Genomic DNA, 57,671 nt, shown 5'->3' on the forward strand with positions numbered 1-57,671 from the left:
TCTCGTCGTCCGCATTCCCACTGAAGCGGCATTTCCGGTGCTCAACCTCGCACAGGCGGTGGCCATACTCGTTTCGAGCTTTCGAGCGGAGGTTGATGACGGCGATCCCACGCTCCCCCAGCCTGCCTCTCAGGACGCGGTAGAAGGGCTGATGGGTCACCTCGAACAGAGCCTTCTGACAATCGGATTTCTGGATCCGCTGAGTCCGAAGAGGATTTTGCGGCAAATCCGGCGCCTTTTCGGAAGGGCTGGGATCACTCACAGCGAGGTCAGGATTCTGCGCGGGATCTGCCGCCAGATGGAGTGGGCCGCCGGAGCCAAGCCGGGACGGTTCAGCACCGGTGAAGGCGACGAAGAAGGGTGACAGGGGCAAGGTAGCAGAGGAGATGCCGGTCGGGAAGCGGTCTCCTCCCCTCTCCCCTATCGCACACCGATTTCGCGCGGCAGGCGATCGGCGAGACGTAAAAGGCTGGCATCGGTCGGGTGGCGATCGAGCGCGCGTGACAAGGTCATCGCCGCCTCCGGATAGTTGCCGGTCCGAAGCTGGAGCTCGACCAGGCGCGCAGCGAGCAGGGGTGATTCCGGTTCGATCTCGACCGCCCGAGCCAACGCGAGCAGCGCATCGGATGGTTTGCCAGCCTGTTCGGCCACGGCGGCAATCCTCACCAGAAGCGAGGTGTTCGCGGGCTGGAGGCCCCAGGCCTTCCTCAGGTACTCGAGGGCACCGTCGAGATCCCCCCTGCCCTGAGCAAGAGCCGAGAGCGTCACATATGGCGTCGGTGACCGTGGTTCGAGCTCGAGGGCCGTCTGCGCTGCTTCCAGCGCCCCCGCGGCGTCGCCGTTCAGATCGCGGGCTATTGCCACGATCGACCACGCCCGTGCGCGGGCTGCAGCGGGCAGCGCACGCCGAGTTGCTATCGGCAGGGCCAGATCGGACGCCCCGTCATAGTCACTGGTATCAAGTGCCCAACTCGCGAGCTCAAGTTCTATATCGGGATGCCCGCGCAATTCAGAGATAATTGCAAGCGCGCTCTGCTTGTCACCGGATATCCGAAGCTCCCGCGCGAGCGCCAAGGAATTCCTGATCCTCTGCCGGGGATAGATCGTCGATCTCAATCGCAGGCTCCGGAGGCGAATTCGTTGCAGGTCAGCACCCGTGAGCGACGCTGCAAACCCCTCGAGACCCGGATCGATGGCTTCGCCAAACGCAACCTCCTCAAGGGCCTCTTCGCGCCCTCCAATTGCGAATAGGTAGAGAGCTTTGAAGCGGTGCAGCCGAGCTGATGTCGGATTGCGAACCAGTGCGGCGTTCAGTGCTTCGGCGGATTCGTCGAACCGTCCCTCGGCCAGACGCTCCCGCGCAAGGTTGAGAAAACCCGCTGCATCGGCGGGCAGCCAATGACGCTGCAACTTGCCAAACCGCCCTGCGGCACGCCGTATCGAATCCGAAGGCACGCCGCGAAGTGCCCCCATGTCGAGCAGGCGACTCCTGACCACGAGCGCCGGGAGACTCACCAGAGGTCCCTCTGCGAGCCTGTCCGCTGCCGCTTTCGGATTGACTTCTAGGAGGGAACTGATGGAATTTTGAACCCGCCCCCCGACGGTATCGAGAAGGCACACCAGGACTGCGAACATGCACAGCCACACCCAGACCATGGGACGCCAAAGAATCACGGCGAAATCGCCCTGCCGTCATCGTCGACGAAGCACAAAGCTGTCTCCAACACAACTCCGGTGTGCTGCGCGACCCGATCCTTCACCAGGCGCGTGAGATCAAGGACGTCCTCCGCGCGAGCCGCCTTCGACGTACAGATACGGTTGCCATGGGTGCGCGAGAGGCGGGCTCCGCGGACTCTCAGGTCGGAACAGCCGGCGGCCGCAACGTGAGCCTCTGCGCTCCCGTCCGGCGGATCCATGAAAAGGGGTTCAGCGGTACGCGGTTGCCTCTGTCCTGCGTGTCTTCCGCGCACGAAATGTTTGGCGCTCTCGCGCCGGAGAGAATCGCAAACCAGCTGCATTCGTGCCCGCACCAGCACCCTACGTTCCAGGCTGACGGCCGGTGCCTCGCCGTCGCGCCTTCGATCGGACAGGTACACGCGCTCATTCGGATGGCCCGGGCGTGCAAGATCGATCCAATCCACGATCCCGCCAAGAGGTCGTTGGCCGTGCACGAGGGCGTGGACCGCGCCGCCGACCGAGCTCCTGGACAACATGAGGTTGCCGGTTCCGTTCATGCCCGTTCGTGCCGCAGCGCGACACACCTGTGCCAGGTTGGCACCACCCCCCGCAACCGCACCATCGAGATCGAGCTCCCACAACCCGAGATTTCCACTGAGATTGAGAACCGGAATTCTCAACCCGCGGTCGGAAGGCACGAGACGGCTGCCAGCCCCCAACACCAGCCACCGTTCACCGTGTGTCGCAAGTACATCGAGGGCACGCTGAAGCCCGTCAGCACTGCGACAACGGATGAGCAGGTCGGCCAGTCCCCCGACTCCCAAAACCGTCCAGGCCCTCAAATCCACTCGTTCGTGGATTTCAGGCTCACCATTCTCCTGGATGCCTCGGAGGTCCTTTTTGAGAATGGAGAGGCCGTTTTGCACGAATACTTCCAGCCGCCTGAAATCTGGCATGACGATTGCTTATAGACTTGGGTGCCGGGCACACAACGATCCGGTACACGACATCATACCTCCTCCTTCCTCCTGCGGGCCTCACGGCCCGCACCTTTTTGCCCGCTCGATGCCTCACGGCGCGACATCACTATCGATCAGCCTTCCTCGAAATACCCAGATTCCTCAGATGATAGAGGAGCGCTTGGCGCGATATGCCGAGCTCACGAGCTGTTGCGCTGCGGTTACCGTTGTTCCGTTCCAGTGCAGCGGAAAGGAATTTTCGCCTGAAATCCCGCTGCGCATCTTCCCAGGTGCCAGACGATACGTTTTCCGTCTCGGCGATGGGTAGGTGATCAGGGCGGATTACACCGCCGGACGCCCGAACCAGGGCGACCTCAATCGCGTGCCTCAGCTCCCGTACATTTCCGGGCCACGAATATTTGCGAAGCATGGCTTCCGTCTCCCGGCTCCAGGTACCCGCCCGGACGCCATGTCGAGCGATCGCTTCCTTTTCGAAGAGGTCTCGCAAGAGGGAGATATCTTCACGACGCTCCCGAAGCGGTGGAATCGTGAGTTCGGGAGCGGCGATTCGGAAATACAGGTCCTGTCGAAACGCCCCCTCCCTCACTCGGCGGGCAAGATCCTGATGTGTTGCGGAAATAATCCGAACGTCGACCTTCTGAGGATGTGTCGCTCCAACCGCGCGCACCTCCTGGCCTTCGAGGAAGCGCAACAGCTTGACCTGCAGAGGAGGATCGAGGTCGCCGACCTCATCGAGGAACAGGGTGCCGCGATCGGCTGTCACAGCCAGGCCCTGGCGCGATCGGTCCGCGCCAGTAAATGCTCCTTTGACTGATCCGAAAAGCTCGGCCTCGAGCAAGTTTGAAGGGATTGCCGCGATGTTGACCGGCACAAACGTACCCGGTCGTCTGGAAAGGCGATGCAGGGCGCGAGCCGCGACCTCCTTGCCCACGCCGGTTTCTCCGACCAGGAGAATGGGGAGATGGCTCGGACCGAGCTCGAGGAGTTCCTTTCGCACCCGCCGGGCCGCGCGGGAGATGCCGAGAAAACCCGTTTCCTCGACCTCGAGTTCGTCTTTCGTCGCCGATGCAGGAGCGAAAATTTCGAGGATCCCGGTCAACAGGCGCCATTTCGCATCGTCCTGTGCCTCGCCGCCCAGTGGCACCACAACGATGCGTCCGCGGCGGATCGCCGTCCCCGGCGGCCCTCCGCCGACGCCCCACAAGATTTCGTTACTTCCGGCGTCCCGGAGCTCGAGGCCGGATAGGCCGAGAGCCGAGAGCAGATGTTCGATCTGGCGTGATTCGAGTTCGTCGGGTCCTGCGCGCTCGACGATTTCCGCGAGAGCTTCGACGATACCCCTGTCACCGCCTGTTCCAAGGGTGAGAACCTCGGCCCATCCCACCATCCCGCCTTCACGAAGCACTCGCATTGCCTGAGCGCGTGTCGTTTCGGGAATCGTTAAACGGGTACGCCCACAGTATTCTGCGAGCGCGAGGCCGAATGCCGACGGTTTGGTCATCCTAGAGGTGATTTGGAGCGCTCCGGCCCCGCCGACCCCGTTCCAGGCATCGGCGAGCAACTCCGCCGCAATTGCCACTCCCCAGCCGTCGGCCTGCCACGAACCCGTCTCACGGCCAGCGATCGTCTCTACCAGGCCAACCCAGGCTTCGCCTTCTTGTCCTCCGCCCTTCAGAAGCCCGTGCGCCCGGGCAAGCTCGCCGTTGAAGACAGCAGCCACGCCCCGAAGAAGGCGAAGCGCCTCCGCGAACCTCGGGTCCTCCTCGTCGACCCTGGCTGCGAATTCGTCGAGCAGCCGGCGAAACTCCGCGAGCTCCCCTTTCGCCAATGCAAGCCGCGACAATTCTCCGAGGATCCAGGGGTCGTCCGGCTGGCCCTTCCCGAGTGCCCGAAACCGATCTTCGGCACGCCGGAGCTCGAGCTGGTCGAGATCACCGACCGCGAGGTTGTAGAGCACCCGCTGGGTGACGTGCTCGAAGCCCGCCGCCTGAAGCAGCCGATAGGCTCTGAGCTGGTGGGCATCGCCATCACGACTCCGACCCTCATCGAGCGCGACAGAGCCCAGGTCGTGCTCGATCATGCCAAGTATTCCGGGACCCATACGATCGTCGACCAGCAACTCGAACAAACGCCGCGACGCCCGTGGTCGGTCGCGGTCCGAAAGCTGTCTCGCGTGGCGGTGGGCGAGGGTGGCGCGGAGGACCGGATGGTCTCCTGCCACACGTCTCCTCCATTCCGGTTGATCGAAGCTTGCGTCGTCCGCAGCCCAGGCGAACTCGATTTCGAGTCTCCGACGAAGGAGAGGAGGCAACCGGTCCCTGGCCTGCTCTATCAGGGAGCGCGCTTTCTCGAGTCTGTCCCCACCGTGCCTGCGGTCATCGTTGTAGACGAGGATTGCAGTTTCCGCCACCGCCCGTGGGGCGTACTCGAGAGCCGCGGATTCTGGCAGCTCGGGGCGGCGATCGGATGGATCGTCGATCGCATCGAGCCACTTGCGAAAAGTTTCGGCCTGTTTCCCGGAGATGGCGTCGATCGCTTGCCGAGCGCAGCCGACGTCGAGGACGGCGAGGCAGGCTTCCGCGAAAAGAACTCCGATCTCGCGTCCGAGAGCTCCAGGGGCAACGATCGCAAGGAGATCTCGCACTGAGATCGCATCGAGGAGGTCCAACCGCTCTCTTGCCCATTTTCTGAGGGGCTCGATGTCACCTCTCCCGAGCGCCAGATGAAGGAGTCGGCGCGGGTTTTCCTTCGGATAGAGATCCGCTACCGCCGTATGCAGAGGGTCCGGTTCGAGAAGGCGTATGTCCGCCAGGCGCCATCGTCCGCCACGGTCGACGATTGCCAACTCACCGATCTGTTCGTCGATCGATCTCTGTTTGAGACCGGAATGCAGAGTCACGAATCCGGGTGGCAGGCCATCCGGTGACAGCGCGAGAACCTGCGCCACCTTATTGGTGCGTGGCTTGCTCCCGAAATCGCTACCGGCATCACCGATCGACTCGTACACCGTCCGAGCCGCATCGGTGAGCGATCCGCGATCGACCCGGTCGAACGGGTCGAACCGATTCGTGCGTTGCTCGACGAATCGACGGGCTTCTTCCAGGGGTACTCCGGCAACTGCGAGATGACGAAACGGAATCTGTGGATCGAAACAGGGTGGACGTGGCGGGTGCCAGCCGCTCGGAAACCTGCCGACTACCACTGCACTGCACCGCTCGCCTTTCACCCAGCGAGACACTGACGCCAGTTCGTCGGCCGACGCCTCTCCGACCAGGATCAGGGTGCCACGGCCTCCGACCGGTGGCGGCGCGACGGACCTCCCGAAATCGTTACCCGCTGCCCAGAGCCGAGCATGACCCCTTCGTCTGCTGATTTCGGCCCACAATCCTCCAGCCAGGCGGCGCGCAAGTTCGGGCGAGGGTACCTGCCAGTAATCGATCGCGCCAGCCGCAGGAATCGGCAGGCCGTCCCACCGAAATGCCCACAGTGCCCGCGCAACGGATCGGTCCAACGGCCGCTTCAGATCGCGGAGTTGTCGGCTCAGAGCGGCCTCGAGGAAGAATCCGGGCTCCCCTTTGCTCGCATCGATAGATGCCACGGGCAGGTTGACGGCTTCGCTGATGGCCGAGATGAGAGCAGTCCGCGTGGCCACCGCCGCCGCCTCTCCCCCCCCGAGTCGCGAGAAGACCCTCGACATTGGCACCGGATACCGTGCCAGTTGCACGCTCACGCCTTCCGGAGTACGGACAAATCTCGCATCCCGAATGGCGGCCTTCCCGGGCCACAGATCGAACTCTGCCAGAAGTGACGCCGCCGCCGTGAGCTGGAGGGCCGCTCCCAGCCGGTGCTTGCGGCTCAGCACGCGGGCCGTGACCCGATCGCCCTCGATGTCGCTCTCGTACGGTCCCTCAACGATTCGCGGAATCGGCACCGCCGGATGTTCCACCAGCATCGCGGCGGGAGTCGGGATCCTCAAGGGATCGGCCTCACCTCGTCCTCGGTCGCCATGAGGTCATGCCAGGTCTTCCAGAAGCCCGGGAAGGACTTCGTGACGCAATCGGGTTCGTCGAGCCGAAGAGGCCCGCAGGCCAATGCCGCGACCGCCATCGCCATCGCGACCCTGTGGTCGCCGGCCGCAGTCACGAGCGCAGGTGCCGAAGCCTCTGTTCCGACTGTCGATGCGATTCGGAGATTCCCGTTCTCGCGGTCGAACTTCGCGCCGAGCCGCTCGAGATTGTCGACCATGACCGTCAGCCGATCGCTCTCTTTGTGCTTGAGATTGTCGAGGCCGGAAAACCACGACCCCGGCTGTGCGCAGGCTGCGGCTGCGACCAGTGCCGGAAAGAGGTCGGGGGTGTCTCGAAGATCGGCAACAATCGGGGCCGCGAGGGGACCTCGAACGACGAGTCGGTCGATATCCCAGGCTGCTTCGAGTCCTGCTGCGACGAAAATCTCGAGAATCGCACGATCCCCCTGTCGGCTTTCGGGATCGAGAGGACGCATCGCCACCTCTCCACCGGCGACGGCCACCCCTGCAAGGAAGAAGGCTGCTGCCGACCAGTCACCCTCCACGACATAGCGGGATCTCTCAAGCGGACCGGGCGCCACCGCCCACAGCCGACGATCCTCGCTGACGCGAACGTCGCCGCCAAATGCCCGCAGGACGTCCAGGGTGAGATCCAGGTAGGGGGCCGAAGGCAATGGCCCGGATACCGCGAGTTTCAGGCCCTTCGACATCAACGGAGCCGCCATAAGAAGCGAGGAAACGTACTGGGAGGACACCTCGGGGCGCACCTCGGCGGTGCCGCCTGCGAGGAGTGAGCCCTCGATCTCGACCGGCAGAGCACCGTCATTCGAAGATATTTCGGCGCCCAGATCGGCCAATGTGTCGAGAAGCGGAGCCATCGGTCGCTCGCGCAGCCTGGTGGAGCCGTCGACTGTGGAGTGCCCAGGGCTTGCCGCGAGCAACCCGACGATCAGGCGGGATCCGGTCCCGGATTCACCGAGATCCAGCTCCACCGGGTCGGCGGGCACGGAGCGCTCACCGATCTCGATCTCGGTACCCCAGTCGAGCCGCCAACCGGCTCTCGCCAGCGCGGATGCCAGAAACCGCGTGTCATCGCAATCGAGGGGCGAGACAATGGTTCCGCCGTTCGCAACGGCGGCTGCCACCAGAGCGCGGTTGGTGAGGCTTTTCGATGTCGGGAGGGCAACCTTTCCCCGAAGTGCGGACGGATGGGCCGGGAGCAATCGCTCTGCCATCAGCCGTCGCCGACGTTGGACCGCGTTCGTTCGAGGGTGGTATCCACCAGGAACCAACCCCCATCCGGTTGCACCTGCACGCTGGTTCGGGTCTCGAGCCATCCGGGAACGATCATTGCGAGCCGATCGCCGTCACGCATCGCCCACCCGTCGTGAAAATGACCCCAGAGCATCACATCAATCCCGTCCGCCCAGGCCTCTGCGGCGGTTCGCTCCAGATCCTTTATCGGTTTGACGTAGCGAAATCGTTTGTTGGTGGACGCAAGACGAGCTTCCATCCCCCGGACGATGGCCACAGCGACAGATTGCGGGAGAAAGTGGGCCCAACGCCGGGCGATCTCGGCCTTGGACACTCGCGACCAAAACCGGTACTGGAAATCACGGCTGTTCACCAGATCGCCGTGGTCGAGACGATACCGCCGTTCGCCTGCTATGAACTCGAATCGGCGACCGGACCAGTCAATCTCCGCCGCCAGATCCGGCTCGTCGAGGAAGAAGTCCCGGTTGCCCTCGATGACAACGATGCGGACGCCCTCGCGCCGCACGTCGCGCCACGCATCGATGACCTGTCGGACACCGGCTGTCCAGAATTTCGACATGCCGATGAGGTACTGGAAAGCATCACCGAGGTAGATGATCTCCCCCACACCCTTCGATGCGGACCTGCGCACCACCTCACACATCGCGGCGACGTCGTTTTCGCCCTGGCCAACGTGCGAATCGGCGATGATCAGGCGTTTCACGCCGTCATGGTAACGCACACCCAATCAAGCGACCGATTCTCGACACTCGATGCTCGATCCGCCGACCCCGCCTTGACCAACTTGAAAGACGATCTTTCGGTGTTCGGTATCGATGAACGACGATCGAGCGTCGAGCGACCCGGGAAGAGCGACACTCCGGTGTTGGCGAATCACGAAACGAGGATTGAGCCGATCGCCTCGCCGACGCTTTCTTAGCCGTTGTTCCGCGCAAACTCGGTCATGAAATCGGCCAGCACCTCCACGCCCTCGAGCGGCATCGCGTTGTAGATCGAAGCGCGGCAACCGCCCACCGAGCGGTGGCCCTTGAGCCCGACCATTCCCGCTGCCTTGCCCTCAGCCACGAACTTGGCCTCGAGATCTTCGGTCGGGAGGCGGAAGACGACGTTCATGTAGGAGCGGCTGTTTTCGGCCACCGGACAGCTGTAAAACTCCGGGTTGTCCTTCATCACGCCGTACAGGAGATCTCCCTTGGTCCGGTTGATTTTTTCGATCGCTGCCAGGCCCCCCTGTTGCTGCAGCCAGAAGAGGACGTTGCGCACCATGTAGATGGCGAAAGTAGGAGGCGTGTTATAGAGCGAGTTCTTCGCGGAGTAGGTGCCGTAAGACAGCATCGACGGCAGGTTCTCATTCGCCGTTTCAAGCCAGGATTTCCTGAGAATAACGATCGTCACCCCCGACGGACCGATGTTCTTCTGCGCGCCGGCATAGATCAGGTGGAAGCGGTTGGCGTCAAACGGACGCCACAGAATGTCCGATGACATGTCGGCGACCAGCGGCACCCCGTAGGTGACCGGGAAACTGTGGTACTGCGTGCCCTTGATCGTGTTGTTGCTGGTGATGTGAACGTATGCGGCGTTCGGATCAAGATCAAGCTCCTCCTGGCCGGGAATGCGTGTAAAACCCTCGTCCTCACTCGAGCCTGCAATCCGGCCGGTGGCAATGATGTTCGCTTCCTTGAGGGCTTTCTGCGACCAGGTTCCGGTGTTGACGTAGTCCGCAGATCCGCCATGGGGTACGAAGTTCATCGGCAACATCGCGAACTGCATCGACGCACCGCCCTGAATGAAGAGCACCTGATGGTCGTCGTCGAGGCCAAGGAGTTCGGTCATGAGGGCGATCGCCTCTTGGTGGACCGCGTCGTACTCCGGAGACCGATGAGAGGTCTCCATCACCGACATGCCGGTGCCTTCCCAATCGGGGATGTCGGCCTTGGCACGTTCGAGCGCGGGCGGCGGCAGGGTTGCCGGTCCAGCGTAAAAATTCCACGTATGGCTCATGTCTTCCTCCCGACCTCAGGCGGTCTGATGTGCGAAATCTTCGAGAATTCTGACGACCACGTCGCCGATTCGCAACATGTTTTCACCGCTTGACGCCCCAAGGTGAGGCGTCATGATCACGTTTTTCGCGTCGTACAAAGGACAGGAATCAGCGGGTGGATCCGAGTCATAAACGTCGGTCGCGTATGCACGAACCTTCCCTGATTCGAGTGCTGCGACGATGTCGTTTTCAATCACGCATTTACCGCGAGCTGTGTTGATGATCACCACGCCATCCCTGAGCTGCGCGATCGTCTCTGCGTTGATCATGCCCTCGGTAGTTTCCGTGAGCGGCACATGAAGCGAAATGTAGTCGGCCTCTTCGAAGAGCTCCTCGAGGCTGACCAGATCGACGAACTCATGGCTCTTGAGCAGCGGATCGTACGCGATGACACGCATTCCGAAGGCGATGGCGCGACGCGCGAGCTCCGTGCCGATGTTGCCGGCACCGATCAGGCCAAGGGTCTTGCCCATGAGCTCGGTGCGTTTGAGTTCCTTTTTGAGCCATTGCCGGTTCGTCATCCCGATGTGTCCTTCGACCAGCCGGGTCGGTACGGCGAGCATGAGTGCGAAAGCGAGCTCGGCCACTGAGACGGCGGACGCTTCCGCGGTATTGAATACCTGAATTCCTTTCGAACGTGCATACTCCACATCTATGTTGTCGAGACCCACACCGCCGCGAATGATCAGGCGCAGTTTTCTAGCCTGGTCGATATATTCGCGGGTGCATTTGGTCTTCGATCTCACCAGTACGACGTCCACATCCCCCAGCTGACTTGTGTCAGCGGTCACCTCGCCAAAGACCTCCAGGTTTGCCGGTAGAGACGGGTCGAATGCGTCAGAAATCAGGATTTTCATCGTCTCCTCCCCCGCCCCTATTCACTCAACGGCCTCACGATGAGGCCGGAACGCAGCTTCGGCTCGAACCAGGTCGATTTCGGCGGCATCACCAGGCCCGCATCGGCCACTGCGAAGAGCTGATCGATCGAGGTCGGGTGGAGTGCAAATGCCACCGCCCACTCACCCGAATCGACCTTCCTTTCGAGCTCGACCAGACCGCGAATCCCGCCGACAAAGTCGATGCGCTCGTCCGACCGCGGATCTCCGATATCAAGCACCGGCGCGAGCAGATTCTCTTGCAGTATCGCCACGTCGAGGCTGCGCACCGGGTCGTTTGCCGGGAAACTCCCCTCCTTGGCGATCAGCCGGTACCATTTACCGTCGAGGTACATCCCGAAACACCGTTTTCGTTCAGGCTTGCCATTTTCGACCGGCTGCGTATCGAAATTTTCGCCAACCGCCGCCATCAAGGCTTCCGCATCGAGACCGTTGAGGTCGCGCACCACCCGGTTGTAATCGAGGATCATCATCTGATCGTCCGGGAATATGACCGACAGGAAGTAGTTGTAGGGCTCCTCTCCAGAGTGGTTCGGATTGGCGTCGCGCCGCAGGGAGCGGATCCTGGTCCCGGCGGCCGAACGGTGATGGCCATCCGCGACGTAGAGCTCCGGCACTCGAGTAAACGCGTTGGCCAGGGCATCCCGATCGGCCGGGTCGCTAATCACCCAGAGAACGTGTTGGATGCCGTCGGGAGCCACGAAATCGTAGATCGGCTCGTCAGCAGTGAGCCGGTCCACCAGTCGGTCGATCTCCGGACGTGCTTTGTAGGTCAGAAACACGGGGCCGGTGTTGGCGTCGAGAGCATCAATGTGGCGAGTCCGATCGTCTTCCTTTACCGGGCGCGTGTGTTCGTGCTTTTTGATGAGATCCGCCTCGTACTCGTCGACGCTCGCGCCGGCCACCAGGCCCGTCTGAACGTGGTCCCCCATGCGCTGGCGGTACAGGTAGAACGCAGGAGCTTCCTCCTGGATGAGCACACCGTCACTCATCAGCCGTTTGAGGTTCTCGGCGCCCTTCGCATAGACCACAGGCGCGTAGATATCGGTGCCCTTCTCGAGGTCGATCTCTGGCTTGACTACGTGCAGGAAAGACACCGGGTTTTCCGCCGCCATGTGCCGTGCCTCTTCGCTCGAAAGCACGTCGTATGGGGGGCTCGCGACCTCGGCACAAACATCGGGGCGTGGGCGCCACGCCTTGAACGGTTTGAGCTTTGCCATGGACTTCTCCGAACACACCCGGTCGTTTCACCGGGTAGGGCTCCGGCGGCGACCGCCGAGCACGTGAAATCTATCACATGCTCGCTGCGCAGGCCACTATTTCCGTTTCGCTCGGGAGATTTCTCAGGGGGCTATCACGAACCTGATGCGGATCGGAGCGCCCCAGCCCTTCTTCGGCAGAACATTGAGGAAAAACGGCCTTCCCTCCCCCAGATTTCGGGGCCTCTCGAAGTACAAGAGGTCCGCCATCGCATGTCGTTGACGAAGCGTCACGGTGTCCATGACGGTGTTGCCCCGTGTCGACCGCATGTTCGGGAAGAAATTGGAGGGCTCGAGGCGGCGGTTCCAGCGCCAGCTCTCCCAGGGGATACCTGCAAAGGACACCGTACGGGAATCCATCACCGCCCGATCGTAGTTCTTGCGCATCTCCTTGATCGACGGCATGACGTAGATGATGTCGTCGAGATCGCTCAACCAAAAGCTCTCGCGGGTGAGCGTCACCGGTTTCGAGTAATGGTTCTCGACCGCCACGACCACCGGTAGATAGGGTTCTCCGGTGCGTTGAACCGTCAAACTGAGGTTCGCCCAGACCTTGCCGTTCTCATCCTCTGCGATGAACAGGATCTTCGATGGATCCTCGGGTGGTTGTGCGGACTCCTGGGCCAACGGCACGCCGACCGCGAGGAGGGTCACGATGGTCGCGGAGGCGACCAGGACGGTCTGCGCCTTGTGTTTTAACGTGGACATGATTCCCTCCTCGACGCCGCACAGTATACGCGTAGAATGTGCGCCGGCCGGGACTTGGAGGAAGATGGAATCAAAGGACCTCAAACGCGCCCTCTTCGCCACGCTCTTCTTCGGCGCGGCCTCGGGCATCTTCACCGCGACTCTCAACAACTACCTCGCGGAAGTTCATCAGCTCGGAGCAGAGGCACGTGGCTGGCTCGAATTCCCGCGGGAGCTCCCCGGATTCCTCATCCTGTTCGTCGCAGGGGGAATGCTGACCGTCTTCCGCGAGACGCAAATGGCCGCATCCGCGATGGTTTTGACGGCCCTCGGCGCAATCGGCCTCGGCTTTTTCGCTCCGACCCACGCCATGCTGATCGTGTTCATCGTGATCTGGTCGCTCGGGGACCACATCATCTTTGCCGTCGAGGGACCGATCGGCCTCAAGCTGGCCGCCGGCGGCAGGGAGGGCCGCCGGCTTGGACAGTTCGGAGGCGCCCGTAACCTCGGTACGATTCTCGGTGTCGGCGTCATCTTCGTGCTCGCCAAAACCGTCGGCGATCGATACTCGATTTTCTACGCCGTAGCGGCCGGCGCGGCCCTGATTGCAGGCCTCCTTTACGCTCAGCTTCGGGTCGGCCGGGGAGACATTCCGTCGCGACGCCTGGTATTCAAGCGAAAGTACAGCCTTTTCTACGTCATCTCGGCTCTTTTCGGCATTCGCAAACAGATTTTCCTCGCCTTTGGCGCCTGGGTTCTGGTCGAAATCCACGGAGTATCGGTGAGTACCATCGCGCTCCTTTACTTCATCGCCGCGACACTCGGCGTCATCCTGCGCCCACTCCTCGGCGAGGTCATCGATTGGCTCGGTGAGCGTACGGTCCTGGCGGCCGACGAGATCCTGCTGATCGCCATCTGCATGACCTATGCCTTCGCCGGCGACATCTTGACCGGTGGTGCGGTGCTCTTCGCTCTCTATTCGGCCTATATTCTCGATATCGTGCTCTTCGCATTGCGGGTGGCGCGGACCACCTACCTCAAGAAGATTGCCGAGGATCCTGCCGACATCACGCCGACCATTTCAATGGGCATTACCATCGACCACGCAGTCGCGATGACGCTCCCGGTCCTCTCTGGATACATTTGGGAAGCCTACGGGTACCAATGGGTTTTCATCCTCGCCGGCGCTATGGCATTTGTCGGTTTCTTCGTCTGCCTGAGGATCCGGACGCCAGAGAGACCGTAGCTCTGACGGATCCCAAAATCACCTCACCAGCTACAGCAGGGACCTCGTGATTGACGAGGGCTGAGGATTCACCAGAGCCAGGCGTAACCGATCTTGAGGAAAACCGAGCGGCCGGTCGTGATCATGTCGAAGTCCTGATTCTCTTCCCGGCCGTGGCTGTACCCGGCGAAGAACACGGTTCTCGGGTTGACCTTGTATGAGAAGAGGAGCTGAGCGAATAGGCTGCGCTCCTTCGCATCGACTTCTTCCTCGTAGAGGTCCCGGTTTCTCCAGATGTCCTCGTATTGGATGATCGCGCGCACGAAAGCCCGAGTGTTGAACTGCCAGACAGCAGTCGTCTGCGGTACATTGGCTTCGAACAGCCGTCCACCCGAAACATCGAGCGTCGAATAGAGATGGGAAAACTCCCACTTGAGGTGGCGTCCGAAATTCAAATCGAGGTTGACGCCCAACCGAACGCGATCTCCGGGCTGCACGTTCGTGTAATCGACTCCGTCGCCGAAAACGCCATTTACCCGAATCGAGAACGAGGCGTTAGGGCTGACCCGGCCCTGAAATCGTGTGGTGAACTGGTTTTCGAATCGAGATCCCTCGTAGACCTCCGTGCGGTCAACGAACTCGAGGTGGAAGAACGACTGGAATGGGCCCTGCACCTGGAACCAAGTCTGGGTCTCCTTATCGAGCAGGCCACCGTTCTCATCCGATGCCCATTCGAGGTTTCCGCCGACCTCGATGCGGTTGTACCAGTTTCGTGCGTCCCCCCACCAGGTGTATCCTCCAACCAACTCACCTTTGCGATATCCGACCCGGGTGACGAATCCGAGGTCGGCGCGGAAGTCCTCATCGCGGTCCGTGTACTCCGCCACTGCAAACCAGTCTCTTGCGGTGTGGGCGTATTCGATGGTCAGGGCGTGTCCTGAAATTTCCTTTGCATCCAAATCAAAGGTTTCCATCATTTCAGGGGAATAGGTGGTGTTCGACCAGGCCGCGTTGACCAAGAACGAGTCCTGGTTGGAGGGTCGCAAGAGCGCGTCAATGCTGCTGAGCCGGCTGGAAAATCCTTCCTCACCCCGTCGCTGGGACAACAGTGCTCCGATTGAGGAATCGGCTCCGAGATCATAGCGATACCGGCCGACGAGGGACACGTTGGCCGAGTCGAATGTCTCGGAATCGGACCCGTTGACGCCCGGCACGATGAGATTCGTGACTTCGTCATACGCGGCGATGATCCCCGCGGTGTTCCGTCCCACCTTCCCGGTGAACTTGAATGCCATCAGCGGGTCGGCGATCATGCGGGTGTAGACAAGGTTTCCACCAGTCCGAAAGTAGTCCGCACTCTCCAGAAAGAATGGCCGCTTCTCCGTGAAGAAGAGCTCGAACGTCTCGTTAAGGGCGAGTTGAATCGCATCCGCCTCGATCTGTGAAAAGTCCGGGTTGAAAGCGCTCGTGAGGGTGAAGTTCGGAGTGACCCCCCAGGTTGCGGTCACCCCGAGATCGAGGTCATTGTCCTTCTCGAGGGTAAGGTCCGGAGGGAAGTCCGCGCGCTCCTCAAGCGCAAAACCGGTCACGGTCGGGACCACCTCGATGTTCCGGCCCCGCGAAATGCCCTCGAACCCGACAATTTTTTCTTCTTGAGCCAGGTAGCTGTTGGCCCCCCGATCGCGTGGAAAGAGACCGATGTGATAGTCGTGGTCGCGGGGAAAGGAACGCGTACAGTCGAGGCCCCATATCTGCGGCCCTTCGATGGCCTGGAAACGGATCTGAGTGAAAGGGATGGCGATCTCCACCTCGTAACCACGATCTGTGATGCGCCCCGCCGAAGACCAGATGGCGTCCCACGCGCGATCGTAGCTTCCGCCGGAACCACTCTGGCCCATGCTCGACACCCCGTCGGCCTGGACCCCCAGTGGATTGACCATGAACTCGTAGGCGCGGCGTTGATCGTTGAAGGTGTCGATCGTGATCCCGACAATGTCATCGCCCCGCATGTCGTCGTGGTCGCGGTAGCGCGCTCTGATCTTCTCGGGCTCCTGATCGAAGGCACGAAAGGCAACCAGCAGATGAATATCGTCGTAGGTGATGTGGACCACCGTTCGAACCGGCGGCTTGATGTTCTCTCCCGGTCGAACCTCGAAATCCAGCTCGAGAGTGAGTGCGTCATCCCAGGCCCGTTCTTCGATGATCCCGTCAACCACGACCGCCGACGTGGCTCGGGGAACCCGGAACGGCTCTTTCGAGGCGCCCTCGTCTCGTGCGAACGCCTGGGAAGCGGCAGCCAAGGCAAAGCTCAACCAAGCCATCACCAGAATGGGCATGGCATGAGACACAACCCTTACCTGGATTCCGCTCCCCTGGCGCATTTCTTAATGCGTCCGCCGCCTATTTCAGGCTCGGCAACAGCAGCGAGTTGAACACCAATTTGAAAGTGGCCGGCGTTGATCCCCGGAACTGCGGCCGGAAGCCGATGAGGACGAGCTGGCCCTTGCCTGCGCGCAGCCAGACCATGTTCGGACGGTGCTGGAGCTGCTTCTCACCCGCAATGTAACCGCTCAACAGAAGGTCGCGTTCCGGGTAGGTCGCGATCACCCGTCGGTCGGTGTCGAGGATCGGGATCGAGGTCGCGAAGACAGGTGTGCCGCGGGAGAAAACCCCGCCCTCAGCCGGCATCCCCCAGGTCAAGGGATGGTCCTGAATGAAATCGGCTGCCAGGAAGGCTCCAGGAACCGAAACGCCCTCCAGGCGCTCGCTCACGTCACGCACGGGCAGCTCGAGTGTCTCGGCCTCGTCGCCCCCGTTCGGCATCGGCAGGCCGTTTGTGAAGAGACTGGTCGAGCGGCCCCACGACACCACGACGCCGCCGTCCGTGATGAAGTCGGTCAGCTTGGCTCTGCCCTCCTTCGTGATCGGCTGGCGGAACTTCGGGGGATAGTCGTTTGTGACGTATCGGTCACCCCTCTTGTACTTGCCCTTGGTCAGGATGTCCTCGCTCGCGTCGGGAAAGACGATGACGTCAAACTCACCTTTCAGATTCGTGCCCTCGAAGTCCTCCGGATGGAGCACCTTGTACGGTATGCCGTAGGTGTCGAAGAGGTACCGCGTCCAGCCGGCATCCATGTCGTGAAAATGGGTCTCGACGAGTCCGATACTCGGCATCCGCACGGGTAACCGGGCGTCCGTGATCTCCGACTCGAAGACCGTCGGTTCGATCGTCGACTGTTCGACGATCAGCCGGAGGGCGTCCCGCGACCCTGAACCAGCCAGAACAGCGAAGCTCCCGGACGGCAGGGCACCGAAGGGATGGGCAAACCGCTCCACAGTGAAGCCGGCAGAGAGAGCCGCGAAGACCGCCTTGTAGGACTGGTTGCAGGTTGACGGGTAAGCGACCGCCCAGACGTTCTCCGGGAGCACCGTGGAGGCAGAGAGTTCGTCACTCGTCACCGCTGCGAGCAGTGCTTCGAGCTCTTCGGAACGCGTATCAACCTCGATCGAGCGCACGCCCATGTGTAACGGGAGCGACCAGCTGGTGATGTCATAGGGCCTGATGAGCTCGCCACCGGGCGTATAGTGCCGCTCGGGGTAGCGCTGGCTCTCCATGACCTCTTTGACAAAAGTGCGATATGGCTGGCTCAACCTTACCACTACGTCGCCGGCCACGAAATGGTGATCATCGACAATCACCTCGCCCGTCAGGCGTTCGACATCGACACCGTGCCGCTCGAGCAACTGCACGAGGGCGACCCGCTCGCCCGGATCGCGCTGCGATCGAGGGATCACGAAGTAATAAGGAGCCTCGGAGCGGCCCTTCTCGAACTCCCTCCGGCAGTGGTCGTTGCGAAACTCCAGAATCTCCTTGCGGTGACGCGATGCGGTACCGAGAATCGAGTCCATCGACGAATGCTCGAGCGCGATGATGTCATCGAGGCCCCACCGCCCGCCTGGCCACGGAATCGGCATGTTGACACCCTTCTTGTACTCGGACAGTCCCTTGCCGCGGGCCGTAAGCTCGGTCGGCTCGACGAAAATCGGCGTCGCCGTGCGGCAGCTCGCCGCTTCGGTGAGAAAGCTGATCACTCCCTTGTAGATCGAGGTCTCTGTCGACCCGGGCCAATAGTCGTCGAACAGCCAGTGACTGGCCACCCCTTGCAGGCCGTCGGCAGCCAAGTCGCGCGAGAGATTCGACCCGAACACGGCCGACCACGTCCACATACCCTCGTCGACGTTCTCGGCAATCGGGTCGTGATTAGGTGGCACAAAGTACCGCGGACCGGTGGAGCCCATCTGGTGTTTCTCCACCAGCACCTGTGGGTACCATCTGGTGCTGTAGAGATCGGAGATGACCCTGGTGTCCTCCTGGGTCAAAGTGACAAAATCGCGGTTGTTGTCGTGACCGACATACTTGTGGTAGACCCGCGGCAAGCTCGAGCCCTCGTACGGCGTCCCGACGTACTCGCGGTAGTTTTCCACCACCATGTCCATGCCGTCCGGGTTGTGGCAAAGCACCATCATCAGGACCACGTCGTCGAGCTGGGCCAGGGTTTCAGCGTCATCCGTCGTCGCCAAACGATGAGCATAAGCCGGGAGACTTTGGCTGGGGCCGACCTCTCCTGAGTGCATCGAAAGTGTCTCCATGACGAACACACGGCCTTCACGGATGAGGTTGGCACGGGTCTCCTCCGGGATATCCGGATCGAGTGCGAGGCGGCGGTTGACCTCCTGCAGTTCATCGAGACGGGCCAGGTTTTCGGGAGACGATATGAAGGCAACGTACATCCGCCGACCAAGCGGCGTCGTGCCAACCTCACGCATCTCCACCCGGTCCGAGGCCGCTGCGATTTCGAGCATGTAGTCCGACAGTTCACCGTAGTCTATGAGCTGACGATCACTTCCCGGCACGAACCCGAAAACGCTCTCGGGGCTCGGAATGTCAGTGTCTTGGGTGAAGGCGAGCGTCGAAAGGCTCGCACAGAGTATGGCCAGAAAAGCGAAACCGCGCATGATTTTCATGATCCCCCTCCTCCCTGCGACATCTATTGTATGCACCGTGTCAAACAGCGGCCTGGCCCAGGCCGTCGGGCGTTTCGCGGCGAGTTCTCGAAACGGAATGATCAATGTCTGTGCGGCCTCGAGCCCATCGGGAACGTCGACCGGTGCAGCCACTACCCGAGGCCATGACGAAGTGAAGGGATTCACAATTAGGGCTGGACGTGACGAAATTTCCGCGTATCCTAATTTTCAGCTGCGGGGAGGTGTCGCCCAGAGGTGATGCATTTCGGTCGTTTTTTGGCTCCGAAAGTCGATAAGGAAGTCCATTCTTGGATATAGCAAGTCTTTTGTCTGCCTGCACGATCGCCATGGTTGCCGTGTTCGTTCTTCTCGGCTTCCTGGCCGTTCTGATTGAACTGATCACCAGGTTGTTCCCGGATCGACAGCTGCCGGTTGACCCCGCCGTCGCTGCGGCCATCTCGAGCGCAGTGGCCACAATTTTTCCGGGAGCGCACGTCACCCGAATCGAGGAGGATTGATGATCTTCACCGAAGACCCGAAAAAGATCCGCGTCATGTTTACCCCGTTCCGCGACGGGCTGCAGAGCTCGTTCGGAGGCAAGGTCCGGCTTGCCGACATCTTGCCGGCGATGGAGTTCGCAGCCAAGGAAGCCGGCATCCGCCACTTCGAATTCGGCGGTGGCGCACGCTACCAGGCGCCGTTCTTCTACGTCGGCGAGGATCCGTTTGAGTGCATGGACAAAATGCGCGAAGCCGTTGGACCGGATGTCGATCTGCAGATCCTGACCCGATCGGTTTCCGGAGTCACGCTGACCACTCAGCGGTTGGATGCCCTCGAACTTCAGGCCAAGCTCATGGTTCGGCACGGCACGACCTGGGATCGCAACTTCGATTTCATGAACGATGTTGACAACCTGGCGAAGACAGGCAAACCGATCGTCGATGCCGGTATGCACCACCAAGTCTGTGTAGCGCTGATGGGTCTACCGTTCAAGGACGACACCGTTCACACCGCGGACTTTTACGTCAGCATCATCCAGCGCCTGCTGGACATGGGCGTGCATTTCGATTCGGTGTGTATGAAAGACGCCTCGGGCACCACCGACCCGAGGACCTGTTACGAGACCGCCAGGGGCCTGAGGAAGATCTTGCCGCCCGAAGTCTTACTGTGGCAGCACACCCACGACACCGCATCCATGGCCGTGTCCTGCTATATGGCGGGCATCGAGGGCGGTGTCGACGGAATCGATCTTTCCGTTCGGCCGATGGCATCCGGGACCGTACAGCCCGATGTCCGCTCGATGTGGCACGCCCTCAAGGGAACCGGCTACTCGCTCGACATCGACCACACCAAGATGGACGAGATCGAAAACATGCTCAACGAGAGCATGGCCGAGTACGAATTCAACCCTGTGACCACAACCGCCGATGCGCGCGTGGTCGGCTTTCCGATGCCCGGTGGCGCGATCGGACCGAACGTCCACATGATGAAGGAGGCCGGCATCCTCGATCGTTACTCCGACGTACTCGCCGAGTTCCCGGTCGTGGTGAAGGCAGGTGGCGCGTGGACCAGCGTTACCCCTGGCAGCCAGCAGTATTGGCTCCAGGCGTTCAACAACGTCCTTCTGGGGCGGTGGAAAAAGATAAACGACGGCTACGGGAAATCCGTGCTGGGCTACTTCGGTCGTCCTCCGCTGCCCCCCGATCCCGAGGTCGTCAAGATCGCGTCGGAGCAGCTCGAAAAACCTCCATTCACTGGCGATCCGCTCGAAGCCGCTCCTGACAGCCTCGAACCGGCAAAGGCCGCTCTCGAAGAACGGGGCCTTCCGGTTACCGAGGAGAACGTATTCCTGGTGGCTTCGGCGATCATTCCCGGCAAGAACATGGACCTCAACGAAGGAATCAAGCTGCTCACCGGCAAGGGCAAGATCGTGCTGCCATTGAAAAAGAAGGACGAGGCCGCGGCGCCCGCGTCAACAGCCACTCCGACGACAGCCGGGCAGCCGTTCACCAGTCCCGTGACGACGACCTGCACAGTCGTCGAGAACGGAAACCGCCGCAGCTTCACGGTTACCATCGAGCCGCCCGCATTTGGAGCGGCTGAAGCAATCCAAACCGCCGCTGCGCCGCAGCCGAGCAACGGCACACCGGTGCACTCCCCCTTCCAGGGCAAGACCGAGCTCGTCGAAATCAATGTCAAGGTCGGTGATGCGGTGACTCAGGGGCAGGTGGTCGCTGCCGTGGAGGCGATGAAAGCCAAACACGATGTCAAGGCGCCGTGCGCCGGGAAGGTCCTCACGATCGACGCCGACCTCGGTTCCGACATCGAGGCTGGCAGCTCCATCATGACCATAGGGGGTTAGGATGCAGGCTCTAGCCGCTCTGCTCACTCAGTCCGGATTCGTTGGTCTGAGCTGGCAGAACCTGGTGATGTTTGCCATCGGTGGCATCCTGATCTATCTCGCCGTCCGCAAGGGGTACGAGCCTCTTCTGTTGATACCCATCGGTTTCGGGGCGATTCTCGCCAACCTCCCCAATGCGATGATGGGTGCGTCCGCGGACTGGATCGCAGCCGCCGAAGGTGGCAGGCATCCACTCCTGCAGCTGATTTATGACGCGGGCATCAAGACCGAGCTCTTGCCTCCAATAATCTTCCTCGGGGTCGGCGCACTCACCGATTTTCGTCCACTCCTGGGGAGGCCGATCACCTTTCTCCTCGGCGCCGCCGCCCAGTTCGGCATCGCGATCGCGGCCCTCGGGGCGTTCTTCGTGTTCGGCTTCGATCCCCGGGAAGCAGCAGCTATAGGCATCATCGGAGGGGCAGACGGCCCGACCTCGATCTTTCTCGCGTCCCTCATGGCTCCGCACCTTCTCGGCGCCATCGCCGTCGCCGCCTACAGTTACATGTCGCTCGTGCCGATCATCCAACCGCCGATCATGAGATTGCTCACGACGAAGCATGAGCGGGCGATCGACATGCCACAGGCCAAGTCGGTCTCCAAGACCGCGGTCATTCTCTTCCCGGTCATTACAGCGGTCGCAGCCGCGCTCGCAGTCCCGCCGTGCGCCCCTCTCATCGGTATGCTGATGTTCGGAAATCTTTTGCGCGAGTCCGGAGTCACGGATCGCCTCGCAAAGACAGCAGGCGGCGCCCTCGTGAATATTGTTACGATTTTCCTTGGCGTCGTGGTTGGCGCCACGATGGAGGGCACCGCCTTCATCCGGCCGCAGACAATCTTCATTCTTGTACTGGGAGCGGTGGCGTTTTCGTTCAGTACTTTTGGTGGTGTCGTTTTTGCCAAGTTGCTGAACCTTCTCCTGCCACGCGATCGCAAAATCAACCCGTGCATCGGTGCGGCGGGAGTATCCGCGGTTCCCATGGCGGCCCGTGTCGTGCAGGACTTCGTGGCGAACGAGACAGACTCGAAGGTCAATCCGCTGATGGCGGCGATGGGGCCGAACGTCGCCGGCGTCATCGGTTCGGCCGTTGCGGCCGGCGTGTTCCTCGCCCTCCTGGGGTGACAGACGCTCTCGAGAGGATTGCGCTACTCGGGAGTCCCCAGATAGCTCAGGAGAAGCGCCTTCTTTTCCTCCATCAGCTCGCGCCTGCGCGCCTCCAGGACCAACCGTAGGAGGGGTTCGGTGTTCGACGGCCGGACGTTGAACCACCAGTCGTCATACTGGACTGTTATGCCATCGAGGTAGTCGATCGATCCGTCCGAGAACTCTTCGGCCAGGTGGCGAATCATTCCCTCTTTGTCATCGACGTGGAAGTTGATCTCGCCCGTCGAACAGTAGCGGCTGAGAGGCGCCACCAGTTCCGAGAGCGTCTTTCCGGTCTCCCGCATGTGATTGAGGACCTCGATCACGGTCATGATCGACGAGTCAGCGGTGAAATTGCGTCGGTAATAGAAATGGCCGGCAAGCTCACCGCCGAACGGCGAACCGTGTTCGCGCATCGTTGCCTTCATGAAAGAGTGCCCGACGCGCTCCCTCACCGGCCGCCCACCGGCCTCCTCGATGGCCTCTTTCGTGGCCCAGGATGAACGAAGGTCGTAGACAATGGCCGCACCCGGTTCGTCTTTGAGGAAACCTGGCGCGAGCAGGCCCGTAATCTTGTCCGCGGAGATAGAGTGGCCCTTCTCGTCGATGAGAATCGCGCGATCGGCGTCTCCGTCGAAGGCGACCCCCAGGTCGCAGCTGTGCTCGGACACCGCCTGCGCCACGTCGACGAGATTCTCCTCCTTGAGCGGGTTCGCCTCGTGATTGGGAAAGGTCCCGTCGAGTTCGAAGTACAGCGTCACCAGATCGGCATTGAGCTGCTCCAGAATCGGCAGGTAGATCGTTCCCATGCCATTTGCGGCATCAGCGGCGATTTTCAGCCGTGGCTCGTTCACCGTCATCTCAGCGAGGACATGCTCGGTGTATTCCTTGAAGACCGATCGCTCCTCTTCGTCCGCCTTCGGAGCCAGATGGGTGGGAACATCCGAGTTCGTTACCAGTTCCTCGAGCCGCTCAATTCCGGTGTCATAAGAGACCGGAATCGCCTCGCGGCGCGACATCTTGAATCCGTTATAGACGGCTGGATTGTGGCTCGCCGTCACCTGGATGCCACCCGAGGCACCGAGGAAACCGATGCCGAAGTAGTTCTGGGGCGTGTCAGCCACGCCGATGTCGATCACAGAAACCCCGCGCGCACGCAACCCGTCCTTGAGGGCCCTCGACATCGGAACCGAGTGCGACCGCATGTCGCGCGAGACCACCACGACCGGCCCGAGAGCGAGGTCTTCCTCGTCGAGCAGATCACGGTAGTGGTATCCGACCAGGAAGGCGGTTGTTTCGTCGAGCTCATCGGGGTAGGTTCCGCGAATGTCGTAGGCCTTGAAGATCCCAGCCATGGCTGTCCCTTTCTCGTAAGGTGAAAATACTGTGCGCAGTGAAGGTTATCACTGCACCCAGTAAACAATAATCAGACATCAGTTTCGAATCCCGCTACCGATCGCTGTCTGCGAATGACCGATCACTGTTCTCTTTTCTCGCTCTCGTCTCCGTTGTCGTTGAACACTTGATTGCGGAGGAAGGCTTCCGGGTCCCAAGGTGCTTCACCACCACCGAGCCACTCGTGGAACCAGTCGAGATGGACCAGATAGTAGAACGCCATTTCGTACCAGCTCGGCCAGTGCCCGGCATGGGGAAAAACCACCAACCGGGACGGCACATCCTGCACCTGGAGATCGGTGAAGAAGTGGAGGCTTTGCGTAAATGGCACCCGATAATCCTGTTCGCCGGTGATGACGAGGGTCGGCGTCGTGAAATTTTCGGCATAGGCCGACGGAGACCACCGTTCGTAGTACTCCGAATTCCACGGCGTGCCGCACAGGTCCTTTTCGACGAACCACAGCTCCTCGGTCGCACCCCACATAGAGCGCAGATCGTAGACCCCCATCATCGAGGCGATGGCTTTGAAACGGTCCGTGTGGCCTGCAAACCACATCATCATGTAGCCGCCGTAGGACCATCCCATCGTGCCCATCCGCTCGGAATCCACGTACGGCAGTTCTTCGAGAGCGTCGGTCACGCGCATCAGGTCACGATAGACACGACCACCCCAATCGCAAGCGATCGCGTCCACGAAGTCCTGACCGAAGCCCGATGATCCGGTCGGATTCGGAAACGCGACAACGTAACCCTTGCCCGGATAGACCTGCCAGTCTCCCCGGTAGCGGTCGCGCCAGGGTGATTGAGGCCCTCCATGGACGTTGAGGATCAACGGGTACTTCTTCGCTGGATCGAAGTCGTGCGGCTTGACCAGGAAGACCTGAATCTTCGCACCTGCCTCGCCCTCCACCCAGAACGTCTCCGCCGGACGGAAGTCGACCTCTTCAGCCAACGCCTTGTTGAACTCTGTCAATCGCCGCGGCTCACCACCTCTCGTGGACATGGTGAAGACCTCGGACGGTTCTCCGACGCGGGTTCTCGTATAGAAAAGTGACTGATTATCGGGTGTCAGTGTCCAGCCGGATATTGCACCGTCGGCAACGATCTGCTTCGCCTCGCCGTTCGAGAGTTCGACACGGAACACCGGGTTCTCGCCCTTCACGTCGGCCGTGAAGAAGAGCGCGGAAGAGTCAGCCGCCCACCTCAGATCGTGAATCCAGTTGTCGAAATTGGAACCGTCGGTCAGGTAGCGAACGGTCTTTGCACGACGATCGTAAAGTGCGATCCTGAAAAGGTCTGACTCATACCCTGCCGTCTCCTGGCTGCGGTAGGCTATGTAACGTCCGTTAGGAGAGTAGACTGGGCCGCCATCCCAGCCCGGATTCGCGGCAGTGATGTTGACGCCCTGGCCACCACCGACCGGGATCAACCAGAGATCGGAGTTAGTTGAACGAGCCTGATCCTCGTCGTGATTCGACACCACGCAAAGCTCGGTGCTGTCGGGCGAGAACACGAACCCGCCGCCACCGCCGACCGCGAAGGTCGGGCTGTCCCAGCGGCCAGGTGTCAGGTCACGAACCAGCTCGCCGGTCTTGGCGTCGACCAGGAGAGTATGGGTAAACCGGCCCTCCCTCCAAGATGTCCAGTGCCGATAGAGCAGCTCGTCTGTCATCCGCGCGGTGAGCGGCCCACCGGCCACCGCATCCGCTATCCGGGTGTTGCATGCCTCGTCGGCGCCACACTCGGGGTAGACATCCGCTTGCACCGCGATCCACCTGCCGTCCGGTGACCAGACGGGATCGGACGGTTGCAGCTCGGTATCGGTCAACTGTCTCGCTTCGCCCCCTGCTACGGGAAGCAGATAGAGCTGCGTTCCCTCTCCCCTTTCGGAAACGAAGAGCAGCGACGTGCCGTCCGGAGAGAAAGTTGGCGAACCGTCGTGGTGGCGTCCGGCGGTCATCTGCCGCAAGTTCGTGCCATCCGCGTCCATCAGCCAGATTTCGCTCCAGCTCTTGCCCTTTTCGAGCTCGTACCGGCTCACGGAATAGGCGACCATTTTGCCGTCCGGGCTGACAGCTGGCGAGCCGACAAACGTCGTGCGGTAATAATCGGCAATTTCGAACGCCCGCTTCCCCGGCGCCTCACACCTGCCATTCTGGGCAAGTGAGGCGACAACTGCTGTTGTCAGAATCCCGATGATGATTCGAAACTTCATGGCACCTCCAGAAACCGCGACATGATACTCGATCGAAGAAATCTGGAGATCGACTACCATGGCCCCATGTGTGGCCGTTTCGCGTTGATCGTCGATGCCTCGGTGCTGGCCGATGTCTTCGAGGTGGAAGTCCCGCAGGAGATCAAACCTCGCTTCAACATCGCCCCGACCCAGACCGCCCCGATCGTTCGTCGCGGCAACCAAGGGAACCGAGAGCTGGCTTCCGCACGCTGGGGCCTGGTGCCCTCCTGGTCCAAGGATGAAAAGATCGGCGCAAGGATGATCAACGCCCGCGGCGAAACGGTTGCCGAAAAACCTTCGTTTCGATCCGCGGTCAAGACCCGCAGGTGTCTGGTGCCTGCCAGCGGTTTTTATGAGTGGGTGCGAACCGGAGAAACCAAGCAACCCCACTTCATCCACTTCTCGGACGGTCGGACGTTTGCCTTTGCCGGGCTGTGGGAACGGTGGCACAAGGGCGATGGCGACCCGCTGGACACCTTTACGATCATTACGACGACCCCCAACGAGCTCATGCAAGAACTCCACGACAGGATGCCCGTGATTCTTCCACCCGATCGATACGCGGAGTGGGTGCATCCCGATCCTTTGCATCCGAATCGTCTCCAGGAGCTCCTCGCGCCCTGTTCGGTTGAAGGGATGGAGGAATATCCGGTGAGCACCTACGTCAACAGACCGACCAACGACGGCGCGGAGTGCATTGCACCCCTTGCCTGAGCGGTCGATACGGGCACGCCATCGATGGCGGAACTCGTTGGTCGGACTGTTGCCGCGCTCGCGCAGGAATCAACACCGCGCTGGCTACGTATACTGAAACGAACGAGAAAATCCGGGAGGACGCATGAGTGACGCGACGTGGTACGTAGCGGTGGCTGGGAAGACGATCGGTCCGATGAGTGAGGGTGAGCTGGTGGATGCCTTTCGATCCGGTACCTACGCACCGAATACCCAGGTTTATTGCGAGGGTGTTACCGAGTGGGCACCCGCAAACTCCGTGGCTGAGCTCAAGACCCGGATTCCGTCTCCACCGCCGTCACCGCCCCGCGTCGGCGGCCAGGCCGATCAGGTCGAGTACCAAATCCACGGCGACGAAATGCAGTTCGTCGAGGTAGAGCTCGACCCCGGCGAGGGGGTCGTCGCGGAGGCCGGTGCGATGATGTACATGGGTGAGGGCATCGAGATGGAAACCATCTTCGGTGACGGTTCCGCCCAGCAGTCGTCGGTGATGGACAAGCTGGTGGGAGCCGGCAAGCGCCTCCTCACCGGAGAGAGCCTCTTCATGACCGTGTTCTCGAACCGCGGGGCGGGCACCAGCCGCGCCGCCTTCGCCTCGCCCTACCCCGGCAAGATCATTCCGGTCGTTCTTGGTACTCACGGTGGTGCGATCATCTGTCAAAAGGACGCCTTTCTCTGCGCCGCCAAAGGGGTGTCGGTCAGTATCGCCTTCCAGAAACGGGTCGGCACCGCCCTCTTCGGCGGCGAAGGTTTCATCATGCAGAAGCTCGAGGGTGATGGGCTCGTCTTCGTGCATGCCGGCGGCACCATCGTCGAGCGCCGGCTCGGACCCGGCGAGAGGCTACGAGTCGACACCGGCTGCCTGGTCGCACTCGAAACCTCGGTCGACTACGACATCGAATTCGTCGGCGGCGTCAAGTCGGCGATCTTCGGGGGCGAGGGTTTCTTTTTCGCCCGCCTGCATGGACCGGGCAAGGTGTGGCTCCAGTCCCTCCCCTTCTCCCGCCTGGCCGGGCGCATCTGGCAGGCTGCACCCCAGACCGGTGGTCAGACCAAGGGTGAGGGCTCGATTCTCGGCAAGATGGGTGGCATCGGCGGGATCTTCGACGGAGACTAGTGGCCACGCGCCACCGGCCGCGGCGCAAGACCAGAGGTCGAGAATTCAGAGTTGAGGGTTCAGAGTTGAGAGTTGTCAGGGCGCTATCGACAATTCGGACGGGTGGAGAAAATCCCCAAACTCTAAACTCTTGACTTTCGGATCGGTTCCATCGCGAAAAGACTTTTCACCTTTTCCCCACCCGCTTCGCAAACTCATCCAGCACTCGCAGGTACGGTTCGATCGAGGGAATGAAATGGCGTTCCTCGCGGGAGTGGGGACCGATGCCGCTCTGCCCCCACACCACCTGGTTCCCCCCGGGTGCGAAACGGGCTGACGAGCCCGGTTTTTTCTTGCCGATCACGGCCGGCCCACCGGAGATGGACGTGACCGATGCAATGAGGTGCGTGAGGTAGGGATTGTCCGGCGGACACTTGACCCCCGCCTCCATCACCTCCACCGTCTCTTCGAGGCCGAGCTCGTTGCACAGGGAACGCACCTCTGCGACCAGGGCCTCGAGATCGTCGTCAGGGATCGGTCGGACCTCGAGGCCGAGAACTCCCAACCCGGCGGTGATGTTGTAGACCCCCCGTTCGCCCACATTCAGGTATGGAAAACGGGCCGACGTCTCCCAGCCATTCATGCTCGACAGGGTGAGGTGGCGGTTGCATGACGAGCCAAGAACGGATTTGATCTCGATCAGGCTGTCGAGCAGGTCCCTCGGACCGGCCCCGGTCCCCGTGTGTCCGCAGGCACCACGGGCGGTGATCTCCATTCTCAAAACTCCGCGGCTCTCGGTGCATACCTTACCGAAGAGCTCATTGCCCTCCTCGCCCGTGCGCTCGCCGACGACCATCAAGCCAGGCTTCCATCCGCTCTCGTTTTCGAGCGTTTTGAGCACGTGCGGGGTGCCGAAGGGTTCGCCCTCTCCATTCTCCTCGTTGCCGACGAGCAGCAGATTGATCGGAGGGTACGGTGGACCTCCGGCCATGACCTCGCTCATCCACACCATGTAGCTTGCAACAACGGTCTTCATATCGGCTGCGCCCCGGCCCCACAGGTAGTCACCCTGAATCATCGGCTCGAACTGGCTGTCGTCGGGTTCGGGTCGCACCACGTCGAAATGGCCGCAGAGGGTGACTTCAGCCGAGTCCTGGCTGGGGAACCTGGCCAAGACCGCTGGGTACCGGCCGCGGTCGAAAAACCGCACATCCAGTCCGTGCCGAGACAGGAAGTTGGCGACGAACCCGGCACAGGAAAAGACCTGATCGATACGTTCGTCCTCGCAGTTCGTGATCGAGGGGATGCGCACCATGTCGGTCGCGAGCAGGAGGACATCTCGGGTACGGTCACTCACCCCCTCGATCTCGAGCGCCGGTCGAGCCGGCCTTCCGACCCGCACCGGAAGCGAGGGCCGACGCTCGGCCATCTCGCGGAGGCCGAGGACCAGCGGTGCCAGCTTGTTCCACTCGGACCTGTAAAGTCCGGGCGACGACGCGATCTCTGCTACCTCATGCGCCACCCGACTTCGTCGCTCGTCGAACCACTCCACCAACAGCTCCGGAGGCACGACGACCCTTCCATCCTGGGTGCGTCGCACGTCTCCCCCGAGCCGCTCGAGCACCCACGCCCTGGTTGCCCCAGCAGGATTCGTGCCGCCGTCCCTCATCTTCCGCAGGGGCTCGAGGTCGTCGGCGTATCCGAGCCCGTCAGCCAGCGATTCGACCTCCGCCAGGATTTCCCCCAGCTGATCGCGAACGGTGACCTTTCCGCCGTGCGCAGGGTGTTCGATCTCCGCATCGAGTCCCCGCCTCGACGCTTCCTGCTCGTTGCGCCGCGCACGGAGAATGTCTTCCGGGCAGTAGGTATATCCCGAGCCGTACTCCGGATCGGCGTAGGCGCGAAGCATCAGGAGTTCTTTGAGCAAAATCTTGGCGACCGAGAGTTCGAGATTGTCGCCGCCCTCGTCGGTGCGCACTTCCACCCGTTCCATCGGCAAATCGACCCGTGCACAGAGGTTCTCCACCACCAGTGCCCTTTCGGCCTCTTCGATGCTGCCGTGCGCACCAGTTGAATAGATTCCTCGTCGGTAGAGTTCTTTCAGTTGGTCGCTGGTCGCAGAGATGTTCCGCCGAACCGGGGCGACGTCGGACCGAGCACGGACGGGTGTCCAGTTGTTGGCGCCAAAGCGGATCCCGGATCGAACCAGCTCATAGGAGATGTCGATGTACTCATCGTGGCTCGCGTAGAGGCCGGGTACGTCGAGGGGTTCCGGATTCGGAAACGATGCCAGGCGCCGCGAGTCATGATCCGTGAGCACAGTCTCGACCGTTCCGTTCACCTCTTCCGACGCGAACGGTGAAGCCGCGCTGACCGCGATGAATACGGGACACGCCGGCCTGAGAAGCCGAGTTGCCCGGATCACCGCCTGGTTTCGGTAGTCGACCAGCGTCTTTCCCCTTCTTTGCGACAGCGGCAGGTGGAGAAAATCTAGCGATAGGAGAGCTTCGGGAAAGCTGTGGTTGGTATGGACGCCGGCCGTCGCAAGATTGGCGCCGTAGAGCTCGACGCAGCGGCGGAGGTACCGTTGGCGTGCCAGGTTCCACCCGCGCGGAATGTCATCCGCTGTGACCTCGACGGAACTCGGAATATTGCCGTGCAGCGCGAGGAACGAGGTACCGTGGCCTTGACCGATCTCCGAAAGTGTGTCGAGCAGGATGCCCTCCAGCAGTCGCGCTTGAGCAGCGGTGGCGCGGGCCGAAAAGCACGGCGTCGTGGTGAGCTCGGTCATCCATCGGAAGACCTCGAGCTGAAAATGCCCGCGAACCCACTCTGGAAGCCCCTCGCCGTTGAGATAGTCGGCGAAAGGCCTCGCCTCTGGGCCGTAGCCGACCTGGCAGACCGGCACGAGATTCTTGTCGAGAATGTTGAACTCGATCTCGAGGCCCGAGGTACCGCTCTCCGGGTCCCCACGTTCCGAGTTTTCGAGCGCTAGATGGACCTTGTCAATGAAGCGAGTCCACTCTGTGCCGGTCACGAACGTCTCCCTCTGCGCGTCGGACTCACAACGATGACAGAGCCTGCCACAGCCGTTCGAGCGCCCCTCTCGTGGTCTCGGGCGGGAGCGCGTAGGAAAAACGAATCCAGTTCTTGCCGAAACCGGAGAAATAGACGCCGGGTACGACGGCGATCCCGTAAGACTCGGCGAGCGTCGTGCCGAGCTCGGACGTGTCCCCGTATCCCGCCTTCTCGAGCCACGGGCTCATGTCGAGAAAGGCGTAGTAGCCGTTCCCGAGGATGTGATTGATTTCGTGGTCGGCAAGAAAATCCCTGACGACCACGCGACTCGCGTTGGTCGGTTCGATAATCGGCGCGGCGGCTTTCCTGAATCCCATCCGGTATGCCGCCATCGCCACCGCAAGGCTGTAGAACGAGGGGATGACAGCGTGTGATGCGCGGCTCTGGATGAAGCGTATGACCTCCTCGGACGCGAGCAGGTGGGCGTTCCGGATGTTGCTCGCGCCGAGCGATTTGGTGAGGCCATCGAGGAAGATACAGCGGTCTCGTTCGGCCGGCTCGAGATCTTTCATCAACGCGTTGAGGTCGTGCGGCTCATCCTCCGTCACGCGGTGGTAGATCCAGTCGAACAGCACGTATGGGATGCCGATTGAAAACGCGGCCCGGGCGAGCTCGATTTGACGTTCGAGACGCATGCTGCGGCCGGTCGGGTTGTCGGGACTGGTGATCACCAGCAGCGCTATACGGCGGTCGCTGTCGGCGGCTGCCTCGGCACAGGCATGAATGCCCTCTGGCGTGAGAGTCCATGCGTTTTCTTCGTCGCCGGGCGCCAGCATCACATTCGCGCCAACCGAGTAGGGGCCCCAGTTGTAGGAGATCCAGGGCACCCTGGAAACGACTACGAAATCGCCACGCCGCTTGTGCCCGAGGAACTGCACGGCGTCATAAGCCTTGACCAAGGCGTCACGCCCGCCCTGGCAAGCGATGACGTTAGCCGGTCCCCACCCGGTCGAAGCGTCCAGACCCCAGTAATCTTCGACGACCGCCCGTCGGTAGGCCGGCGTACCGAACGGTTTGTCGTAGCCGGTTCCGTGCTCGATCTGCAGTCGTTGGGCCGCCTCGAGGAGCTCGCGAGAAACGCCGGGCAGGCTGGCACCACCGTCGCCCTGACTCGCATCGAAAACGCTACCGCCGGGTTCGCGAGCGAGATAGACCTTGAGGGCCTCGTTGATTTCGAACATCCGGCTTCCCGGAATCGGCAACATTCTCTCCGGGCTGGAATCCAGGCCAACCAACTGGTCAATATCGACGACCAGCGCCGGGACACTGGAGTCGCTCGCATCGCCCTTTTTCGTACTCAAATCTGCCTCCCACCGAAAACCTGCTGCGACCGAACCCACACCTCAGATGCCATTCTCTCCTCCGAATTCAATGCTCGCCTATTGTGCCATCGAATGCCTGCGCGTGCCTCGCCTTCTTCGGGTCGATCTCTCAGTCCGCGGCCAGCACGACTTCGATCGGGAAATACTCTCTGAGACCCTCGATGACTTCTCCGAGTTCGCCTGAGGCTTCGAGCTCGGCAGCCAGTACCTTCGTCCGGCGGATCAGGTCACGCTCTCGGAATATGTTGGCAAATCTGAAACCGGCCGGTCCCCACTGTTTCGTGCCGATGAGTTCGCCGGGCCCACGGAGCTTGAGGTCCGCCTCGGCAATCGCGAACCCGTCCGTACTTTCACAGACCACCTCCAGACGTCGTAGAGCGTCCTCACCGATTCCCTCGTCGGCCAACAGGATGCACCACGCCTGTCGTGTGCCGCGCCCCACCCTGCCGCGCAGCTGATGCAGTTGCGACAGGCCGAAGCGCTGGGGAGACTCGATCACCATCACCGATGCCTCGGGGACGTCCACGCCGACCTCGACGATGGTGGTCGACAACAGCACCGGTGCCGTGCCCCGCCTGAACCGGGCGATCGTCTCCTCCCGCTGGGATCGATCGAGGCGGCCATGCAGCACACCAACCTCGATTCCCTGCAAGGCCTGCCGGTAGGCTGCCTCACGTTCGGTCAGCGCCGCCGCCTCGATCTCTTCGCTGGCATCGATGATCGGGAAGACGACGTAGACCCTCCCTCCACCTTCGATCTCGTGCTTCAAGAAATCGAGTACTCGAGGACGAGCGTCGCCGAATCGGAGGTGGGTGTGTACTGGCCGCCGGCCCGGGGGCATCTCGTCGATGATCGACAGGTCGAGATCACCGTAGACGGTCAACGCGAGCGACCGGGGAATCGGCGTGGCTGTCATCACCAGCAGGTGTGGGGCACGGCCTTTCCCGACCAACGCCTGCCTTTGGGCGACGCCGAACCGGTGCTGCTCGTCAACTACTACCAGACCGAGCTGCCGGAAGGTCACTGACTCCTGGAAAAGAGCGTGCGTGCCGACTACCATCCGCACAGATCCATCGGCGAGGCCCTCACGTACGGACCGCTGGGCGGCCGGCACCATCGATCCGGTGAGTCGGTGGGTGGTAAATCCGACTGCGGAAAAAATGTCTTCGAACGTCCGGGCATGTTGCTCGGCCAGCAGCTCCGTCGGCGCCATGAATGCCACCTGATGGCCTGAATCGAGCGCCATCAGCATCGCCAGGGCGGCTACCACCGTCTTGCCGGAGCCAACGTCACCCTGCAACAGCCGAGACATCGGCCTGCCGCTCCCGAGATCCATCTTCATCTCGTCGAGGACGTTGAGCTGAGCACCGGTCAGCTCGAACGGCACGAGCTTCGCAATTCGCGTCGGATTGACGATTTCGGTGTCGATCACGGCAGCGCCCGCCGCCCTACGTGCGAGTCGACGCATGTGCATCGCGCACGCGAACGCCAGCAGCTCGTCGAAAGCCAGCCGACGGTGAAAAGGGCTGTTTCCACTGTTGAAGTCTTCGAGCCCGCTATCTTGGGCCGCCAACTCACACGGCGGGCTCGGGAGGTGCAACTCGCGCAGCGCGTCGCACAGAGGCGGGAGGCCGAAACGCGCTCGCACCGCGGCAGGAAGGGGATCGCGGCAGGTTTCGGTCGCCTCGACACATTGCGCTATCAGATTCCTCAGCCGACGTCCTCCAAACCTGCCGAGGCGCCGATAGACGGGTACTACCCGTTCCTCTCCGTCGGCGACCTCCTCGACTTCCGGGTTGACCAGCTGCAACACTCCGCCACGACGTTCGCGAACCTGTCCGTAGAGATAGAGCTCCGGTTCGTCGGATAGGCGGCGGTGAATCCATCGCTGATTGAACCAAACCACTGCGAGCAGGCCACTGCCGTCATCGATCACGCCATCGACGATGACCATCCTGCGCCGCGGGATACGACGAACCTTCAGGTTGGTGACCCGACCTTTGAGCAGGATCCAGGATGCGGCCTCCGGATGACGAGCCAGGCTCCACACCTTCGTCCTGTCTTCGTAGCGCCGTGGCAGATGCAGCAGAAGATCGAGAACCGTGTGGAAGCCCTCGCTGGCGAGGTCCTCGGCGCTGCGCGGGCCGACACCCTTCAATTTGACCAGAGGATCGTCGGGGCGCAGCGCGTCTCGCGCCGAAGTCAATCTGCGTCGATCTCGAACCGGCACTGGATGGTGCCGAAGACCACCGTGTCGCCGTTGGTTACCGGCGCCGGCTTGCCGGCCGCCAGCCGTTCGCCGTTGACGAAGGTACCGTTCATCGTGCCAACATCCTCGATGACGTTGTACCCGCCGTCGTCGTCACGTCGAATTCTCGCGTGTCGACGAGATATCGATCGCTTGCCATCGACCGGCGTGAGGTCGATGTCCGGGTGGATGCCGGTCACGGGATCTATCCTGCCGATGGTGGTCTCGCGCGAGTCCGCGAGCGGAAACGTGATGCCGGAGCTGATCTCGACCAGACGCGCGTTGGGATCGGGCTCCGCGCCGCTCTCAGTGTCCTTGATGCCGGATTCATCGATGTCGACTTCATGCCCGACCGCCTTTTCGAGCAGCGCCGTGGTCTGCTGGAGGCGTACGACAAGCTTGCGCATCATACGAATCGCGATTTCGGGGTTGTGTTTCAGGATGAAGGTGAATGCCGACTGGTCGATCATGACCGCGGCCACATCGTCCACCGCATAGGCCGACGCGGAGCGGGGCGATTCATCTTCCAGCATGCACATCTCGCCAAAAAAGTCGCCCTTCCCGAAGGTTGCGAGGGTTCGCTCCTCGCCGCCCAGGTTCTTGCGCACTTCCACCGTGCCGCTTTCGATGACGTACATGGTGAGTCCGAGATCACCCTCGGCAAAAATCTTCGTGCCGCTCGCGAATGTCGTCCGCATCGGTTCCAGCGAGTCGTGACGCGAGTCGGTCGGCTTGTGCGATTTGACCTTGAATTTCGCCATCTTTAATTCCAGACGATCGTGGCCGAATCGGTGTCGAGTTCGACGACCCCGCCGACCGGAAATGCGAGATTTTGTGCGCCGTGTCCGAATGGAAGATCAACGATCACCGGCGCGTCTGGCGGAGCCGCTTCGAGGAGGAGCCGTTGCCATGTGCCGGGCCGTTCGGATGCCGGGCGACAATCACGCAAGCTCCCTCCAATCAATGCTTTCACCTTTCGCAATCTACCAGAGGCCCTGAGGTGGGTCAACATTCGATCGAGCCGGTAGAGTGGCTCACCGACCTCCTCGAGAAAGAGCAGACTGCCGTCGAAATCCGGTTCCCACGGCGTGCCAATCAGGGCTATCATGAGGGCCAGATTCCCTCCTATCACCCTTCCCGAGGCTCGGCCTTCACGCACAACGCATCGCTTCGGGACCCGAAATAGCGGGCCGCCGGAGAGCTCGCCGAGCAACAGGGAACGGAGGCGCTCCGCATTGGCTGGCCTGGTGAGACCGGCGGCGACCATCGGACCGTGGATCTGTACTGTTCCCAGTCCGGAGAGCGGGTTCAGCACGGCGGTGAGATCGGAGAAGCCGACGAAGATCGCTCTCTTCCCCTTGAGAATTCGCCAGGGTAGGTCATCAAGAATTCGCGTAGAACCGTACCCGCCCCTGGCAGCCACAATCACCCGCGCGCCGGACTCGAGAACCTCCCTGACTCCGTCGACCCGCTCGGCGTCGGTCCCCGCCAGATAGAGCTCGCTTCGGCGGATATTCGATGATTCGACCACCGGGTGCCCCCAAGCGCGAAGCACCTCGAGACCTGCATCGAGCCTGACCGGATTGACCGGGCCCGATAGCGCGACAACGCCGATCGGCTCACCGGGTTGGAGCGGTGCGAATTCTTTACTCACAGCTTCAACATTACCTCGGATTCATCGGTTCTGTGTGAAGAGCCGCCGGGGGTGTGTTTTGCATCACCCTCATCCTTGACCCTCTGCCCCTTTTCTCCTTTTCAGCTTTTTCTCACCCCGCCAGCCCGGCGGGGTGAGAAAAAGCTGGAGGAGGCTGTAGGCCGGATTCTGTACCCCTTGGGGCGGCGTTCATTCATCTGGGCCGCGCGTTACCGCACGGCTCGAGCAGCCAACCCGGGGACCTCACCCACACGAGGTGGGATGCGGGGACAGGCAACCCTCGATCCCCCTATTCGGCCTTGCTCCGCACGGGGTTTACCGTGCCCCCTCCGTCTCCGAAGGGGCGGTGCGCTCTTACCACACCCTTTCACCCTTACCCCCGGCGATCGGGGGCGGTCTGCTCTCTGCGGCACTTTCCCTCGTGTTGCCACGGCCGGGCGTTACCCGGCGTGCCGCCTGTCGTGGAGTCCGGACCTTCCTCCGGAAACAAAGTTCCGGCGAACGCCCACCTCCTCCAGCCACGCCAAGCATACCACCTGGGATTTGGGCGGGAGTGAAGATTCAGCGTTTTGGGGACACACAGGTGACCGAGTACCCGGACAGGGACCCAGGCACGAACCGGCAGTGGAGACGCGAATTCCGCTTGCGGACCTCGACCAGCGCCGATTCGCCGTCCACCGTTCGGAAACTCCGGCTGCCCTTGCTGAGCAGCCGCGACCTGAGGAGATGGGAGACCTCCTCGAGTTTCGCCATATCCTCGAGAAGCAGCGTGACCCGAAATGGGTACTCCAATTCCACGGCGAGCTCGAAAACCGCTGCTTCGAAAGCGTCGACCATCTCCTCGAGGGTCAGACCTCGCCCGCGCCACACGCCGAGCGGTTCGACCGCAACCGAGGTCATGCCTCGTTTGACGCTGTCCTTGAGGATCGATGTCAGGCTGCGCCGCACGTTTCCGGCGCGGCAGGTCGGCTTCTCCTCGAGGTCGTGCACCACCGCCTGATAGATCCACAGCGAATCGTTGTCGCGACTGCGGAGCAGGAGATACCGGCCGAGCGGAAGTGGGCGGTGCTCGGCGATCGCGGCGTACGCCGAATCGAGATCGTCGTTGGTGTCCAGGTCGAGCAAGCCGTTGCCGGCCATCACCAGATTGCGGTCCTCCTGGACGATTTTCGCGTCGGGCTGCAGACGCCTCCCGAAGGCCTCGTCCATGTCGAGGTCGAATCTCAGACTACACGGGTTGTCCACCTATTCAGTGTAGCCCACATGAGACTGGGAGGGCTGGCAAATGACAGTTTTTTGACGATTCGTCGCTCGGGCTAACCCCCGTTGCCGCCGACCGCCCGTTTCGCCATCTCCTGCGTCACCACCAGGCGGTAACCGCCCTCTGCCTTCTCCTCCAGTCCTTGATGCTGCCAGGGGTCGAACTCGAGCGGATTGATGATCTTGTTGAAGACCGTCCGGAGTGCGCGAGCCCCCGTGCGGATGTTCTTCTCAGCGGCTTCCGCGATCATCGCCGCCGCAACGTCGTCGAGATCGAGCTCGATATCCATCACCTCGAAGAACGCCTTCGAGCGGATGAAGGGTGAGTCGAGCGAGCTGGTGAGGATCTCCTTGAGAACGGCCACGTCGAGATCCCGCAGCAAAACCACGTTGTCGAAGCGGGCCATGAACTGTGGCACCATGCCGTACTCGAAGAGGTCCTCGGGCTTGAGGAAATCCGCCAGGGCGAAACGGGTTTCGATCCGCACCTGGCCGTCGGCCATCTGTACCGCCTGCGATTTGAGCTTTTCTCCGCTCGAAGGGTTGATGACCCGCAGATACACCTGGTCGTAGAGGCCCTCGAAGGCGCCGCCGCAGATGAACATCATGTGGCTGGTGTCGATGTTCAGCGTGACCGGCACTTCCTCGCCGTCCTCCCGCGCGTAGGTCTTGTAGGTCACAACCTCCCCCTCCATCAGGGTTAGCAGGCCCTGCTGCAGGACCACTCCGATCGGGTTCGGTTTGCCGGCCACGATCGACGACATCTTGTCGATCTCGTCGATGCAGATCGTGGCGCGTTCCATCGTCTCGGTGAGGGCCGCGGCGGTAGGTTTGGAGCCGAGAAGGGCCCGGGCCCTCTGCTCGACCGCGGTGAAAAGTCTCTCCGGCTGGAACTCGAGCCGTTCGGCATCCACCAGCAGATTCGCGTTGATGATCGTCATCGCACGAAACGGCCGGTACTCGGCGACGTCGTGATACATCCGCTGGATGTTGTTCATGATCGTCGTCTTGCCGGTTCCCGAGTTGCCGATCAGGAGGATGTTGCCGGGCACCTTGCCGGTGGTGTGCTTGTAGACCGCGACCGCGACGTAGCGCAGGGCCGTGTTCTGGCCGAGCACACCCTTGCGCAGCTCATCGAAGATCTGCGTCGGAGCGATCTCCTCGAGAGGACGCAGATCCGCATCCCTGACACTCATCCCACCACCTCCCACACCCCATTTCGCGGCGCCAGCTCGACGTCGTCGATGTGTACCGAGCGACCGCAACCGCCGGGTCGAAAATCAGTCACGATATCGACGTGCTGGGCGGAGCGGTTGAGAACCCCGGCCTCCTCTAGCGCCGCGATCGACGCTTTGCCGGCCTCCGAGCCAGGATCTTCGACGAAGCAGTCCTCGTAGCTCAGACCGATCGCGATGTGCAGGGTACCGCCGACCTTCTCGACAAAGAGAGGGTGTTTCAGGACCCGGTCGAGCCCGGGGTTCATCCCCAGGGCTACCTCGCCGAGGCGATGGGAACCGTCGTCGGTCTCGATGATCGCCGCCAGGTGCTCGTGGCCTTCCTCGGCAGCGTACTCGACGATCCGCCCACCTTCGAACCTCAGATAGATCCCGCGGATGTCGTTGCCGCCGTAATTGACCGGCAGATCGACGAAGATCTCGCCCTCCGTGCTGTTGGCGTTGGGGCTGGTGAAAATCTCCCCGTCCGGGAAGTTGCGGAGCCCGTAGGACAGAACGGCGTGGCTCTCGGAGATATCAAGCTCGAGCGCGAGCTCCCGCCCGTCCTTCGGATGGACGGTGATGATGCGGATATTTCGTCCACCGTCGATGACCGGAGCGAGCGCCTGTTCCGCCTCCAACAACGGACGCGGATCGGTGGTCGAGGCGCCGACGATGAACTCCCTGTAGGCATCGAAGTCCATCTCCTCCAACTCGGCTGACGCGCGCGTCGGGTAGAGGGTGATCACCCACTGTTTCGACAGCCTGATATTGGCGAAGGGTCGGTCGGCCGCCGCCAAAGCCTGCGATTGGTCAGCGGTCAGGCCCATGAACAACTCGGGATCCTCTGCGCCCAGTACCTCCACGTATTTGGTCATGTCCTCGTAGCGCTGCTGATGCCATCCGGGCGCTGCGCCCAGCTGTTCTTCGCTCCCCGATCGCGCCATTTCGGCCGACCACACCCGGCCTCGTTCGTTGTTCGGTGGGACCAGATAAACGTCGGGCACACCACCCGCCTCGATCACCCTGCGCTCGAGGACCGATATCAGGGGCCAGCACACAGCTTCGCCCTTGATCATCACGCGGTCGTCAGCTGTGATCCCTCCAAGTGAGTGATCGAGAAGGTATCCGGCCCATACCTCGAGGTCTTTGGTGTCAATCATATGTGCTCCTTGCGCCGCGTTGACGGCGGCGGACATTCTACAGCGTTTCGAGGCCGAAACGTTTGCTGAGAATCCTATCGCGAACACACGCCGGGAGGCGTCCAATCAGCGGGAGCCCAACCGAATGTTTGCCGGCTCTCAAAACCGATGGAGGCGATGCAGCGGTCGCGGAATCCACGACCAGCCGTGCGAAATCCGGCGACGGTGTCGAACCCACCTGTGACACGCCAGCCCTGGCCTGAACTCCGTCAAATACCGAAGAATACAGCGAGTCTTCCCGGTAGCGTTCGATCCCGTGCAAGGCGTGTTCCGCAAATCGCGACTCGACTGCTCCGGGCTGGACGGTGATCACGCGTATCCCGAACGGTGCAAGCTCCATGCGCAGCGCATCGGAAATGAGGTGGACAGCTGCTTTGGTGCCACAATACGCACCGCCGAACGGCGTCGCGGTCACGCCCGAGACGCTTCCTATGTTGACGATCCGGCCGGTCTTTCGTGCCACCATCCCGGGAACGACCGCACGAACGACGGCGACGACACCAACAACATTGGTTTCGAACTGATTCCTCAGCTCAGCGAGATCGAGCTCGGCAACCGGGCCGATCAGTCCGTATCCGGCGTTGTTGACCGCCACGTCGATCGCTCCGTGCATATCGATCGCTGCGGCGACCGCCCGTTCGATCGACGCTCCGTCGGTGACGTCGAGCTCGAGGATGTTCGTGTCGGTGCTCGCCAGATCCTCGATGGCCTCGATCTTCCTCGCCGTCGCGACCACTCGGTGGCCTGAAGCGGCAAACGCTTCGGCCAGGGCCCTGCCAATACCGGATGAACAGCCGGTGATCAGCACGACCTGGTTTTCAAGATGCGCCAATTTCGTCCTCCGCGCGCCTGTAAATTACGGTTCATCCTAGCGCTTCGGACGCCTGCGAGATACGATGGATGTATGAATCCACGGTTTCACCTCGACGAGACCACTCCCGAGGCACCCGACCTTGTCGCACCATCCGGTGACTCGCCTCCTCCGATTGCGCGTCAACTCTTCGAGGCCGACTGGCAGAACTCGTCTGCCTCGCCCCTTTTGTTGTACGTTGCCGAGGAACCGCGAGTCGGCCTCGAGTTCAGGTATTTCGGTCTGGACTGGAGGATCGTCGACTACCGAAATGGCTGGATCGCGCGGATGCTGGTCGGTTGATCGCTCGGTTACCGGGCATCTCGGGTATGATCGCCGGCCATGGGTTCCGAAACAACGCGAAAGAGCAATCAGTCACTTGACGCCATCCTCGAGATGCCGCCGGAACAGGCAGCCTCGCGTCTTGCGGACGCCATCCAGAATCCTCCGGCTCGCCGAGCCTCGGCTCTCGAACACGATGCCCTAGTGGTCGACCTGCTCGAGAATCGAAGGACCGGGGATGCGATCCTGGAGTTCATTCCCCTGAAATCACTCGAGGTTCTTTCTGACCGCTGTCTCAAACGTCTCGATGAGGACCCGGGACCGGCGCGTGAAGTGGCATGGCAGCTTCTCGACGTATTTCGGCGCTCGGTGGTGCTGTCCCGAATCAACCAGGCTGGTGTGGTCGACAATTGGGCTGAGAGGATTCTTTGCCTGGTCGAGGCCTCGCATTTCACCTTCGGCGCACTCTTCAACCAACGAGCCAGCGGCTACGGAGAAAGGACGCTCTTCCGGGTGCCCACATCTGGAGGAAGCCGGGCGATCAGTTGGCGCCAAGTCTCCGGTCGGGTCGACCTCATCGCGCGAAGCCTGCACGCGTTGTCGGATGAGACCGGAGGAAAACCGATCGCGATCCTCTCCAACAACAGCCTGGAAATGGCGCTGGTGGATCTCGCCTGCCTGACTTCCGGGATCGTCAACGTCATGGTGCCGGCTACCTCGACGGAAAACGACGTAGGCTTCATCCTCGACCACGCCGGAACAGGCGTGGTCGTGGTCTCCGACAACGAGCAGCTGAAGAAGGTCCTCAATTCGCGGATTCGTGAGGTCGAGCTTGGGCCCATCATTGCTCTCGACCCGCGCGTGCGTGCAGGCAAAGGCGTGATCAGTCTCGACCAGCTTCTCACCCGCGCTTCAGAGGTTTCGGACGAGATGCTCGCGGAGCGACGCTCCCGGTCGAAGATAGAAGACCTGGCAACCGTGATGTACACGTCCGGGACCACGGGTGTACCGAAAGGGATCTGCTTCACTCAGCGAAACATCGTGTACAAGAGATTCGCCCGTGCCCTGGCGTTGCCTGAAATCGGCGAACAAGATCGGTTCCTGTGCTACCTGCCGCTGTTTCACACCTTCGGGCGCTTCCTCGAACTCACCGGCAGCATTTTCTGGGGCGCGACATACTGTTTCGCGTCGAGCCCGGGAGTCGAGGATCTTGCCCGCCAGATGCGCGAGCTTCAGACCACCGTCTTCATCAGCATCCCGATGAAGTGGATGCAGCTCTTCGACCTCGTGCGCCAGAAGGTCGACATCGATGGCGCTCCCGACCACGAGGTCGAAGACGCGTTTCGCCGAACGGTGGGTGCCGGCCTCCGCTGGGGACTCTCCGCCGCCGGCTATCTCGATCCAGAGATCTTCCGTTTCTATCAACGATACGGGGTCGAGCTCATGAGCGGTTTCGGCATGACCGAGGCCACGGGTGGCATTACGATGACCCCACCAGGTCGCTACAAAGACGACTCTCTCGGCCCGGCCCTGCCCGGGGTCGAGATCAGGGTTGCCGAGGACGGAGAGTTGCTGATTCGCGGGCCCTACGTCATGACCGGTTATCTCGACCCTCCGGACGGCACCAAGGCGCTCGACGACGAGGGGTGGTTCGCAACCGGCGACCTGATGGAGCAGGACGGCGACGGTTTCATTCGAATCGTCGATCGCAAAAAAGAGATCTACAAGAACATCAATGGCCAGACGATTGCGCCGCAAAAGATCGAAAACCTCTTCCGTGATTTCGATTCGGTCGGCCGCATCTTCCTGGTCGGTGATCATCGAGCCTTCAATACCGCCCTGATATACCCGAACCCGGATTACGAGGCGCTCGATATGCGCGGAATGTCACGCGAGGACCTCGAGCAGCATTTCCGTTCGCTGGTGGTGAGCGCCAACTCGTTCCTCGCACCATTCGAGAGAATCATCGACTTTGCGGTAATCGATCGAGATTTTGACGGAGACCGCGGCGAGCTCACTCCCAAGGGCACCTTCAGGCGAAAAAACATCGAGCGTTCCTTCGCCGACCAGATCCGGCTTCTCTACCGCCGCCGAACGCTCACCGTCGGCGGTGCCAAGGTCATCGTACCCAACTGGCTATTCCAGGCACTCGGCATCACGACCCAGGAGCTGCGGATCGGCGACGAAACTCTGCTTCTGTCGTCCATCGGAACCTCCCTGACCATTCGTGAAGAGGGAGAAGACGTCGTCAGAATAGGCTCGGCCTACTACCGACCCACCGGCAGCGCAGTTGACCTCGGGCATCTGCTGTCGACTCCGATGCTCTGGATCGGCAATGACGAACTCGTCGACTTCGCACCGCTCGACGCCAACCACCGATACCGTCGTCGACGGCGAAGTGTGTCCGCGGAATGGCTTCGCCGAACCGGCAGCCACGCCGTCACCGACGCGGAACGTGCGGCAATACCGAAGATCATCGGTCGCAAGGAGGTCGACCTGATGGACCTCCATACGGCGGCCCTACTTCTTGCAGCCGAAGATGATCGGGATGCGGTGGAAGCGGTCAAGGTCCTCGACCATCTTCTTCAGGTCGAAGACGGAGAGATGGCCGACCATGCTCTCAGAATCCTTCGACGAGCCTCCGATTCGGAGTCGATTTCGGTCCGCAGATCTGCATTCCAGACACTTGCAACCGCCGAGGTCGAAACTCACTATCGCCATACTTTGTCCGACTTCTTCGACCAGGGTGATGATCTCCTGGACGGCAGAACGATCGAGATCCTGGTCGATCACGGCCTTTCCGCGGAACGCGTCGATGCCTTCATCGAGGAAGCCGAACGCCGCTGTAAGAGCTTCGGCAGCGACATGGACCCGGCACTTGCATCGCTGTTCGATTTTCTTTCCGCCTACGGCGCCAACCATCCCACACGCTACAGCCGTCTCCGCGCCTTTTTCACGCGTGCCGTGATGGTCGCGGACGCTCCCGCCCTTCGTGAGAAGGCAATCCAGGCGAAGCGGCACATGGCGCGAGGTTTTCGCGATTGGCTGGGCTCCCCTTTGCCGGTCGCAGTCGATCCCGAAACGGGCATGGAGTACCGCTGGCAGGACGTAGTCGAGTTCGACGACGAAATCGACCGGGAAACCAGACGTCACCTCCTCGACGTCCTCCGGCGAACCCCGATCATCCAGGAGGCCTCTTTCCTCCTGACAGACTCTCCGAGGGTCATCCATCTGGACGACATAGTCCCGGGCGGGGTTTGGATTCGTTTGCTCGGCGAATCCCACGGCAAGTCGGTATTTCGTGTAGCTATCAGAACCCGGGCGCGCGAGCAGCTCGATCTCGCACTCAACCTGAACCGCGATCTTTCACACGATGACGCCGCGGAGGAGATCAACTGGCTGATCATCTGCAGCGACGTTCGTGGCCGCGGCCCGCTGGTCGAGGTGTTCGGCGGCGCCTGGCCCGAAGACGATTTGTGGACCGAGGAGTTCATCCCTGGTGAAACCCTCGACCACGCCCTCGACCGCCTCTGTCGGAAACACGCCGAGAACACCGAGCGCGTCGAGGTGTGGTGGCCGTTCGCGGCATGGGCCGCCCTCAGCGCCTACGTCGACTTCTGGGACCGCACCGGTCGGCGACTCGTGGTCGCCGATCCGTCACCCGCAAATGTGATCGTGCCCCTCCATGATTACCTGTCCGGAGCTCGCCTGGTCTCGATATCATCCAGGGCGCCCTTCGACTCCCTGGCGACGATGCTACGGAGCTTTTACCGTTTTTTCATTGCCCCCGTTGAGGAGAACCACCCGGAGTTGTCGGGCCTGGCCAGTTGGGACGTCCTTTTCTCGGCGGTGCTCGAAATTACCGGCGAACACGAGGGAGCAGCACTTCTTCGGGTTTTGCTCGAAACAGCGTCAACAACTGAGCGTGACATGGCCGACCGTCTCGAAAAATTTCTCGATTCGGTTGCACGCCGGGGTTTTCTACCGAGGCAACTCTTCTTCGCGGCGAAGCGTTACCGCCGTTGGGAACGACTCAATCCGGACGCCACCCCACGTGCTCGCGCTCATACGCTGCACGAGATCTACATGACATACGGCCTCGCGGCGCTGGCAGCCGACCATCCCGGGTCGCGCGCCCGTTACTTTCGCGAGACCGTGTTCCGGATTGCCACGGACGCCCTGTCCGAAGGTCTCGACGATCTGATCAGCCAGCTTCGCGACGGCACACTGCATCGTGACGACGTCAGCGCCGCAGTTGCGGACATGCGGGCCCACCTCTCCCTCTCGCCGGACGAGGACTACTTTTTGGCAAGGCTGTCCTTTCCATACCTCAAGCCGGACGACACCGCGAGCTTTGTCGCGGCCGCCGCTCGAGGCACCCAACAGAGTGAAATGGTCGTTACCCGAGAGGATTCGGAAGGCCACACATTCCATATCCGCCACGCGTTGAGCGCAAAGGAGGTAGGACGCCTCTACCGACTTTTCAACGCAGCCAAGCTCCAGGTCCAATTCCGACCCGAGCATCGCTTTCTGATCGCGATCGGCGATCGCGGCAATCTCCTCGGCGGGCTCTTTTACGAGGAGCAGCCGGAAGAACATACGGCCCATTTGGACAAGGTCGTGGTCGGTGACGGCCACAGGGGGGGCGGCATCGCGCGTGCACTCATCGAGGAACTCGGCAATCGTCTCCGCACCGCCGGTTACCGTTCGTTGACGACCGGGTTTTTCCGGCCACAGTTCTTCTATCGCCTCGGCTTCAAGGTCGAGCCGCGGTACGCTGGACTCATGCAATCGCTGGCCGTGGAGGATGAGGAGATCTGATGGCTGGTGGAATCCGCAAGCAATCCGAGGTCGTCTTCGATCGCCTCGAACAGAGTTGGGAAAAGCTAGCGACCCAGAAGAGGGTCGCTTCCACGCTGGTGATCGTCTTTCTCGTCGGTCTCGCGCTGGTCGAGGCACGACGTCTACCATGGCTATCGCCCGAACTCGCCGAGCGCCTCCCCTCCAATCATTTCGAGGCGATATTGCTGCCTTTCACACTGCTCCTGCTGGCCGAGGTCATATCCCTGGTTTTTGCCATAGCGCAATCGGTCGCTACAGCGGTCGGCAAGCAGCTCGAGATCATGTCCCTGATCCTCATCCGGCAGTCCTTCAAGGAGCTCACCCTCTTCCCCGAGCCGATAGTCTGGAGCACGACTTCCGGAGAGATCACCAAGCAGGTGCTGTACATCATCTCCGACGCCACTGGTGCCCTGCTGATCTTCGGCCTGTTAGCGGTTTATTTCCGCCTTCAGATCCACCAACCGATTTCGAGCGATCCGGACGAACAATCCAGCTTCGTCGGTGCCAAGAAGTTCATTGCATTGGTCCTGCTGGTCAGCCTGATCGTGATCGCGATCAACGTCGCATGGGCGTGGATTTCCACCGGCGAGGAACAGTCGTTCTTCGAGGTCTTTTATACCCTGCTGATTTTCGCCGACGTGCTCATCGTGTTGATCTCACTCCGCTACAGCGTGGCCTATCCAGTCGTGTTTCGATACTTCGGTTTCGCGGTGGCAACCGTGCTGATCCGCCTGGCACTGACCGCCCCCCGTGTAATCGATGCCGCTCTCGGCGTCACGGCAACCCTGTTCGCGATCGCACTGACCTGGGTCTACAACCGCACCAGCGGCGTGGAATAACCGTGCCGCTTCGTCACGTTGGGGTCTGCAACGATGGAACTTGTCGCATCAATATCTATATGGTAGGTTATGCGCAATTCGCGATGTAGTTCGTTAAGATGCGCAGCCCCAATCGCGACCGACACGCAAGGAGGAGCATGAAATGGTTTTGAGCGGACGCAAGATCTTGGTAGCTGAGGACGATCCCGACCAGATTGAATTCATCAAGACGGTGCTCGAAGACAAAGGCGCGGAAGTGATCACAGCTCAAAACGGCACAGACGCATTGGCAATGGCGCGGTCGGAAACCCCACACGCTATGACGCTCGACATCAGCATGCCGGGCATGGATGTCATGGAGCTCTTGACCGAGCTCAAGGGTGACCAGAGCCTCGAAGAAGTCAAAATCTGCATCATCAGCGGTCGGCCCGAGCTTCGTCTCATCCTTCAGGATCGGCACCTGAATGCCAACGCCTATCTCGACAAGCCGTTCACCGAAGAGCAGCTCGTGAAAAGCATCAAAGGTCTCCTCAACGGAAACGCGTGACGTCACATCTTGCTACAACGAGGCCCCCTCTTGCGAGGGGGCCTTTTTTGAGTCGATTGATCGATTCCTATCGATAGGCAAACCACATCGCGTAAACGATCAGAGCGATGAGCGTGAGGCCTGTGCCGAGCGCGATGAAGCCGAAAGTCTTGAACGCCTTTTCGAGCCGTTTCGGATACGGATCCAGCAATTTCGCTTCGATTTCCGCGATGCTGCCGCTCTCCATCAGGTCCTCATACTCGCCCGGTTTGTCGTGGCGCAACTCCTCGACCGGTACCCGACCGGTGAAGATGACGGGATCCATCGGGAACTTGTCCGGTCGGAAGTGAGTGTTGAAAAAATGAATCGTGAAGATGAACGCGACTGCCAGCAATGCTTCGTCAGAATGAATGATTGTTGCAACGTTGACCGACCATCCAGGCAGGAATCGGGTGAAGAACTCGGGAAACCACAACACCAAGCCCGTCGAGCCGATGACGAAGACGCCCCAGAAGACCGCAAAGTAGTCGAACTTCTCCCAGTAGGTGAAGCGGCCGTAATGGGGCCTCGGCCCCCGGCCGAAGAACCACTTGATCGACTCCCAGACCTGACGAATGTCGGTCAGATTGAACATCAACGAATTTTCGTCGAAGATGTAGCCAAGCCAACTCTTTCCTGACTCTCGTTTGCCCTTCCAAACTCGCCACAGATGGAACGCGAAGAGAGCCAGCAGCGTTACCGCGGCAAAACGGTGCAGGATCGCCATAGTAGCGAAGCCGCCCATTACTCTTGAAAGGAGGGTTGCCCATCCCATGTAGGAGAACTTGAGGGCCATGCCGGTCAATGCCAGGGTGAAGAACGACACCAGCATCACGAGGTGCATGATGCGATGCACGCTCGTGAACCGCTCGTACATCTTCTCTTCAGGCGCATGCTTGTGCTGCACCCACTTGTCCCTCGTCCGCAGCAGCCGCCACAGCCACGCCAGAGTATGGAGAATCGCGAAGGTCATGGTGCCGACCAGGAGAATCGTCATGAACCAGAAGGCATAGAAGAGGAACGGATACTTCTCCGGATCATGGTGGGTGGCATGGGTCAGGTAGCCGGCGAACTGCCGGTGGGCGCCCGGATGGCAGGTCGCGCAGGTACCCACCACGTTGTCGTGGCTCAATGTGGAATTGGGATTGTCCGGCGGCAGAATGTCGTGGGTGCCGTGACAGTCATAGCACTTTGCAGCGCCCTCGGAACCAAGCCGGGACACCTTGCCGTGGTATGTGTCGAAGAACGTGTCGGCCTCATCCTCATGACACCGTCCGCACTGCTCCATCATGGCCATGCGGAAGCCGGCCGCATCAGTGCGCGTGATCGTGTGCGAGGTGTGGCAGCTTTCACACGTCGGGAGCTCGCGTTCAGTGTCGCTGTTCCCCGGCCAGTGAATGCTGGTCTTGAACGTCTCTTCGATGCCGTGGTGACATTCGCCGCAAGTCGCGGCGACGTTCTCGGAGTTGACCGACGACGCCGGATCGGAGGCGGGCAGCTCGAGGTGGGCGGTGTGGCAATCCGTACAGGACGCCGAAACCACAAGCCCGCTCTCCAGCAGGCCCTTTCCATGGATGCTCATCACGTAGCTTCCGACAATATCCGGGATCTCGGACTCGATTCGCCTGGCCGCGACCTCACCTTGGCGGTGGCACTTGGCGCACAAATCCGGGACGTTTCTCGGATAGGTCGGAGAGGAGGGCAACGCGTCGTCCTCGGTCGCATGCTTGTCGTGACAGTCGAGGCAGACCGGAGCATCGGAATCGCCTTCGGCAGCCAGCTTGCCGTGAATCGACACTGTGTAGTTCCGAACGACTTCGGCGTGGCAGGTGCTGCAGTCAACCGGGGAGACAATCGTGTCGCACGCTCGTTCATGTGACGGGGTGACCTGGGTGTGACACTGTGCGCAGGCGACGCCCGCGTGGGAGCTGATGTTGTAAGCGGTTTCATCGACGAAGAGCGAAACAGCCCCGCCCGCCGTCTGCATCGACAGATCAGGATCGGCGTGGCACTGCAGACAGTTCCGGTTGGCCGCACCGAGCGCGGTCAAGGGTTCCCGGCGGATCTTGTGCGGCTGGTGGCACTCGACGCATGAGGGCACCTGGTTCGGCTTCTCCTCCCACAGTTTCCCCTCGACCACCTTGACGTGTACCTCCTCGATGCGGCGGTGACATTGCATGCAGGTCGTTGCGACGTTGGATCTGTGAATGCTCGAACGGGGATCGTTGTGGTCGAGGATGTCATGCGATGTGTGACAGGAGGTGCAGACCGCTGTGACCGTCAAACCCTTCTTGAAGAGACCCTCGCCGTGAATACTGAGGGAGTAGTTTTCGAGGATTCTGTCCTGGGGAATGTCATGTGTCAGGGAGACCTCGGTCCCCTCGTGGTGGCACCGTCCGCACAGCAGTGGAATATTCTGGCTTGAAGTCGGCGACGTCACATCCGTGTGCGGCAATATCGCATGATGTTCGTGGCAGGTCACACAGCTCGGCGCCAGAGCGTCTCCCCTGGCCGCCGCTCTCCCGTGCAGGCTGCGTCCGTGCTCGGTGGCCTGACGCGCATGGCACGTACCGCAGATTGCGACCTCTTCGTGTTCACCCCGCGGCGCGTGCATCCGGTGGCCTTTGTGGCAGGAGACGCAACCCGCAACCGGCCCGTCGCCGCTGGTGCGGCCGTGCGGACTTTTCGCGACGTCCCGCAGCGCTCGAGCGTGGCATCGTCCGCACAGCTCGCTCGAACGCGCGTCGCTGACCGGTGAAGCCTCATCGTCCGCGCTCAATACGTCGTGGGTTCCGTGACAGTTGATGCACCCGGCCGCCGGCGAAAGAGGATCCTTCGCCCACGCGGCGTGGGGACCGCTCGTAAACTCCTCCGCCACGTCATCGTGGCACAAGGAACAGTCGGCCGGCTCGAGCTCTTCTTCGTGCGGGAGTTCTGCGCCGTCCAGATCACCGTGGCAGTCGGTACACCCGAAGTCGGCATGCACCGATGCAGCGAAAGCCTCGGGATCCACAAAGACCGAAAACTCATAATCCCCCTTCTGCCCAACCAGCTCGGGGTCTTCGTGGCACATCAGACAGTCTTCGTTTTCCTGTCCATATGCGGTTCCGGCGAAACACGTCAGCATGAGAGCTGCACCGGCGATCGCGAGCCGGATCATTTGCCGCATATGCCTCTTGGGGACCATCTGCATTCGAGCCTCCCAGGTCGGGCCGGGCGCCCGGTTCCAGGCAATTTATCGCTATGTAACGAAATATTCAAGTTCATCTACGAAGGTGGAATTGAGACTGAATCCTGGGATTCAAATGAGTATAATTCCACCCGATTCTCGCATCTCATTTGAGTTTCAGGAGGGTCTCAGAATCTTATATGAAAAGTTGTTCAAGTGAATCTGAATTGATATTATCTGTTCGCCCAGCGAGTGCAGCGACTCGCCAGAAAGCGCAGAAGCACGACCTTCGGGAGGGATATGACCGCAATCACGGACGAACGCGAGAAGACCCTCGGCCGCCTATTCAACTACGCCAACAACGCCATCACGATCGCCGGGGTTCTGCTGACCACCATCTCGGGACTCCTGATCATCGTCTTTCTGATCGCCCAGCTGTGGGGTGGGCTGGACAACCCGTATATCGGGCTCTTCGCGTACGTCGTGCTGCCGGTCATTTTCGTTCTCGGCCTGATCGAAATCCCGATCGGCATGTGGCGGCGCCGAAGAAAACTCATAAAGGAAGGCGCCACCGAAGCCGAGCTCACGGCCTATCCGAAAATGGACTTCAACGATCAGCAGACGCGAAAAGTATGGACGATTTTCATTTTGCTGACCGTCGTGAACGCGGTAATACTCGGCGCCGCTTCGTTTTTCGCGGTCGAAGAGATGGAGACCGTCGAGTTCTGCGGCGAGACATGCCACACGGTGATGCAGCCGGAGTACACCGCCTACCAGGATTCTCCGCACTCTCGCGTCGCATGTGTCGATTGTCATATCGGCCCCGGGGCCTCGTGGTTCGTCAAATCGAAGTTGGATGGTCTCCGGCAGGTCTGGCACACGGCCCTCAACACGTACCCGCGACCCATCACCTCCCCGATCCATACCCTGCGCCCGGCCCGTGAAACCTGCGAACAGTGTCACTGGCCCAACAAGCACCACGGTGACAAGCTCAGGATCTTCTCGCGTTACAAGACTGATGAGGCCAACACGCCCTCCTACACCGCGATGCTGCTCCGCACCGGAGGCGGCAGTCTCGACATCGGCCGGGCGGATGGCATCCACTGGTGGCACATTTACTCCGACAACCGCATCCGCTACATCGCGGCGGACGAACGGCGTGAAGAGATCGCCTGGGTCGAGCTCACCACGCCGGACGGCGCGGTTCGCACCTACACCAGGGATGGCGACGAGCCTTCAATCGAAAAGATAGATGCGGAATCTCGGATCATGGATTGCGTCGACTGTCATAACCGCCCTACACACACCTTCCACTCTCCCGCCAAGGGCATCGACTGGATCATCGATACCCATCCGGAGCTTCGTTCGCTGCCGTACTTCAAAAAGCAGGCGGTGAAGGCCATCAGCGGCGAGTACGAAAGCCACGCAGCAGGGATTGCTGCGGTTCGCGACGCGCTGACCTCGTATTACAGCTCGGAGTATCCCGAGATCGCGTCCGCTCAGTCAGTCCTCGTTTCGAGAGGCGCCGATCTGGCCGCACTGGTCTACGGCAAAACGACCTTTCCGGAAATGGGCACGAATTGGAAGACCCATCCGAATCACATCGGCCACGATGATTTCCCGGGCTGCATGCGATGCCATGATGACGAGATGTCGACTGCCGACGGCGAACACACAATTCCGATGGATTGCGAGACCTGTCACGTCTTCCTGCTCGAGGACAGCCCGGAGTCACCCGATTTCGCTTATGCTCTGGAGCAAAACTGAGCTTCGGGTCGCTATACGCTGGATCGTGGCATCTCACCTGAGCCTGTAACTGAAAGGACTCCAATGGCGTCGGACTGTCGGCATGGATTGTTGGGGTATCATCCGCGCGGGCGGCATGGTAGGCTTCGCTCTCCCGAGGAGAGTCCGCATTCTGGAGTCCGATCGAAATGGAATGGCTTGAACAGAACATCGACGCCTATCGCATCGTTTCCGAAATCCTCGGTGAACTGCGCCAGGTGGTGAGGCAGAGGCTCGAGCAGATCCACGGCGACGAATGGTATCGCAAGGGCCTGCCCGAAGAGGTGTACAACCGGCTTGTCGCCGCCAAGGAGCGTGAGAAGTCCATCGACTGGTATGAAGGCCAATACCAACAGATCATGGACTATGCGGTCTTCGCCGATCTGATCGAGATCATCGAGTACGACCCAGAAGCCTTCCCCGTTTTTATGGAGCTCGCGCCCAGCGCGGCCCTCCTCACGGCGCGTTTTCTCGAGCTCGACGTGATGCGTGCGAAACTCGGACGGGCGCGTCCGATCAGTGAAACCGAGCTGTCGTTTCTCGGGACCTTTCACCTCCGTTTCAAAAAGGCGGCGCAGCAAGCCAAGGAGAAAGGGGCCGCCGTTCGTGCCGAGAATGAAAGCCCGCAGCCGTCAGTGCCTGAGATCGAACCACCACCACCTGGACCACCGTCGGAGCCGCGACCCGAGCCGGTATCTCCAGTTGAACCACCTCGGGATGCAGAACCCGAGTCGCCTCCACCGAAGCCGGCCGTTGAGGACCCCCCAGATAGTCCAGCCGGCACACCGGCCGAATCTGAGGCCACGGAAGACGCTGCTGCCTCCCCGCCTTCGGCCGAGGTAGATCCCGGACCCGCTGAGCCCGAAGTTGCGAAACCTGAATCCATCGAAGCGGAGCCATCCGAATCGCCTGAAGACAAGGATGAACCGGATGACGGGGTACCCGCGGTCAAGGAGAAAGAACCCCTGGAAGGCGCCAAGAAGCTCGAGCGTGCACTCCTCAGCAACGACCACAAGGCAGTTCTCCGTGAGCTCTACCGTGAGGTCACTGCAATTGCAGAGGGGGTGTGGTCAAGCGAGGTGACGCCCGCGCCACTGGTCTGGGAGCAGGTGACGGCCAGCGAATGGTACGAGGAGAACTTCTCACGCCTCGGTCTCCATCCGCTTTCTGTGTTTTACGAAGTCGCGTCCAAGGTCGACCGGAAGGTCGTGGAGGGCGCTGACCGCAGGGAGCTTCAGGAGTTCCTCAAAGAAACGAACTTCGCAAAGACTCTGTTGTCGCTGCGCGACATGTTTCAGGCCAACAACATATAAGAAATCGTGTCCTGAGATCATATTTCAGGCCACGAATTTTACGCCGGAGGGAATTGCTCGACGTAGGCGGCGTAGCGGCGGAGAATCCGCCGCGCATAGTTCGCACCGCGGCGACAACGGCACACGCCCGCGGGATAGCGGCGCGCGACCTCAGGATCATCCAGTAGCACCATCGCCGTTTCGACGGAGCCCTTCCATCGGTCCGGATCGAAACCCATGTCGCGTGCGAGGCGGCGGGCGTCGAAGACGTGCCGTGGACCGACGTTGTACGAGGCGATCGCCATCGCCACCTGATCCGGGAGATTGAGTTCCGCGAACTCGTCCATCAGTTGCCTGAGGTACCTGCCCCCAGCTTCCGCCCCCTCAAACGGGTCGTGTGGGTTGTCGACCCCGAGCTCCTGCCAGGTGAAAGGCATGAATTGAAACAGACCGGCAGAGCCTCCCGGGCCGACCGCATCTGGATCGAATCGAGACTCTTCGTACATGAGCGAGGCAAGAAGGCGCCAATCGATTTGATATCGATGCCCCACCCACTTCAAGAGCTCGTCGTACGGACTCAGAGCGCCGTCTGGGATCGGCAAAAGCGTCCGCTTGCGCCGCGGCTTCCACGAGCCGAGCTGGCTACGGACGAGCAGCCGCACGTGTCCGGACGATCGTGCCTCGCGAAGCCAACGGTTGACCGTTCGCTGGAGCACTGGCGAACCAGCATTCATGACCCACCGCAGCTCGACTCTCGGCAGCACGACAGGCCCGATTACGAGATCGGTGCGGTCAATTGATCCGAATTTCGCGGCGTCGTCGTCGACCACCGCCACCGGACTGTTACCCCGGGCCACATCCAGCATCGCAATAAACGCGTCCGCGCCGTTTGACGGAGGGGCGGCTCGCATCGGTGCAGCGAGCGGGAGCAATCGGCAGAGTTCTGCCACCGGCCGCGAAGCCGAAACCCGGACGCCGGCAAGGTCTTCAACGGCAGCCGGTTGGACGGCTCTCGCCGAAATAACACTCACGAGATTCACGCGTCGGTAGGAATCGCTCACCAAGAACGTCCGTCCGTCATTCGGTGAGATCGGTTCGTGCAGGGCGGCCAGATCCCCGTGCCCTCGTTCCAGCCAGTCCAACGGGTCAACCTCCGGCGGAGGTATTGAAAGGGCTAGGCGGAGCCGCTGGCTTCTGGCAAAGGTGAGGGCGAGGTCATACTCGAATCCTTCGAGTCCTCCCCGGTCTACGGTGCACGTAGTTGCCGAGTTTCGAGTGACCAGGCGCAGAACTCCAGCTTGACGGATTTCCTTCAGGTCCCTACACGCCTGTTCCGAATCTCCATCGGAGAGGACTCGTTGCGCAAAAAAGAATCGATCTATCGCGAGCCTCAGCTGCGGACTCTCTTCCCGCACTGCCCACACCAACGCACGTCTTTCAGCGACCGGCCCGATGATGAACATCCGTCTCGACGCGAGTTCTCTTCCAGCGATCCCGGAGTCCACTATCGTCAGGTCATAGCGCCCCCTTCGGGTCCGCCGGAGCATCTCCTCGAGGGGCACTTCCTCGGGCACATCCTCAATTCGCAGACGCTCTTCAGAGACGAACGAACGGAGGCTCGGGGTCAGAGAGGAGCGATGGAGATGCACGGTCGAGCCGCGGATATCGTCAAATGACTCAAAGCCGGAATCACGGCCGGCCACCAGGAGATCTTCGACCCGATCCACCGCGACCGTTCCTCGAATACCCTCATCGAGGAGAGATGCGGGCGAAAAACGGCTGACACCGATGTCTGCCAATCCATCGCGGACCATCGCCACGATCTGGTCGTGACGGTCGGCCTCGAACAAGTTCAACTCCACGCCAAGTCGCTTTGCCAGTTGCGCGAGGATGGTGGCCTCACCGTTTTCCTCCCCACCGTCTTCGACCGAGTTTTCGAAGCCCGGCCTGGCCACCACCCGCAGAACCCCGGCCTGGCGGATTTCGTCGATGTCGCCCATGCGACGCGGAGACCCCAAGCAGCCCAGACATGCCAGAGCAGCCCAGGCCACCGTTGCCCTCAAAACGGAGCCCGTCCTCACTCCATCACTCTACAGTGGTAGCCAACGGGTCCTGAGAACCCGATACTCATTTGCGATAAGATCGCCTGGTGACAAACGATGGAAACGGACCCAGAAATGTTGATTTGCGCCCACTGATTGCGCGCCTGAAAGAGGTCGAGCGCAAGTGTGGCTCGATGGGCAGCCGCAACGAGGAGTTCCCTTTGATGAAAGAGCGGCTGTCCTCGATCATCGCCCGGTTGGAAGCCGGAGAGGAACCCTCGGGAGATCCACTCGCGTTCCGCTCTATCGCCCGCGAGCTCTTCCCGGTAGCTCATCTATTCGAAAGTGTCGGTTTCACATCGGTGGGAAAAGAGATCAACCACGTCGAACGCGCACTGCAGGATCTCGAACCTCGGTCGGCGGCCAGCGTTTCGACGGAAATTCTGGATGGCGGATCGTCGACAAGCTCCGCTGCGATGACGGCGAAGACCTCCGATTCGGACTCCAGCCAAGATAACGACAGCGAGCAAGACGACACCGCGGAAAGCGAATCCGTTCCGATTCCTGTTGTTGTGGCCGCCATTTCTCTGGTCGTGGTGATGGTGATCGCGATAGCCCTCGTGCTCGAGATCGGACCGTTTGCGAAGGAACCGGGCAGCGAGCTGATTCTCCCACCACCGACGGCTGTACCGAAGCCCGCCCCAGACCCTCCGCCGGCGACACCGATAACGAAGGAACGGATGACTCCGGCCAGCGCTCCAGAGCGTCTCGCAGAAGCTCTATCGAACTCCCGACAGTCCCTCGAAGCCGGCGACCTCGATCGCGCGGTGAAGTACCTGTCCATCGCCACCGTGATCGACCCGAATGCCCCGGCCGTGCAGAGTGCTGCACGCGACATGGTCCGCCATCTTGTGGCCGAAGCCGATGTGGCTGCTTCCAAACGGAGATGGGAGGACGCAGCTCGTTCTCTCGCCCAGGCGCGAGGCGTGGCTGCTCGTTTCGATCTGGACACCGGTCCCATCGACAATGCGGACGTGCGCCACGCCGAAATGCAGCGCTATAGCCTCGTTCAGCCAGAGGACACGCGCATGCTTCGGGAGTCGATCGGGAAGCGCGTGGATGTCCGGCTTGACAACGGTTCCGTACTCGCTGCACGCATCGCCGGTCTTAGAGGTTCGACGTTGGTCCTCGACGTCGAAGACGACGTCGGAGGAGGAGTCGTCCGTTTTGTCGAGGAGGTTGCACTTTCTGATATCGACTGGGTCCGCGTCTGGGTGGACTGAGAGGCCTCAAGCTCACGACGCGGTGCCGCGGGTTCTTCTCAGCAGGACGCAGGTCCGAGCCAGGGACTATCAGGCGACAGGGCGTTCGGGCGGGATCACTGTTTGATCGCCGTCGGTGTGCTCACCGACGAGGTACAACGGCCGCCTCTTCACCTCGTCAAAAATGCGCGCCAGGTACTCGCCCATGATCCCGATCATCAGAAGCTGTACGCCGCCGAGGAAGAGAATCGACGCCATGAGGGAGGTATATCCGGGCCAGTTGATTCCCGTCGCCTTGAGAACCAGGACAACCACGATGTAGAGAAAGGCAAAGACCGACACCGCAAAGCCGGTCCAAGTGGCCAGGCGAAGAGGGAAGAACGAAAAGGACGTAATACCATCGAGCGCAAACCGCAGCATCTTCCGTACCGGGAACTTGGTCTCCCCCGCCTCGCGCGCCTGCCGTTTGTACATCACGGCAGACTGGCGAAATCCTATCCAGCTGACCAGACCTCGAATGAACCGATTGCGCTCGGGCATGGCTCGGAACGCCTCGACTGCTCGCGGTCCCATGAGTCGAAAATCACCGGTATCTACCGGAATCTCCACCGGTGTGATGCCGCGGAGAAGCCGATAGAAGATCTTCGCTGTTGCGAGCTTGAACCAGGTCTCACCTTCGCGTTCCTCGCGCTG

Annotated in this window: 39 protein-coding genes and 1 other RNA gene (2 of these 40 cut by a window edge); 14 read left to right on the forward strand and 26 right to left on the reverse strand. The window is 61.2% G+C overall.

What is annotated here, in order from left to right:
- Positions 1 to 364: the final stretch of a hypothetical protein gene (locus tag LJE93_13860; protein MCG6949992.1), read on the forward strand. It extends 380 nt beyond the left edge of the window; 364 of the gene's 744 nt are visible here — the last part of the coding sequence; the start codon falls outside the window, past its left edge; its stop codon occupies positions 362 to 364.
- A 56-nt stretch (positions 365 to 420) separates the two neighbouring features.
- Here LJE93_13860 and LJE93_13865 read toward each other — a convergent pair whose 3' ends face one another.
- From LJE93_13865 to LJE93_13905, 9 genes are all read right to left on the reverse strand, one after another.
- The gene (locus tag LJE93_13865) at positions 421 to 1,674 is read right to left on the reverse strand and encodes a tetratricopeptide repeat protein (protein ID MCG6949993.1); all 1,254 of its coding nucleotides are present in this window, start codon (positions 1,672 to 1,674) and stop codon (positions 421 to 423) included.
- Complete coding sequence (locus tag LJE93_13870) at positions 1,671 to 2,633, reverse strand: FAD-binding protein (GenBank protein MCG6949994.1); 963 nt, start codon at positions 2,631 to 2,633, stop codon at positions 1,671 to 1,673. The genes LJE93_13865 and LJE93_13870 overlap by 4 nt, the downstream gene beginning before the upstream one ends.
- Before the next feature lie 130 nt (positions 2,634 to 2,763).
- On the reverse strand, positions 2,764 to 6,633 hold the full coding sequence (locus tag LJE93_13875) for a sigma 54-interacting transcriptional regulator (protein ID MCG6949995.1): 3,870 nt from the start codon (positions 6,631 to 6,633) through the stop codon (positions 2,764 to 2,766).
- Entirely contained in the window at positions 6,630 to 7,919 is a 1,290-nt protein-coding gene (gene aroA, locus LJE93_13880) for a 3-phosphoshikimate 1-carboxyvinyltransferase (protein ID MCG6949996.1), read from the reverse strand. Before aroA ends, LJE93_13875 begins: the two co-directional genes overlap by 4 nt.
- Positions 7,919 to 8,662, reverse strand: a complete 744-nt coding sequence (locus LJE93_13885; GenBank protein ID MCG6949997.1) for a metallophosphoesterase family protein — start codon at positions 8,660 to 8,662, stop codon at positions 7,919 to 7,921. Before LJE93_13885 ends, aroA begins: the two co-directional genes overlap by 1 nt.
- 212 nt (positions 8,663 to 8,874) lie before the next feature.
- Complete coding sequence (gene serC, locus LJE93_13890; protein ID MCG6949998.1) at positions 8,875 to 9,960, reverse strand: 3-phosphoserine/phosphohydroxythreonine transaminase; 1,086 nt, start codon at positions 9,958 to 9,960, stop codon at positions 8,875 to 8,877.
- Between the two features lie 15 nt (positions 9,961 to 9,975).
- On the reverse strand, positions 9,976 to 10,857 hold the full coding sequence (locus tag LJE93_13895; GenBank protein ID MCG6949999.1) for an NAD(P)-binding domain-containing protein: 882 nt from the start codon (positions 10,855 to 10,857) through the stop codon (positions 9,976 to 9,978).
- Between the two features lie 17 nt (positions 10,858 to 10,874).
- Entirely contained in the window at positions 10,875 to 12,116 is a 1,242-nt protein-coding gene (locus tag LJE93_13900) for a DUF1015 family protein (GenBank protein MCG6950000.1), read from the reverse strand.
- A gap of 123 nt (positions 12,117 to 12,239) precedes the next feature.
- Positions 12,240 to 12,863, reverse strand: coding sequence for a hypothetical protein (locus LJE93_13905; protein MCG6950001.1), 624 nt, complete (start codon positions 12,861 to 12,863; stop codon positions 12,240 to 12,242).
- 64 nt (positions 12,864 to 12,927) lie between these two features.
- Here LJE93_13905 and LJE93_13910 point away from each other — a divergent pair, with 64 nt between their 5' ends.
- The gene (locus LJE93_13910; GenBank protein ID MCG6950002.1) at positions 12,928 to 14,088 is read left to right on the forward strand and encodes an MFS transporter; all 1,161 of its coding nucleotides are present in this window, start codon (positions 12,928 to 12,930) and stop codon (positions 14,086 to 14,088) included.
- A 68-nt stretch (positions 14,089 to 14,156) separates the two neighbouring features.
- Here LJE93_13910 and LJE93_13915 read toward each other — a convergent pair whose 3' ends face one another.
- Together LJE93_13915 and LJE93_13920 are read right to left on the reverse strand one after the other, a co-directional pair.
- Positions 14,157 to 16,388: a carbohydrate binding family 9 domain-containing protein gene (locus tag LJE93_13915; protein ID MCG6950003.1), complete on the reverse strand. Its 2,232-nt coding sequence runs from the start codon at positions 16,386 to 16,388 to the stop codon at positions 14,157 to 14,159.
- A gap of 79 nt (positions 16,389 to 16,467) precedes the next feature.
- A complete protein-coding gene (locus tag LJE93_13920) occupies positions 16,468 to 19,092 on the reverse strand; it encodes a M14 family metallopeptidase (GenBank protein MCG6950004.1) in 2,625 nt (874 codons plus the stop codon).
- A gap of 308 nt (positions 19,093 to 19,400) precedes the next feature.
- On the opposite strand from LJE93_13920, the gene LJE93_13925 reads away from it, so the two are divergent.
- From LJE93_13925 to LJE93_13935, 3 genes are read left to right on the forward strand one after another with little or no spacing between them, the layout of a single operon-like run.
- Positions 19,401 to 19,610: a hypothetical protein gene (locus LJE93_13925; protein ID MCG6950005.1), complete on the forward strand. Its 210-nt coding sequence runs from the start codon at positions 19,401 to 19,403 to the stop codon at positions 19,608 to 19,610.
- The gene (locus LJE93_13930) at positions 19,610 to 21,454 is read left to right on the forward strand and encodes a biotin attachment protein (protein MCG6950006.1); all 1,845 of its coding nucleotides are present in this window, start codon (positions 19,610 to 19,612) and stop codon (positions 21,452 to 21,454) included. The genes LJE93_13925 and LJE93_13930 overlap by 1 nt, the downstream gene beginning before the upstream one ends.
- Before the next feature lies 1 nt (position 21,455).
- Complete coding sequence (locus LJE93_13935) at positions 21,456 to 22,613, forward strand: sodium ion-translocating decarboxylase subunit beta (protein ID MCG6950007.1); 1,158 nt, start codon at positions 21,456 to 21,458, stop codon at positions 22,611 to 22,613.
- A 23-nt stretch (positions 22,614 to 22,636) separates the two neighbouring features.
- On the opposite strand, the gene LJE93_13940 is transcribed toward LJE93_13935, so the two are convergent.
- Together LJE93_13940 and LJE93_13945 are read right to left on the reverse strand one after the other, a co-directional pair.
- A complete protein-coding gene (locus LJE93_13940) occupies positions 22,637 to 23,989 on the reverse strand; it encodes a phosphomannomutase/phosphoglucomutase (protein ID MCG6950008.1) in 1,353 nt (450 codons plus the stop codon).
- Between the two features lie 122 nt (positions 23,990 to 24,111).
- Positions 24,112 to 26,244: a S9 family peptidase gene (locus LJE93_13945; protein ID MCG6950009.1), complete on the reverse strand. Its 2,133-nt coding sequence runs from the start codon at positions 26,242 to 26,244 to the stop codon at positions 24,112 to 24,114.
- A 66-nt stretch (positions 26,245 to 26,310) separates the two neighbouring features.
- Here LJE93_13945 and LJE93_13950 point away from each other — a divergent pair, with 66 nt between their 5' ends.
- Positions 26,311 to 26,979, forward strand: a complete 669-nt coding sequence (locus tag LJE93_13950; protein MCG6950010.1) for an SOS response-associated peptidase — start codon at positions 26,311 to 26,313, stop codon at positions 26,977 to 26,979.
- A gap of 124 nt (positions 26,980 to 27,103) precedes the next feature.
- Positions 27,104 to 28,114, forward strand: coding sequence for a TIGR00266 family protein (locus LJE93_13955; protein MCG6950011.1), 1,011 nt, complete (start codon positions 27,104 to 27,106; stop codon positions 28,112 to 28,114).
- Positions 28,115 to 28,280: 166 nt separating this feature from the next.
- Here the strand turns inward: LJE93_13955 and LJE93_13960 are convergent, their stop codons facing one another.
- The 10 genes from LJE93_13960 to LJE93_14005 form a co-directional block, all read right to left on the reverse strand.
- Complete coding sequence (locus LJE93_13960) at positions 28,281 to 31,130, reverse strand: M20/M25/M40 family metallo-hydrolase (protein ID MCG6950012.1); 2,850 nt, start codon at positions 31,128 to 31,130, stop codon at positions 28,281 to 28,283.
- 25 nt (positions 31,131 to 31,155) lie between these two features.
- Positions 31,156 to 32,472, reverse strand: coding sequence for a pyridoxal phosphate-dependent aminotransferase (locus LJE93_13965; protein ID MCG6950013.1), 1,317 nt, complete (start codon positions 32,470 to 32,472; stop codon positions 31,156 to 31,158).
- A gap of 130 nt (positions 32,473 to 32,602) precedes the next feature.
- Entirely contained in the window at positions 32,603 to 34,699 is a 2,097-nt protein-coding gene (gene recG, locus LJE93_13970; GenBank protein ID MCG6950014.1) for an ATP-dependent DNA helicase RecG, read from the reverse strand.
- Positions 34,696 to 35,502, reverse strand: a complete 807-nt coding sequence (locus tag LJE93_13975) for a cyclic nucleotide-binding domain-containing protein (protein ID MCG6950015.1) — start codon at positions 35,500 to 35,502, stop codon at positions 34,696 to 34,698. The genes recG and LJE93_13975 overlap by 4 nt, the downstream gene beginning before the upstream one ends.
- Before the next feature lie 2 nt (positions 35,503 to 35,504).
- Entirely contained in the window at positions 35,505 to 36,395 is an 891-nt protein-coding gene (locus LJE93_13980) for an LD-carboxypeptidase (protein ID MCG6950016.1), read from the reverse strand.
- Between the two features lie 141 nt (positions 36,396 to 36,536).
- Positions 36,537 to 36,912: RNase P RNA component class A (gene rnpB, locus LJE93_13985), an RNA gene on the reverse strand.
- Positions 36,913 to 36,956: 44 nt separating this feature from the next.
- Complete coding sequence (locus LJE93_13990; GenBank protein ID MCG6950017.1) at positions 36,957 to 37,640, reverse strand: hypothetical protein; 684 nt, start codon at positions 37,638 to 37,640, stop codon at positions 36,957 to 36,959.
- Positions 37,641 to 37,711: 71 nt separating this feature from the next.
- Positions 37,712 to 38,851: an AAA family ATPase gene (locus LJE93_13995; protein MCG6950018.1), complete on the reverse strand. Its 1,140-nt coding sequence runs from the start codon at positions 38,849 to 38,851 to the stop codon at positions 37,712 to 37,714.
- A complete protein-coding gene (locus LJE93_14000; GenBank protein ID MCG6950019.1) occupies positions 38,848 to 40,032 on the reverse strand; it encodes an aminopeptidase in 1,185 nt (394 codons plus the stop codon). The genes LJE93_13995 and LJE93_14000 overlap by 4 nt, the downstream gene beginning before the upstream one ends.
- A gap of 37 nt (positions 40,033 to 40,069) precedes the next feature.
- Positions 40,070 to 40,903 carry an SDR family NAD(P)-dependent oxidoreductase gene (locus tag LJE93_14005; GenBank protein ID MCG6950020.1) on the reverse strand — a complete coding sequence of 278 codons (834 nt, stop codon included), beginning with the start codon at positions 40,901 to 40,903 and terminating at the stop codon, positions 40,070 to 40,072.
- Between the two features lie 72 nt (positions 40,904 to 40,975).
- Here LJE93_14005 and LJE93_14010 point away from each other — a divergent pair, with 72 nt between their 5' ends.
- The 4 genes from LJE93_14010 (at position 40,976) to LJE93_14025 (ending at position 47,410) form a co-directional block, all read left to right on the forward strand.
- Positions 40,976 to 41,224, forward strand: coding sequence for a hypothetical protein (locus LJE93_14010; GenBank protein ID MCG6950021.1), 249 nt, complete (start codon positions 40,976 to 40,978; stop codon positions 41,222 to 41,224).
- A gap of 39 nt (positions 41,225 to 41,263) precedes the next feature.
- Complete coding sequence (locus LJE93_14015) at positions 41,264 to 46,024, forward strand: GNAT family N-acetyltransferase (GenBank protein ID MCG6950022.1); 4,761 nt, start codon at positions 41,264 to 41,266, stop codon at positions 46,022 to 46,024.
- Positions 46,024 to 46,884, forward strand: a complete 861-nt coding sequence (locus LJE93_14020; protein ID MCG6950023.1) for a hypothetical protein — start codon at positions 46,024 to 46,026, stop codon at positions 46,882 to 46,884. The genes LJE93_14015 and LJE93_14020 overlap by 1 nt, the downstream gene beginning before the upstream one ends.
- Before the next feature lie 142 nt (positions 46,885 to 47,026).
- Entirely contained in the window at positions 47,027 to 47,410 is a 384-nt protein-coding gene (locus tag LJE93_14025) for a response regulator (GenBank protein MCG6950024.1), read from the forward strand.
- Positions 47,411 to 47,477: 67 nt separating this feature from the next.
- Here LJE93_14025 and LJE93_14030 read toward each other — a convergent pair whose 3' ends face one another.
- Positions 47,478 to 50,621: a cytochrome c3 family protein gene (locus LJE93_14030; protein MCG6950025.1), complete on the reverse strand. Its 3,144-nt coding sequence runs from the start codon at positions 50,619 to 50,621 to the stop codon at positions 47,478 to 47,480.
- A gap of 276 nt (positions 50,622 to 50,897) precedes the next feature.
- Here LJE93_14030 and LJE93_14035 point away from each other — a divergent pair, with 276 nt between their 5' ends.
- Both LJE93_14035 and LJE93_14040 read left to right on the forward strand, forming a co-directional pair.
- Complete coding sequence (locus LJE93_14035; GenBank protein ID MCG6950026.1) at positions 50,898 to 52,364, forward strand: NapC/NirT family cytochrome c; 1,467 nt, start codon at positions 50,898 to 50,900, stop codon at positions 52,362 to 52,364.
- 167 nt (positions 52,365 to 52,531) lie between these two features.
- Positions 52,532 to 53,695, forward strand: a complete 1,164-nt coding sequence (locus LJE93_14040) for a hypothetical protein (GenBank protein MCG6950027.1) — start codon at positions 52,532 to 52,534, stop codon at positions 53,693 to 53,695.
- Positions 53,696 to 53,733: 38 nt separating this feature from the next.
- Here the strand turns inward: LJE93_14040 and LJE93_14045 are convergent, their stop codons facing one another.
- Positions 53,734 to 55,755, reverse strand: coding sequence for a transglycosylase SLT domain-containing protein (locus tag LJE93_14045; GenBank protein MCG6950028.1), 2,022 nt, complete (start codon positions 55,753 to 55,755; stop codon positions 53,734 to 53,736).
- 68 nt (positions 55,756 to 55,823) lie between these two features.
- Here LJE93_14045 and LJE93_14050 point away from each other — a divergent pair, with 68 nt between their 5' ends.
- Complete coding sequence (locus tag LJE93_14050) at positions 55,824 to 56,999, forward strand: hypothetical protein (GenBank protein ID MCG6950029.1); 1,176 nt, start codon at positions 55,824 to 55,826, stop codon at positions 56,997 to 56,999.
- A 69-nt stretch (positions 57,000 to 57,068) separates the two neighbouring features.
- On the opposite strand, the gene LJE93_14055 is transcribed toward LJE93_14050, so the two are convergent.
- Positions 57,069 to 57,671: the 3' portion of a glycosyltransferase family 2 protein gene (locus LJE93_14055; GenBank protein MCG6950030.1), read on the reverse strand. It continues 369 nt past the right edge of the window; the window shows 603 of its 972 coding nt (coding positions 370-972); its start codon lies beyond the right edge, outside the window; its stop codon occupies positions 57,069 to 57,071.

This window comes from Acidobacteriota bacterium (genome assembly GCA_022340665.1).
In the GTDB taxonomy this organism is placed as follows: Bacteria; Acidobacteriota; Thermoanaerobaculia; order Thermoanaerobaculales; family Sulfomarinibacteraceae; genus Sulfomarinibacter.

Bases quoted from the DNA above. Each gene is read 5' to 3' on its own strand.
- aroA (MCG6949996.1), bottom strand. From the start codon at position 7,919: ATGGCAGAGCGATTGCTCCCGGCCCATCCGTCCGCACTTCGGGGAAAG.
- LJE93_13920 (MCG6950004.1), bottom strand. From the start codon at position 19,092: ATGAAAATCATGCGCGGTTTCGCTTTTCTGGCCATACTCTGTGCGAGC.
- serC (MCG6949998.1), bottom strand. From the start codon at position 9,960: ATGAGCCATACGTGGAATTTTTACGCTGGACCGGCAACCCTGCCGCCG.
- LJE93_14000 (MCG6950019.1), bottom strand. From the start codon at position 40,032: ATGATTGACACCAAAGACCTCGAGGTATGGGCCGGATACCTTCTCGAT.
- LJE93_14015 (MCG6950022.1), top strand. From the start codon at position 41,264: ATGGGTTCCGAAACAACGCGAAAGAGCAATCAGTCACTTGACGCCATC.
- LJE93_14025 (MCG6950024.1), top strand. From the start codon at position 47,027: ATGGTTTTGAGCGGACGCAAGATCTTGGTAGCTGAGGACGATCCCGAC.
- LJE93_13995 (MCG6950018.1), bottom strand. From the start codon at position 38,851: ATGAGTGTCAGGGATGCGGATCTGCGTCCTCTCGAGGAGATCGCTCCG.
- LJE93_13895 (MCG6949999.1), bottom strand. From the start codon at position 10,857: ATGAAAATCCTGATTTCTGACGCATTCGACCCGTCTCTACCGGCAAAC.
- LJE93_13915 (MCG6950003.1), bottom strand. From the start codon at position 16,388: ATGGCTTGGTTGAGCTTTGCCTTGGCTGCCGCTTCCCAGGCGTTCGCA.
- LJE93_14010 (MCG6950021.1), top strand. From the start codon at position 40,976: ATGAATCCACGGTTTCACCTCGACGAGACCACTCCCGAGGCACCCGAC.
- LJE93_13955 (MCG6950011.1), top strand. From the start codon at position 27,104: ATGAGTGACGCGACGTGGTACGTAGCGGTGGCTGGGAAGACGATCGGT.
- LJE93_14035 (MCG6950026.1), top strand. From the start codon at position 50,898: ATGACCGCAATCACGGACGAACGCGAGAAGACCCTCGGCCGCCTATTC.
- LJE93_13910 (MCG6950002.1), top strand. From the start codon at position 12,928: ATGGAATCAAAGGACCTCAAACGCGCCCTCTTCGCCACGCTCTTCTTC.
- LJE93_13975 (MCG6950015.1), bottom strand. From the start codon at position 35,502: ATGGCGAAATTCAAGGTCAAATCGCACAAGCCGACCGACTCGCGTCAC.
- LJE93_14040 (MCG6950027.1), top strand. From the start codon at position 52,532: ATGGAATGGCTTGAACAGAACATCGACGCCTATCGCATCGTTTCCGAA.
- LJE93_14030 (MCG6950025.1), bottom strand. From the start codon at position 50,621: ATGCAGATGGTCCCCAAGAGGCATATGCGGCAAATGATCCGGCTCGCG.
- LJE93_13940 (MCG6950008.1), bottom strand. From the start codon at position 23,989: ATGGCTGGGATCTTCAAGGCCTACGACATTCGCGGAACCTACCCCGAT.
- LJE93_13870 (MCG6949994.1), bottom strand. From the start codon at position 2,633: ATGCCAGATTTCAGGCGGCTGGAAGTATTCGTGCAAAACGGCCTCTCC.
- LJE93_13945 (MCG6950009.1), bottom strand. From the start codon at position 26,244: ATGAAGTTTCGAATCATCATCGGGATTCTGACAACAGCAGTTGTCGCC.
- LJE93_13905 (MCG6950001.1), bottom strand. From the start codon at position 12,863: ATGTCCACGTTAAAACACAAGGCGCAGACCGTCCTGGTCGCCTCCGCG.
- LJE93_13900 (MCG6950000.1), bottom strand. From the start codon at position 12,116: ATGGCAAAGCTCAAACCGTTCAAGGCGTGGCGCCCACGCCCCGATGTT.
- LJE93_13930 (MCG6950006.1), top strand. From the start codon at position 19,610: ATGATCTTCACCGAAGACCCGAAAAAGATCCGCGTCATGTTTACCCCG.
- LJE93_14020 (MCG6950023.1), top strand. From the start codon at position 46,024: ATGGCTGGTGGAATCCGCAAGCAATCCGAGGTCGTCTTCGATCGCCTC.
- LJE93_13950 (MCG6950010.1), top strand. From the start codon at position 26,311: ATGTGTGGCCGTTTCGCGTTGATCGTCGATGCCTCGGTGCTGGCCGAT.
- LJE93_13935 (MCG6950007.1), top strand. From the start codon at position 21,456: ATGCAGGCTCTAGCCGCTCTGCTCACTCAGTCCGGATTCGTTGGTCTG.